The sequence below is a fragment of the Mycobacterium sp. Marseille-P9652 genome (assembly GCF_902652685.1).
Classification (GTDB): Bacteria; Actinomycetota; Actinomycetes; order Mycobacteriales; family Mycobacteriaceae; genus Mycobacterium.
In genome coordinates this window covers 1-48,420 of record NZ_CACRUY010000043.1, presented here as the reverse complement: position 1 = coordinate 48,420, position 48,420 = coordinate 1, and the positions used below count along the sequence as shown (strand labels likewise).

Below are 48,420 nucleotides of genomic sequence, written 5' to 3'. Positions count from 1 at the left end.
ATCGCCGGGGGCGCCGGGTAGCGGGGGCCACGCCAGAGCTGCGCGGGCGTCGTCGGCGTGGCGTCGGTGGTGTGTGTGGACATCCGCGACCGTCCTTTGGTTCGAGCCGTTTGTACGCTACGAAGCTAACCACACAAACACGTAGCACTGCAACACCTAAATACGTAGCGCAAGCACGGCGCGCTCCTCCATTTCGCCAGTTCGCCTCGGCACTGGCAGGAAAGGGGGTTGTCCGGAAGACGTAGCGCACGCCGAACCGAGCGGTCTCATGGCACACCGGGTGGCCCGGTCACGCAGGGCCCGCCCGCCGGGCAACAGGCCACACGGACGGGCCGGGGCCTAAACCCGTCTAGGCACGGGCTGAGTCAGACACCGAGTCGATTCACGTCTCGGTGCGCGGCGTGGGACTCTGCGCGGACTCCCACTTCGACGCGAGCGACCTCACGACCCGGGTGCCGGCCGCCACTTCGAGCTGGAACGTCTCGCCCCCGTCGCCCTCCAGGGTGAGCAGAAAACCCGCGTCGCTGGTGTCCTTGAAGACGACCTTGACGGCTTGTCGGCGGGCGCCGCGGTCGACGGTGATGACATCGCCGGGGCTGACGTGGTCGATGAGGTCGTCACCGGAGGCTGCAGACATAGCGTCGACCGTAACGGACGCGTCGACGGCGCCCGGTACCCCCCGAGGGGCCAAAGTGACCCAGGCCACACGATGTTTGATCGATCGAGTCGGTGGAATCCGCTTGGGACACGGACGAAATCGCATCTGGCTCTTGTAGGAAGAGCCGCAAGGGAGACTTTTGATGAGTGAGCACGGCAAGGCCGGCGAAGCCCGCAGGGGCTTGGTCTATTCGGTGAAGGGCAAGGCGAAAGAGGTTGTCGGCGCCATCACCGGCAACGACTCCCTGACCGCCGAGGGACAGCTGGAGCAGACCCAGGCGCAGGAACGCAAGGAAGCCAACACGATCGAGGCCGTCGCCGAGTCCGAGGCCCGGGAGGCCAAGGCGGAGAACGCCGAGGCCAAGGTGGAGGGCGCCCGCGAGCGCCTGGCGGCCAATGTCCAGGCCGCCGCCGCCGAGGACTCGATCGAAGCACAGGAGGCCGCGCAGAAGGAGGCGGCCGACCTTGCCGCCCGACGGCAGGCCGCCACGCAACAGACGCAGGCCGAGCTGGAGGCACAGCGCGAGGCGGCGCAGGCGAAGGCCGCCGAGCGCGAAGAGATGCGCGACGCCACCGAAGACGTGGTCGACGCGGTCGCCGAACACCAGAGCGAGGTGCAGGTGGCCAAGAGCGAGGAGTCGGAGGCCGACCGCCTGCGACGCCATGCCGAGAACGTGACCGACCAAGCCGACCTGCCCTGACACCGGGCAAGACACAGGAGCAGTGATGAAGATATCCGACGTGCCCTTCGCGATTCTGCGATTCCAATACCAACTCGCGCGGTTCCCGCTGCAGGTGATCGAGGAGCGGCTGGTCACCCGCGTTCCGGAGGAAACGCCCGCGCGCCTCTTCTACGAGCGCTCGCTGGGCGTGCTGGACACCACCGTCGGCAACGCCCTCGGCGACCAGGACCTCGTCGAGCGGGGTGCCGCGCTGGTCGAACGCAGCGACGCGCTCGGCCGCGCCACCAGCCTCGAAACTCAGGCGGCGACCCGCAAGAAGCAGGCCGACGCCAAGCTGTCTCAGACGCGCGACCAGGCGATCCAGGACCAGCAGGAAGCCCGTGCGGCCACCGAGCAGGAGATCAAGGAGGCGCGCCAGAACGCCAACGAGCGCAAGCGCCAAGCTGCCGAGACTGCGCAGAAGCAGAGCGCCGCGGCCAAGCGGCAGGCCGACGAGGCGGCCGAGAAGCGCAAGGAAACGGTCGAAGCGGCCAAGCGCCAGACCGAGAAGAGGACGCAGGCCGCCGAGGAGGCCGCGGCCCAGGACGCCGCCGCCAAGATCGACGAGGCCCGCGAGAAGAGCGACGAGGCCGAGGCGAAGCGCGCCCAGGCCGACCAGGTGGCGGAACTGGCCGATGCCGAGAAGGAGAAGCGGGCGGACGATTAGTCGCGCTCGCGAGCGCGGCGAAGCCGGGCGATGGGGGTACCCCCGCGTAGCTGGGGGACGGATCGCGACCATTGGGCTAGATCAGATGCGGGAGCTCAGGCCCGCGACCAGGTTGATCGTGACCGCCAGCACGACCGCGCCCAGCAGGTAGGACAGCAACGCGTGGCGTAGGACGGTCGCCCTGATGGACGTCAGCCCGATCTCGGTGTCGGAGACCTGGAACGTCATGCCGACGGTGAAGGCCACGTAGGCGAAGTCGCGGAAGCGGGGTCGCTCGGGGTCGTGGAAGTTGATCCCGCCCGGTTCGCCCGTGTAGTAGAGCCGGGCGTAGTGGACGGTGAACAGGGTGTGCACCGCGAACCACGACGCCGCGACGGTCAGAATGCCGACGATGGCCGCCTCGATCACCGCGGGTCCGGAACGCGACGCCGCGGCAACCACGTAGCCGACCCCGGCGAGGCTCGCGACGCTGGCGGAGATGATGACGATGTCGGCGACCAACCGGGTGGGGTCTTCCCGCGTCACGTACCGGCAGGTTTCGTCGGCGTCCATGCCGCCCAGGATCAGCCAGGCCCACACCACGTACACCCCGGCCGTGGCCACCCACCCGATGATGGCGTACCGCCAGCCGAGCGTGTTGCCCACCGTGACCGCGACCGCCGCCCCGATGACCACGGCGACCGCGATGCGCACCGCGACGGTGTCGCGCGACGACGCGAGAAGGGGTTTCACAATCCCGACCTAAGCACCATGGCGGGCTCAGTCAAGGGCGGCCTCGGCGGCGCTGTCAGCTCCGCGATGACGCCGGGCCCAGTTTGCCGACCGCGAAGGTGGCGGCCTGGATCACCATCCCGTTCTGGATGTAGGCCAGGTGCGAGAAGATGTTGCCACCCGGGGAACAAATTGGGTCGTCGGGCGCGCACAGGCTGATCATCTTTCCGCCGTACAGCGGGTTGATGGTGGGCAGCGGCTGACCGCCGTAGAGAGCGCTCGACAATCCGCTCGTCGGCTCGCCGAAGAGGGCCACGGCGGCCACGTGGTCGGCGACGGAGGGCGGCATCTGGTTGGTGGCCAGGTCGATCACGGCCGCCCCCTGCGAGTATCCGCCGAGCACCATCTTCGTGTTCGGGCAGCTGGCGGCGACGTCCTGGATGTGGGCGCTCGCGTCGTCCGCGCCGGCGGCCGCACTGCCGTGGTAGTCGTCGCTGGCCGGATAGTTGACCGCATACGACGTCACGGATCGACCCTTGGCCTGCGAGCCGATCGAGTCGACGAACGCCTGGCCGACAGAGCCGAGGCCGGCGGGCTCGCGGGTGCCCCGCGCGAACACGACCGCGATGTCGGAGCAGGCGTCGGCGGACGCGGCCGGGATGGCGATGGCCGGGGCCGACACGGCCCACACGGTCGCCGCCACGGCGCCGGCGACGCGGGCGGGGATGCGTGCACTCACTGGAATCATTGCCAAATGCTGACACACCGGCGGCGGCGGCGGCGCGGGCGCCATGGCGACAAGACGGCCGTCGCGGGCAGCGCCGATGTTCATCGCCCCACGCGGGCATATCAGGAAACTCCGAAATACGCTGGGAATGATCAGGATTCGATTTTCGGGGGTGCAGCGTGCCTAGACTGGGCCGGTGCGCGAGTCATCCGACATCCTTGTTCCGAAGGGCGCGTGAGCATTGCCGACCTTTGACCGCGATTCCGCCGCCGTCCACTACACCGATACCGGCTCGCCCCCGGGGGACCCGCGCGCGGCGACGATCTTCTTCGGCCATGGCCTGCTCTTCGGCGGCTGGATGTTTCGAGCCCAGGTCGCGGCGCTGCGCGATCGATACCGCTGCGTGACGATCGACTGGCGCGGCCAGGGGGACAGCGCCCCGGCCGCCGGCGGCTACGACATGGACACCCTGACCGACGACGCGGGCGCGCTGATCGACGTGCTTGGAGTGGGGCCGGTCCACTACGTCGGACTTTCCATGGGCGGCTTCGTCGGACAGCGCCTCGCGGCCCGCCGGGGCGAGCTGGTGCGCACCCTGACGCTGCTAGGCACCAGCGCGTCCCCCGAGGACCCCGACAAAGCGCGAAAATACCGGCTGATGGCGTCGGTCTACCGGCTTACCGGGATATCGCCGCTGCGCCGGGCGGTGCAGCCCCTCATGTTCGGACCCCGCTTCCTGGCCGACCCCGGCAGTCAGCCGGTGACCGATGAGTGGGCGGACCGGTTGCGGCGCTGCCGCCGCCCGGCGACCAGCAAGGCGGTGCGTGCCGTCGCCGATCGCCGCGGCATCGAGAACGAACTCGGCCGGATCGCCGCGCCCACGCTGGTAATCGTCGGGGAGGACGACGCTGCCACGCCGCCGCCCAAGAGCCGGCGCATCGCCGAGCTGATCGATGGCGCCAGGCTGGTTCAGATCCCCGAATGCGGGCACAGCACCGCCCTGGAACAGCCCGAACGCGTTTCGGCGCTGCTGGGGGAGTTCGTCGGCGGCTGAGCCCCTACCGCCACTTGATGCCGCAACCGATCGAGGGCCGCTGGTCGGGGTCGACGGGCCGCCCGGCGAGCACAGCGTCCACCGCCGCGCGGACGTCGGCGGCCGTCACCGGCAGGCCGTTCTTGGGCCGCGAATCGTCCAGCTGCCCGCGGTAGACGAGCCGGCGCTCGCCGTCGAAGACGAACGTGTCCGGCGTGCAGGCCGCGGAATAGGCGCGGGCGACGTCCTGGGTCTCGTCATAGAGGTACGGGAACGTCCAGCCGTGCCGGCGGGCCTCGGCGACCATCTGGTCGGGACCGTCCTGCGGATAGGTCGTCACGTCGTTGCTGGAGATACCGACCATCGCGACGCCCTGATCGGTGAGGTCGCGGCCGAGCGCCGCCAGGCCGTCGGCCACGTGCTGCACGTAAGGGCAGTGGTTGCAGATGAAGGTGACGACCAGGGCAGGACCGGTCAGTTCGTCGAGGCCGACCGTGCGGCCCGTGGCCGGGTCGGGCAGCGCGAACGACGGGGCGGGGGTTCCCAGGGCGAGCATGGTGGACTCGACGGCCATGACCGCCAGCGTAGCGACCCGGATGCTCGTCGATACCGGCGCGGTGTCGGCCCGGAATTTTGCTGGTACGCCCGTCGCGCCGCGCCGCCGGGGCCGAACAGCGTTGCGGGTGAAAGCGCAGAACTCCCGACGATTCGATGCCTCGTCTTTTGGCGCACCGGGACCCGACGGAGGCTACAGTGAGATCCGCATCACAGCCTGATGTGCGGTTGCTGCAGCCGCGGCGGTCCCGGTGCACTCTCTGACCAGTGTGCTCTCGTGAGCCGGCGCGGTGTATGGGGAATCCTCCCTATCTCTGCGGCGCCGGGTTTGGCGGCACCGGTACACACTGGTCAAGACGTGGGGGCAGTCGGTGGATTGCTTGCTCGAGCGCGAAGCGGTTCTAGCCGAACTGGGCGCCCTGGCGCGCGGGATCAGGCGCGGCACGGGCGGCCTGGTGTTGCTGGGCGGAGAGGCCGGTGTCGGCAAGACGGCGGCGATCACCCGCTTCACGTCGCGCCTCGATCTTGATATCCGTGTACTGCGCGGATGGTGCGACCCTCTCGAGGCGACCCGGCCCTTGGGCCCACTGCTGGACGCGCTTGCCGGGGTGGGCCCTGCGGCGGCGCACGCGCTGAGCTCGGCCATCGAGGCCGGTGACACCGGCGCCTTGTATCGGCGGTTGCTGGGCGTGTTGCGCGACGGCCACCGGTGGGTGTGGGTGATCGAGGACGCCCACTGGGCCGATGGCGCGACGTTGGATCTCCTGCGTTTCTTGGCCCGGCGGGTGGACTCGCTCCCGCTGATGCTCCTGGTGTCGTACCGCGACGATGCGCTCAGCGCCGAGCATCCGCTGTCGGTCGCGTTGGGGGATGTGGCGACGTGCGCGGCGGCCACCCGCATCGGTTTGCGGCCGCTGAGCCGCGCTGCCGTCGCCACCCTTGCCGTTGGGAGCGGGCTCAACGCGAACGAGTTGCACCGACTCACCGGAGGAAACCCGTTCTTCCTGACCGAGGTGTTGGCGGCCGGCGCCGCCGCCCTGACCCGGAACACCTTGCCACGCAGCATTTCTGAGGCGGTGTGTGGGCGGCTGGGTCGTCTTTCGTCCGCGGCGCGGGAGACCGCGCACGCGGCGGCGGTCTGCGGTCCGCGAGCGGACCCGGACCTGCTGGCGAAGGTGTGTCCTGAGGCCGGCGCGGGCTTGGTGGAATGCCTGGATGCCGGAGTGCTGGTCGCCGAGGGCGATGCGATCGGCTTCCGCCACGAGCTGGCCCGGCGGGCAACCGCCGACAAGATTCCGGGCTATCAGCGCCGAGTGCTGCACAAGCGGGCGCTGACGGCGCTTGCCGAACCGCCGATCAACCCGGATACATTCGGCGCGTTGGCATTTCATGCCGAGAAAGCCGGCGACACCGATGCTGTGACCCAATACGCGCCTGCGGCGGCCGCGCGCGCCTCGATGTTGGGCGCGAACAGGGAGGCCGCCGAGTTGTACGCGTTGGCGCTGCGCCACGCCGACGGCGTCCCCGCCGAGCAGAAGGTGACATGGCTGGAGCAGCATGCGTTCAGCTGCTACGTGAGCGGGCTCGGGAAGGCGGCGGTGTCGTCCTGGGAGGAGGCCATCGCGCTCCGCCACGCTTTGGGCGACACGCTGGGCGAGAGCAGCGATCTGCACTGGCTGTCCCACCAGCTGTATGCGCTCGGGCGCACCAGCGCGGCCGTGGAAAGCACCCTGGCGTCGCTGCGGTTGCTCGAAGACGCAGGACCATGCCCGCAGTTGGCCTGGTCACTGGCGGCGATGGCCGGGTTGGCGGCGTTCGGCTTCGACCCGGCATGCGCCGATTACGCGGAGCGTGCGATCGCCCTGGGCACTCAACTCGGTGATCGCGCGGTCGTCGTCCGCGCTCGCTTCTATGCCCTGCTCGCCCCCGTCCTCGCCGACGACACCGGCTGGGACGACCTGGAAGCGGCCTGGCACGATTCCATGGCCATCGAGGAGCTGTCCGAACTGGCCGGTTTGAACGGGGCGTTGATCTCCTGGTACGCCGCGGTGCATCACGACGTCGCGCGCGCCGAGGCCTACATCGACGAAACGTCCGCCTTCTGCGCCGAGCACGACTTGGGCATGTTCGACGCGGTCACCACCGGCGCGGCGGGTCTGCTGGCGATGCACACCGGGGATTGGTCCCACGCACTCGCGTGCGCCGACGACGTCGTGACGCGGCCGGGCCTTCCGCCATCGACACGCATCCTGTCTCTGATCACCGCGGCATTGATCCGTTCCCGCCGCGCAGAGCAGCCCGTCGACGCCCTACTGGACGAGGCCCTGGCCGCCGCCGACCCGGGAGACCTGGCGCGCCTGGGGGTGGTGTGGGCCGCGCGCGCGGAAGTGGCCTGGCTGGCCGGCGACGACGACACCGCACGCGCCGAGGCGCAGGCCGGGCTCGCGGCGGCCACCGAACACGCCGACCCGTGGTTGGTCGGTCACCTGCGGCGCTGGGCACAACTGGCCGGGGGGCCCGTCACTGACGCGCCGACCGTCGACACCGTCACCCCTTACCGACTCGAAGTCAGCGGTGACTGGCAGGGCGCCGCCGCCGAATGGACACGCCTTGGTTGCCCCTACGATGCCGCCATCGCTCAACTTGGCGGCGATGTCGCTGCCGTGGAAGCCGCCTTGACCACCTTCCGCCGCCTCGGCGCGCGGGCGGTAGCGCGGCGTGCTCAGCGGCGACTTGCCCAACTGCGCGGACCCATCCGCCGCAGCCACAGCGCCGGCACCGTATCCGACCCCGACGGGCTCACCCGCCGGGAACGCGAGGTACTGACGCTGATCGCCGCCGGCCACAGCGACGCCGACATCGCCACGAAGCTTTCCATCAGCCCCAAGACCGTCGGACACCACGTCACGGCCATCCTCGCCAAGCTCGGCGTCGACAACCGTACCCAGGCCGCCGTCCGCGTCCGGCAGCCCCCGACCGACCAGTCCTGATCCGCCTGCATTCGTAGGCCGGGCGGGTGAGTGCCGTCCCGGCGGCGCTCTTGTGAAACGCCGCTCAGCAATCGTCGGTTCGGCCAAACTCGAGATTTCCCGGCGTCGATTTCCTAGAGTCAGGCGTGCCGGCCCTATGACGCGCCCGAACGTCTGTGTAGTGGCGTGAGGTCCCGTCCCCGGTAAACATGCGCTCTTCACTTAGGGAAGGACACTCGGGGGATGAGTTTCTTGGTGGCTCCGCCGGAGATCACGTCTGCGCTGCTGCATTCGGGCGCCGGTTCGGGGCCCATGCTCGCCACCGCGGCGGCCTGGGACGGGCTGGCCGACGAGTTGGGTTCGGCCGCACAGTCTTTCTCGTCGGTCACCTCCGACCTGGCGAGCGCCGCTTGGCAGGGACCCGCGTCCGCCGCGATGCTCTCGACCGCGACCCGGTACGCCGGCGCCCTGTCCGAGGCGGCGGCCCAGGCGCAGACCGCGGCCGTGCAGGCCCAGACGGTGGCGAGCGCATTCGAGTCGGCCCTGGCCGCCACGGTGCATCCCGCCGCGGTGGCCGCCAACCGCAACGGGTTGATCCAGCTGGTGGTGTCGAACTTGTTCGGGCAGAACGCGCCCGCGATCGCCGCCGTGGAGGCCGACTACGAGCAGATGTGGGCCCAGGACGTGGCCGCCATGATCGGCTATCACGGCGGAGTCTCGGCCGCCGCCTCCGGGCTGGGTTCATGGTCGACGGCGTTGCAAGGGGTCTCGGGCCAGCTGACCAGCGCGGCCGCGGCCGCCCCCGCGGCCTCGCTGCTCGACCCGGTGAACACCGTTCTCGGCGCCATACCCGGCGGACAGTTCGTGTACGGCATCGAACAAAACGTCCTCGGCCTGATCAACGCGCCGACCGAAATCTTGTTCGGCTTCCCGCTGATCCCGACGGGACCGGCGGCGGTCCTGGGCGGGAACGGTGCGACGGGTCAAGTTCCGCTGACGATGTATGCGGGCACCGAGCCGCTGGTCAACGCCTCCGTCGGCACGGGCGCCCCGGTGCCCCTGCTCGTAGACACCGGGTCCCAGGGCCTGGTGATCCCGTTCCAGAAGGTCGGCGGCCTGTTGGGCATGCTTGAGCTTGGCATCCCCATCGGGGGCGGGATCAGCGGGTACAGCGGGGGATTGGACTACGTCTACCTGACGTACAACGCGCCGGTGAACTTCGGCGGTGGACTGGTCACCACGCCGACCCCCGTCGACGTCGAGATCTTCGCCTTCCCGACCACGTTGTCGTCGGCGCTGAACAACGGCTTCACGTTCCAGTCGTTCTTCGCCGCCGACGGCGCAAGCGGCGTGCTGGGCATCGGCCCGAACGCCACCGGCCCGGGTCCGAGCGTTCCTACCGCCGCACTTCCGGGGACCCTCGGTCAGGGTGTGCTCGTCAACGAAGTCGGAACCCCTACTTCTGGTCCTTATCTCCAGTTTGGCGGGCAGCCAGGAACGAACGGCCTCTACACCAACACCGGCGGCCCGTATGTCCCGGCCACTACTTCGGTCACGCTCCCCGGGGCGCCTATCACCAACCTGGACGTCAAGGTCAACGGCGTCAATCATCCGGGCGTCCCCTCAATCGTCGACACTGGAGGTGTTTTCGGAACCCTCCCCAGTGGCCTCAACGCGCAGCCGGGCGACTTGATCCAGGTTTACGATGCCAGCGGCACCCATCTGCTGTATCAGTACAACTACAACGTCAACTACTCCCCGACGCCGATCTCCAGCGGCCTGATGAACACCGGCTATCTGCCGTTCAGCACTCAGCCGGCCTATATCAGCAACGTGAACAACACCACCACCTTCTACCAATGAGCTGAGCCGGCAACCGTTCACCGGCCCGATAGTTTTGCCGAGCGGAAAGGCAGGGTATTCGGCCGCGCATGGGGTGGGTCACCGGGCACGCGATCGCGATCTTCTCGGCGTTGCTGGCCGCGTTCTGGGCCGCCGTCGGCATCGTCGTTCGTCAGCGCGTGGCCCGCGCCGTCCCGGCCGACAAGGGCATGTCCACGGAAGTGGCGACGACCGTCTTCCGCGAACCGATGTGGTGGGCGGGGATGATCGCCGCGATCGCCGGTTACGTGTTCCAGGCCGTTGCGCTGGCCCACGGCTCCCTGCTTCTCGTGCAGCCGCTGCTGGTCTCGTCGCTGCTGTTCGCGCTCCCGCTGAACGCGCGGCTCGCGCGCCAGCGCGTCCCGTGGGCGGATTGGGGCTGGGCCACGCTGCTGACGGTAGCGCTGGCGGTGTTCGTGCTCGTTGGGCAGCCGCGCGAGGGACACAACCGGCCGGCGCTGCCCGCCTGGACGCTGGCGCTGGCGATCAGTGTGCCGTTGGTGATCGTCTGCGTCGCCGCCGCGCGCCGCGCCATCGGAACCTTGAGAGCCATGCTGCTGGCGATCCCCGTCGCGGTGCTGCTCGGCATGGTCGCCGTGCTGACCAAGATCTGCGCTCACCGCGTGGCGGTCAGCGGGTGGGACTCACTCTTGACCGTTCCCGCCCCGTATGTGCTCGTGGCGGCGGCGATTGCCCTCACCTTCGTGCAGCAGGCCGCGTTTCACGCGGGCGCGATGCAGGCGTCGGTGCCGATCATGCTGGTGGGGGAACCGATCGTGGCCGTGCTGCTGGGCATGGTCGTGCTCGGCGAGCACGTCGGCGTGCACGGGCCCCGGGCGGCGGTCCTCATCCTGGCGGTCGCCGCGATGGTCGCGTCGACGGTGGCACTGGCCCGCGACCAGGTGACATGCACAGAGAATTCCATGCCGCCGCAAGCACTTTCGGATGCGGACATGACGTCGACCGCCACCGCCGGGCGAGCCCGCTAGCAGCGACGCTTCGCCAATCATGGCCGGGCTCAACGCTCTTCGGCGACCCTGACGCGCGTCACGTCGGTGGGCCGCACCCGTTCACCGCAGACGTCACAGGTGTGCCCCACCGACAGCTCGTGATCGTGGTGACGCACCGACACGGGCGGCTGCTCCACCGCCCACCGGTCACCCCACTGGCGCAGCACGTGCAGCACCGGAACGAGTTCGCGCCCCGCGTCGGTCAGGTAATAGGCCGAACGCGGCGGCGTCTCCTGGTATTGCCGCCGCTCCAACACGCCCGCCGCGACCAGTTCCTTCAGCCGGAGCGCCAGGCGGTCCCGAGGGGCGGCGGTGTTTCGCGCGATCTCGCCGAACCGGTGGTGTCCCAGGTTGATCTCGCGGATGATCAGCAGGCTCCACCGGTCGCCCACAATCTCCAGGGCGGCCGCGATCGAACAGGGGCTGCCCCGAACGACGGGGGTCTGCAACGGCCCCATCGGCTTCGCGCGTGCTGGCACGACTACAAGGTTTGCATATCAAACCGTCATGCCGCTAGTCTCGGGATCCGTGATGGTTCGGAAATCAAACCGATACGCACGTTGGGCGTTGCCGGCCGTGGTGGTCACCGCGGTGTTCATGTCGAATCTCGATCTCTGGATCGTCAACGTCGCGCTGGTGGACATCGGCCGCGGCTTCGGCAGCCGACTGCCCGACGTGTCCTGGATTCTCGACGCTTATGCGATTGCACTGGCCGCGTTGCTGATTCCGGCCGGACGCCTGGGTGATCGGATGGGGCACCGCCACGTCTTCCTGGGCGGCGTCGCCGTCTTCACCATCGCCTCGGCGTGTTGCGCCGTGGCCCCCGATCTGGCCGTCCTCGTGGCCGCCCGCGTCCTGCAGGCCGTCGGCGCCGCCGCACAGTTGCCCACCTCGCTGGCCCTGCTGATGGCCTCGGTCCCACCGCACCGGCGCACCAACGTCGCACGAGGTTGGGCCGCCGTGGGCGGGCTCGCGGCGGTGTGCGGCCCGGTGTTCGGCGGATTGCTGGTGACCCTGAGCTGGCGCTGGGTGTTCGTGGTGAACCTGCCGGTCGGTGTTCTCGGCTGGCTCGTCGGCCGCAAGGTCCTGCCGTCCGGAGAGGCGCGCCGCAGCGAGCCCATGCCCGACTTCGCGGGCAGCGTCCTGCTCGTCGTGGCGGTGGCCGCCCTCACCGGGGCGCTGGTGCAGGCGCCCACCTGGGGCTGGACGGGGAGCGGCACCGTGGGGCTGCTGCTGCTCGCGGCATTCGGCGCCGCCGCCTTCGTGTGGCGCTCGTCGCGGCACCCGCGGCCGCTGCTCGAGCTGCCCCTCTTGAGGATCCGGAACTTCGCGATCGCCAACATCGCGTTCTTCGCGTTCAGCGCCGCGTTCGCCATCATGTTGCTCTCGAATTCACTGTGGTGTCAACAGATTTGGAAGTACAGCGTCCTGCACACGGGACTGGCCATGGCCGCGGGTCCGGCCTGCGTGCCGATCGTGACGTTCGCCTCGAGTCGCCTCGTACACCGAATCGGGCCCGGTCCCGTGGCCGCGATCGGCAGCGTGACCTTCGTCGCCGCGGTGGTGTGGCGGATCGCCTTTGCGCGAATTACCCCGCACTACGCCACCGATCTCCTGCCAAGCCTGCTGCTCAGCGGGGTCGCCGTCGGTCTGACTCTCAGCACGCTGATGGCGGCGGGTGCGACGGCCCTGCCACCGGTGCGCGCCGCGACCGGCTCGGCACTCGTCAACTCCGGCCGGCAGGTCGCGTCGGCGTTGGGCGTGGCGGTGCTGGTGACGGCGCTGGGACCCGTCGGCTCGGTGCGGGACTTCGTGACCGGGTGGTGGATTGCGGCCGCCTTCGCGGTGGCGGCCGCCGGAATCAGCCTGACCCTGCCGCACGTGCGCTCCGAGGTGTCCGCCGCCGCGTCGCTTCCGGCCGCCCCGCCGGGGACAGCGGTTCCCGAACCGGCCTGACGGCGGTCCGTGTTCCGGGCCACTGCCCACAGCGGAACAGTGGTGTGACGCCCGGACGTTGAACGAACCATGACGTCCATCAGGGGGAACGACGCCGTTGCCCGCCGAGTGCCCGTCGGCCTCGCCGACCGGCTCCTCGACATCAAGCGCATTTACCACGAGCCGAACATCGACCGATTCCCGCGCGCCCGCGAGGTGCTCGACAGGTTTCCCGACGCCGAGCGCATCCCGGTCCTCTCGCACCAGGCGATTCCCGGCCTGTACGGCAACGAGGGCAACGTCGAGGACTGGGTCCGCATCAAGCGCGAGGTGCTCGTGCTCGGCGAGAAGAAGAGCCTCTCCGCGCGGCGCAACGAACGGTCCAGCGACTGGATCGCGCCGTCCACCGCCAACGGCTGCGCCATGGCGTGCGCGTATTGCTACGTCCCGCGCCGCAAAGGCTACGCGAACCCGATCACGGTGTTCGCCAACATCGAAAAGATCACCGGGTACCTCGAGCGGCACGCCGCCCGGCAGGGCGTCAAACCGGAGCCCAACCAGTGCGACCCGGTCGACTGGGTGTACGACATCGGCGAGAACAGCGACTGCTCGGTCGACGCCCTGGTGTCCGACAACGTCCGGGATCTCGTCGACCTGTTCGCGCGAATCCCCAACGCCAAGGCCAGCTTTGCGACCAAGCTCGTCAACCGCGACCTGCTGGCCTACGACCCGCGCGGCGGCACCCGGGTGCGATTCAGCCTCATGCCGGAGGACACGTCGCGCGTCGTCGACGTGCGGACCTCCAAGATCGCCGACCGCATCGCCGCGCTCGACGACTTCGTCGACGCCGGCTATGAGGTGCACCTCAACCTCAGCCCGGTGATCGTCTACGACGGCTGGCTCGACGACTATGCGGAGCTGCTCGACCAGGTCGCCGACGGCACCAACGAGCGCACCAAGCAGCAGCTCGCCGCCGAGATCATCTTCCTGACCCACAACGAGGGTCTGCACGAGGTCAACCTCGGCTGGCACCCCAAGGGTGAGGACCTGCTCTGGCGGCCCGAGCTGCAGCAGCTCAAGCGCAGCCAGAGCGGGCAGTGGAACGTGCGCTACAAGAGCCAGTGGAAGGGCCGCTGGGTGCAGGAGCTCACCGACCTGTTGGCGGTCAAGCTGCCGACCTGTCGCGTGCGCTACGCATTCTGAAACGCCTGCGGCGCAAGGGGATTCCGCGTCTCAGCGGCCGCGCCACTCCGGCTTGCGCTTCTCGCGCCACGCGCGGATGCCCTCGGCGACGTCCTCGGTCGCGCCGGCCACCTTGCGCATCGTCTCGCCGAAGCGGACGGACTCGATCCACCCCATGTCCGCGGTCCGCCAGGCCACCTCCTTGGTGGCGCGCTGCGCCAGGGGAGCGGCCTCGGTCAGCGTCCGCGCCCACGCCCGGGCCTCGTCCTGCAGCGCCTCGGGCTCGACGAGCTTCCACACCAGGCCGATCTCCCTGGCCCGCGCGGCGCTCATCGGCTTGCCCGTCAGCAACAGCTCCATCGCGTTGGCCCACCCCACCCGCTGGGGGAGCCGGATGGCCCCGACGATGGTCGGCACCCCGATCGACACCTCGGGGAAGCGGAACGTGGCCTCGGTGCTCGCAATGACGAAGTCGCAGAACAACACCCCGGTCAAGCCGTAGCCCATGCACGGGCCGTGCACCGCGGCGATGGTCGGCTTGAACAGCTCCATGCCGCTCTCGAAGGAGTTGATGGTCGGCTTCTCCCAGAAGGTGCCGCCGAACGTGCCGACCGCGCCCTCACCGTCCTTCAGGTCCGCGCCGGCGCAGAAGACGTCGCCGTTGGCCGTGAGGATGCCGACCCACGCGTCGAGGTCGTCGCGGAACCGGTCCCACGCCGCGTTGAGGTCCTGGCGCAGCGCGCCGTTGATCGCGTTGCGGGCCTCGGGACGGTTGAGGGTGATGGTGGCGACGTGGTCGTCGAGCTCATAGGTGACCAGGCTCATGACGGTGCCTAGTCCGGCGGCTCTTTCTCCGCGTTCGCCGACCCGATGGGTTCGGCGTTCTCCCGCTCGCTGGGCTTGCCGGGCACATCCTCGGCTTCCCGCTCGTTGGCGACCTTCTCGTCGAGCTGGTCGACGATGTTCTCCAGCTGCTCAGTGCGACTCAGCGGCTCTTTGTCGGGTTCCGTCATTTCGCTTCCGTTGATGTCCGATCGTCCACGGGGCCTCCCGTCGACGCGAGGGCGGTGGGTAGTCATACCCTGCCGCGTCCTTCCCAATCCGGGAAAGCATACGGCGTCCTTCGCCACCTCACCCGGCGCGGATCGCGCGGGCGCCGGCATCGGGCCGTCATGGCGGCGAATTGACCTGCGCAGCAACGTGATCCGTTCACGACGGTCGCGTGCCGCCGATCCGGTTGGCGAGGGCGGTGCCCACCGCGCGTGCGCCCAGCGCGTTGGGGTGCAGAGGCGCGGCCAGGTGGGTCAGCACGAATCCTTCGAAGAACCGGTCCTGGGCCGGCGCGCACATGTCGTGTCCGACCGACACGGGCCGCGTGTCGAAGAAGTCGACCCCCTCGGCGGCGGCCAGCGCCCTCTGGGCCTCGTCGAGCTCGTCGACCTTCGCCTGGAAGTAGTCGGCGTCCCTGGGGTTGATTGGCTGCTGGCCGAAACAGCCCCCGGGCCGGATGTAGGTCCCGTACCCCACCAGCACGATCCGCGCGTGGGGCGCCTTCGCGCGCACCGCGTCGACCAGGGCCCGCCACGCCGGCGCCTGGCCGCGGATCGCCGCGCTGAACCGGTCGCCACCGCCCGCGGCGAAGTCGTCGAAGCAGGGCGGTTGCGTCAGCGAACTCCTGCGGCAGGCAGCGGCAGTGCTCGCCAGCCCGACGTCGTTGCCTCCGATCGTGATGGTGATCAGCTCGGTGTCGGCGCCGACGGCCTCGATCTGCGGGGGTATGGCCCGGTTGCGGGTCTGTTGCGCATGGACCGTGATGTCGGCGCTGGTCGCGCCGCTGCACGTGGCGTCGTCGAAACTCCGCGCCCCGATGTCGCGCGCCAGCACCGAGGGGTAGTCGTTCGTCGACCTGAGGCACTCCGGCGGGTCGGCCGCATCGGGCACGAGCGGCGCCGCGGCCGCCGAGTCGCCGAGCGCCACGTACCGCAGGCCCGGAGCCGGCTCGGAACCGAGGTGAATGGGTGCCGCGCAGGCCGCGGCGGCCGAAACGCAGACGGTTGCGGCGCAGCGGGAAGCCACGCGCGCCCACCGGAGAGTCGCTGACATCGTCTTCGCCAGCGCCCGTTTATCGGATGGAGACCGCCGCGGTCAGCTGACCTTGGCGTCGCTGGCCAGCTTCTCCGCCTCGTTGAGCAGATCGAGGGCGCTCTTGGAGGTCTGGTCGGCGATGCTCTTGACGAACATCCCGCACACGTTCACCAGGCCCGCGACCAGCCCTTCGCTGCCCAGGCGGGTGGCGTGCTCGAGGACGCTCGGCCCCAGCGCGGACGGATCCCCCTGAAAGAACGTCTTCATGACGTCGATCGCCGCCAACGTGTTGGTCTGCTGTTCTTTGGTCCAACCCTGTGCGTCGCTCACCTTGCGCCTCCCCGCGGTCGTAGTGTGCCGAATCCTTCACGAACCGATCCCAGCATCTGCAGATCAGTCTGTCATCGAGCGTGCCGCCTCGCCGACCGGCATCGGATTTATAGCACCTATCCTGGCCGGAGTGGCCGAACCCTCTCTCGAAGTGTCCGCTGCGGAACTGCGCAGACGCCTCGACGGCCTGACCCTCCGCGACGCGGCCCGCCTCGGCCGGCGGCTGAAGAATCTGCGGGGCGGGCAACCCGAGAAACTGCGGCAGCTCGCGACTCAGATCGGCGACGCCGAGTCGCTCGTCGCGGCCCGGTTGGCGGCCGTCCCCACGATCAGCTATCCGGAACTGCCGGTGAGCGAGCGGCGCGGGGAGATCGCCGACGCGCTACGGGCACACCAGGTGATCGTCGTCGCCGGCGAGACGGGGTCGGGCAAGACCACCCAGCTGCCCAAGATCTGCCTCGAGGCCGGTCGCGGCATCCGCGGAACGATCGGGCACACCCAGCCCCGGCGGCTGGCCGCCCGCACGGTCGCGCAGCGGATCGCCGACGAGCTGGGCAGCCCGCTCGGCGATGTCGTCGGCTACACCGTCCGTTTCACCGACCAGGTGAGCGACCGCACACTGGTCAAGCTCATGACCGACGGCATCCTGCTGGCCGAGATCCAGCGCGACCGCCGGCTGCTCCGTTACGACACCCTGATCCTCGACGAGGCCCACGAGCGCAGCCTCAACATCGACTTCCTGCTCGGCTATCTGCGTGAGCTGCTGCCGCGTCGCCCCGATCTGAAGATCGTCGTGACGTCGGCGACCATCGAGCCCCGGCGCTTCGCCGAGCACTTCGGCGGCGCCCCCGTCGTCGAGGTCTCCGGGCGCACCTACCCCGTCGAAATCCGTTATCGGCCTCTGGAAGTCGCGGTCGCCGTTGGGGCCGACGACGATCCCGACGACCCCGACCACGAGATCGTTCGCACCGAGACCCGCGACGAGATCGAGGCGATCGTCGACGCCGTCGCCGAATTGGAGGCCGAACCGCCCGGCGACGTCCTGGTGTTCCTGTCGGGTGAGCGCGAGATTCGCGACACCGCAGAAGCTTTGGCGGGTCTCAGACACACCGAGGTGCTGCCCCTGTATGCCCGCCTGCCCACCGCCGAGCAGCAGAAGGTGTTCGCGCCCCACGCCGGGCGCCGCGTGGTGCTGGCGACCAACGTCGCCGAGACGTCGCTGACGGTGCCGGGCATCCGCTACGTCGTCGACCCCGGCAACGCGCGCATCTCGCGCTACAGCCGCCGACTGAAGGTGCAGCGGCTGCCGATCGAACCGATCTCGCAGGCGTCGGCGGCCCAGCGGGCCGGGCGGTGCGGCCGGGTCGCGCCGGGGGTGTGCATCCGCCTGTACTCCGAGGACGACTTCGCGGCCCGTCCCCGCTACACCGACCCCGAGATCCTGCGGACCAACCTCGCCGCGGTGCTGCTGCAGATGGCCGCGCTGAGACTCGGTGATGTCGAGAACTTCCCGTTCCTCGACCCACCCGACCGGCGCAGCATCCGCGACGGCGTGCAGCTGCTGCAGGAGCTTGGGGCCTTCGACGCCCACGGGGAGATCACCGACCTCGGCCGTCGCCTGGCCCGGCTGCCCGTGGATCCCCGGCTGGGCCGGATGATCCTCGCGGCCGAAAAAGAGGGCTGCGTGCGGGAGGTGCTGGTGCTCGCCGCGGCGTTGAGCATTCCCGACCCGCGGGAGCGCCCGGCCGACCGCGAGGACGCCGCCCGCCGTAAGCACGCCCGCTTCGCCGACGACAACTCGGATTTCCAGTCCTACCTCAACCTCTGGAAGTATCTGCGTGAGCAGCGAAAAGGATTGTCGGGCAGTCGCTTCCGCCGCATGTGCCGCGACGATTTTCTGCACTACCTGCGCATCCGCGAGTGGCAGGACCTGGCGGGGCAGCTGCGCAGCATCGCCCGGGACTTGGGCATCGTCGAATCCGACGAGCCGGCCGACGCGGCGAGCGTGCAGGCGGCGCTGCTCGCCGGGTTGCTGTCGCACGTCGGCATGCGTCGCGAGGACGCGCGCGAGAACAGCCGGGAGTTTCTGGGGGCGCGCAACTCGCGGTTCGTCTTGGCGCCCGGCTCGGTGCTCGCCAAACGGCCACCGCGCTGGGTCGTGGTGGCCGAACTGGTGGAGACCAGCCGTCTGTATGGGCGCACGGCCGCGCGCATTCAGCCCGAGCTGGTGGAGCGCGTGGCCGGTGACCTGGTGCAGCGCACCTACAGCGAACCGCACTGGGACGCGGCCCGCGGGGAGGTGATGGCCTACGAGCGGGTGACCCTTTACGGTCTGCCGCTGGCCGCACGCCGACGGGTGGGATACGCCCGCGTCGAGCCCGCGGTCGCGCGCGAGCTGTTCATCCGCCACGCGCTCGTGGAGGGCGACTGGCGCACGCGGCACCACTTCTTCCGCGACAACGCGCGGCTGCGGTCCGAACTCGAGGAGCTCGAGGAGCGCGCCCGACGCCGCGACCTGCTGGTGGGCGACGACGACATCTACGGCCTCTATGACGCCCGCATCCCCGCCGACGTGGTGTCCGCCCGGCACTTCGACGCGTGGTGGAAGAAGCAGCGGCACAAGACGCCCGACCTACTGACATTCACGCGCGACGACCTGTTGCGCGTCGACGGGGATTCCGCCGGTGACCGGCCGGACGCCTGGCGGACGGGTGACGTCGCGCTGCCGCTGACCTACCGGTTCGAGCCGGGCGCCGCCGACGACGGCGTCACGGTGCACGTGCCCATCGACGTGCTCGCCCGCCTCGGCGGCGACGAATTCGCCTGGCAGGTACCGGCCCTGCGCGAGGAACTGGTCACCGCACTGATCCGCTCTCTGCCAAAGGATCTGCGCCGCAACTTCGTTCCCGCTCCCGACGCCGCCCGCGCGGTGCTGGCCGGCATCGACCCGGGAAGCGAACCGCTGCTGCCGGCACTGCAACGCGAATTGCGGCGCCGCAGCGGCATTTCGGTGCCGATCGACGCGTTTGCCCTCGACAAGCTGCCGCCGCATCTGCGCGTGACGTTCGCCGTCGAGGCCGCCGACGGCACCGAGGTCGCGCGCGGCAAGGAGCTAGCGGAGCTGCAGGGGCGGCTGGCGGGGCCGGCGCGCCGGGCCGTCGCGCAGGCGATCGCCGGCGACCTGGAACGAACCGGACTGCGCGGTTGGCCCGACGACCTCGACGAGTTGCCCCGCGTCGTCGAGCGCACCGTCGACGGGCGGGCCGTGCGGGGATTTCCGGCGTTCGTCGACACCGGCGCCGCCGTCGACGTGCGGGTGTTCGCCACTCCCGCCGAGCAGGAAGCCGCCATGGCCCCCGGCCTGCGCCGGCTGCTGCGGCTCAGCGTCCCGTCCCCAGGGAAAGCGGTTGAGCGCCAGCTTGATACGCGAACACGCCTGATGCTCGGCTCCAACCCCGACGGCTCGCTGTCCGCGCTGATCGACGACTGCGCCGACGCCGCGGTGGACGCGCTCACGCCCGGGCCGGTATGGACGCGCGAGGAATTCACCGCCCTGCGCGACAAGGCGGCTCGGGCGTTGGTGCCGACGACGCTCGACGTCCTCGGGCGCGTCGAGACCGTGCTGTCCGCCGCGCAGGAGGCGAGACTGGCCGTGCCCGCGCAGGCGCCGCCCGCGCAGGCCGAAGCGATCTCGGACATCCGAGCTCACCTGGACCGGCTGTTGCCGCCCGGGTTCGTCACCGCCAACGGCCGCGCCCACCTCGCCGATCTTGCTCGCTACCTGATCGCAATTGGCCGCCGCCTGGACCGGCTGCCGCACGCGGTGGGGGCCGATCGGGAGCGGATGGACCGCGTGCGGACCGTGCAGGACGCCTACGACGAACTCGTGCGCGGGCTGCCGCTGGGCCGGGCGGCGGCGGCGGATGTCCGCGACCTCGCGCGGCAGATCGAGGAACTGCGGGTGAGCCTATGGGCGCAGCAGCTGGGCACGCCGCGCCCGGTCAGCGAGCAGCGCATCTACCGGGCGATCGACGCGCTGGCGCCGGATCGACGTTAGCGCGCGATCCACTCGACCTTCTGCACGCTGGCGTCGATTCGATGCGGCCGCCGCGCCGCCTAAGGTGCAAAGTCATGGCACCGACACCACGTCCCCGCCGATCCGCCCTCTACCTGCCGGGCAACAAGCCCCGGGCGCTGGAAAAGGGGGCGAAGCTGCCGGCCGACGTGCTGATCTTCGACCTCGAGGACGCCGTGGGTCCCGATGCCAAGGCTGAATCGCGGGTGCGGGTGTGCGAGGCCATTTCGTCCGGGGGCTACGGGCCGCGCGAGATCGTGGTACGCGTCAACGGCCTGGACACCGAGTGGCACGACGACGACGTGGCCGCGGTGGCGCGGTCGACCGCCCACGGCGTGCTCGTGCCGAAAGTCGAGACGGGGGAACAGGTTCGGAGTCTGGTCACCGCGCTCGACGCGTGCGGCGCTGCCGAGTCGATGCAGCTGTGGGTGATGATCGAGACGCCGCGGTCGTTCCTCAGGGCGGAGGAAATCGCCTCCGCCAGCGACCGTTTGGCCGCGTTCGTGGTCGGCACCAACGACCTGGTGAACGACCTGCACGCGCTGCACCTGCCGGGACGTGCGCCCATCGTGCCGGCGTTGGCAATGGCCGTGCTCGGCGCGCGGGCGGCCGGGAAGGTCGTCCTCGACGGGGTGTTCAACGACATCGGCGACGAAGCCGGCTTCCGGGCCGAGGCGCAGCAGGGCCGCGAGATGGGTTTCGATGGCAAGACGTTGATCCACCCGTCCCAGATCGGCCCCGCCAACGAACTTTTCGGCCCCTCGGCCGACGAGCTGGCCGACGCCCGAAAGGTGGTCGCGGCGTACGAGGAGGCTCAGGCGGCCGGCAGCAGCGTCATCACGGTCGACGGCCGCATGGTCGAGAGCCTGCATGTGCGCAACGCCCAGCGGCTGCTCGCCATGGCCGACTTGATATCCGAAATGGCCTCGATCTCCTAGACTCGGGCTCGAACCTGCCGGGGGCGAAGGAGCGCCGATGAGGTTGACCCGAACCACGGTCGCGGCGATCGCGGCCGTCGCCGCGGTCGCCGCGGGCTGCTCGAACGGCAAGTCGCCGTCGGGCTCGACGTCCAGCCAACCACCTTCCTCGAGTTCGGTGACGTCGTCGCAGCCGATGCCGCCGTCATCGTCCGCTGCGCCGGGCGGCGCACTCGACCAGTCCACGTGCCTGAACATCTCGTTCACCAAGGACAACCTGATGGTCGCCCAGAAGCAGGACGACGCGCGCAGGTTCGCGGACACGCTGGAGAAGTACAGCCCGCCCGAGCCGGTGAAGGCCGCGATCGAGCACTTCGTCACCACGGTGGGCGCGCAGCCCACGGATCCGGACCTCGACGTCAACAGGGATCAGCTCACCAACTGGATCAAGCAGATCTGCCCCATGGTGAATCCCTGAGGCGGCAGCCGCAGCGGCTGCGACGTGGGGGGACTTGGCTTGGGTGGGTGGCGATCGCTTCCCACTCTCAACATATACGGCATGGGGGGCTTGCCGCAAGACCCGGGTCGTGGCGCAAAATCGCTGGCCGAGAGCACGATTCACTGACTCGGGGGTGTGGGATGCGACAGGGCGAACAAATTGCCGACCATGCGGTGGTGGTCACTGGGGCCGGACCGACGGGGTTGATGCTCGCGGGGGAGTTGGCGTTGGCGGGTGTGGACGTCGCCCTTGTCGAGCGGCGAGCCGATCGGGACCTGATCGGTTCGCGCGCGGGCGGCCTGCATGCGCGCACCATCGAGGTGCTCGACCAGCGGGGCATCGCCGACCGGTTCCTCGAGCGGGGCGACGTCGCGCAGGTCGCGGGATTCTCGCAGATTCGTCTCGACATCAGCGACTTTCCCACCCGGCATCCCTACGGGCTGGCGTTGTGGCAGAACAGCATTGAGAGCATCCTCGCCGACTGGGTCGATGAGCTGCGCGTGCCCGTCCACCGCGGCCGTGAGGTGACCGGTCTGGCGCAAGATGGCGCCGGCGTCGACGTCTCGCTCGGCGACGGGCAATCACTGCGCGCGGGGTATGTCGTCGGGTGCGACGGCGGACGCAGCGCGGTCCGCAAGGCCGCGGGCATCGACTTCCCGGGATGGGAGGCCACCCAGAGCTACCTCCTCGCGGAGGTGGAAATGGCCTTCGCGCCGGGGGGAGAACCCGAATGGGGAATCCGCCACGACGATCTCGGGGTCCACGCCCTGAGCAGGACGGAGGATTCCGGACCGGCCCGCGTGATGGTCACCGAGCGCCACGCTGGGCCCTCCGGTGACGCATCGCTCGACGACCTTCGCGACGCGCTCGTCACCGTGTATGGCACGGATTACGGAATCCACAGTCCCGCATGGATTTCCCGTTTCACCGACGCCGCACGGCAGGCGGCGGCGTACCGCGACCGGCGCGTCCTGCTGGCCGGGGATGCGGCCCACGTGCATCACCCGGTGGGCGGTCAGGGGCTGAACACCGGGGTGCAGGACGCGGTGAACCTGGGTTGGAAGCTGGCGCAGGTGGTCAAGGGGACATCGCCCGACAGCCTGCTCGACACCTACCACGCCGAACGGCATCCCGTCGGCGCCCGGGTGCTGCGCAACGCGATGGCGCAGATGGCGCTGCTTCGTCCGGACGATCGCACGAAAGCGCTGCGCGACGTCGTGTCGGACCTGCTCGGCATGCACGAGCCTCGCGAACGGTTCGCCGCGATGATGTCCGGTCTGGACATCCGTTACGAACTCGGCGACGGGCATCCCCTGCTCGGGCGCCGCATGCCCGACCTCGACCTCGTCACCGCCGACGGCCCGCGGCGGGTGTTCGCCCTCCTGCACCGCGCGCGACCGGTGCTGCTCAACCTCGGTGACGCCGGGGCCTTCGATGTCGACCTGTGGGCCGATCGCGTCACGCTGGTCAACGCGAAACGTGTTGGTTCTTGGGAGATTCCGGTGTGCGGCGAGATCCCGGCGCCCACCGCCGTGCTGATTCGTCCCGACGGGCACGTCGCCTGGGTGGGGGAGCACGAGGATGCTCAGGACCCCCGTCTCCCTGAGGCGCTCACGACGTGGTTCGGGCCGCCTCGCGCGGCCTGAGCGGCCGGCGAACTCAGGCAGGCCACCGCGAGGACAGCGCGCGCGGCGCCCACGCCGGCCAACCCGCCGCCCCGATGAGGTAGCCGCCGTTCAGCTGCGCGACGATGCGGGGACCCTTGATGGCGCTGTTGTCGTACACGGTCGCCGAGTCACACCGCAGGATCGCGGAGGCGACCAGCGGCCAGAGCCGTTGGAAGCGCTGGCGGATCTTGTCCTCGGGCACGTCGTGCCCGCCGGCCTTCACCCGATATTGGACGCGCCGGACGGCCAGCTCCTCGGGGACGATGACGACGTGCAGCACGACGGTGTACCCGCCCGCGTGGGCGGCGTCGATCAGCTCCAGCTTGGAGGGGTGGGAGAACACGGTCTCCGCGATGAACGAGCGGCCGAGCTCGATCAGCCGGCCCCGCGTCTCGGCGGCGACCCGGGCCGCGTCGTAGGCGTGCGCGGTGGGGTCGGCCGGCCAGCGAAGCCGGGCGATCTCGTCAGCGTTGACGAAGACGCTTCGCGGCAGCAGGGGTGCGAGCGTGAACTCCACGAACGTGGACTTGCCGGCTCCGTTGGGACCAACGACGAGGTCCAGCCGGTTCATCGGGCAGTGGCATTGCTTTCGCGCCGGGCGCGTCGGCGGGGGGCGGGGGCGACCACCGAAGAGCCGTCGGGCCGGTGTTCCACGATCTCGCCGGCCTCGTTGAGGGCCACGGTGGCGATGCCGCGCCGAGCCAACCGGTCGCCGTAGTGGGACTGGGCGAGGCCTTCTTCGATGGCGGCGGAGATCTCGGCGTTGAACACGACGCCTTCCTCGACACCAAGCTCGCGCAGCTCCAGGTCTCCGGCGAGCGCCGCCTCCACCCGTCGGCGCGCCGCGGTGTGCTGGCTGGACACCGCGCGGCCGACGCGGGCCCAGTGATCGAGTTGCTGCTTGGCCGAGCGGCTCTGCCGCGCGCCCTCGGCCGCGGCGCTGTCCATCAGGTCGGCGGCGAACCGGGTGACCCGGTCGGCTGAGTCAGCCATGCGTCCTCATTCCTGTAGCAATCTGTAACGATTGTAGCGGATTGCTACGGCGCCGGGGGAGGCTCGCACGTACGGATCCGTATCGGGCCGCGCCAGTCGGCGTCGGGATCGATCACCCGACCGCCCTGCGTGATGCTGACGCTGCCGTCCCGCGCGAGCTCGCGCGCGGCCGCGGTCGCGTCGGCCATCAGGTCTCGCCACCCTTTCCCGCCGACGGCGCGGGCCGCGTCCGACGGACAGATGCTGCTGCCGTGGCCGCGATGCTGGGCCAGCGCGCGGATCGCCGACCGCAGCCGTTGCGACACGGGGCCGGCGCCCAGAGCGACGGCGGCATCGTCGGCGGCCGAGCCGCCGCCAGCGCAGGCCCGGTGCAGTTCGGCGCGCAATCGCTCGTCCACCTCACCATTCAAGCCGAGAACCCAATCGCAGGAATCTCGCGCGGGACGTTCCGTGTACCCGAGCCACACAGTCGGCGCGGGGAATCCGGCTCCTCCGGGCCCGGGCAGGCCGAACGACCCGAGTTTTCGGTAGGTTGAACGCGGTTCCGTACGACCCGAAGGGAGACCCCGTTGCGCCAGACCGCGGCCATGGCGGAGGCCGACCGCACGTGGATGATCGACACGCTGCTCGCCCTCCTGCAGACTCCCAGCCCGTCGGGGCGCACGGACGCGGTGATGCAGCTCATCGGCGACATCTTCGACGACTTCGGCGTTCCGTTCTCCCTGACCCGCCGCGGCGCGCTGACCGCCGAACTGCCGGGCGCGTCGCCGACCATCGACCGGGCCCTCATCGTGCACGCGGACACCATCGGCTGCATGGTGCGACGACTCAAGGACAACGGCCGCCTGGAGATCATTCCGGTAGGCACCTTCTCGGCCCGGTTCGCCGCGGGCGCCCGCGTGCGGATCTTCTCCGACGACCCCGACGAGTTCGTCACCGGAACCATCCTGCCGCTCAAGGCGAGCGGGCACGCGTTCGGTGACGAGATCGACACCCAGCCGACGGACTGGGAGCACGTCGAGGTCCGCGTCGACCGCAAGGTGTCGTCACGCGAGGACCTACTCCGCCTCGGCCTCAACATCGGCGACTTCGTCGCGCTGATCGCCAGCCCCGAACTCACCGCCGACGGCTTCATCGTCTCCCGTCACCTCGACGGGAAGGCGGGCATCGCGATCGCACTCGCCCTGGCCAAGAACATCGCCGAGAACAAGGTGGTGTTGCCGCACCGCACGACCATCATGGTCACCATCACCGAGGAGGTCGGCCACGGGGCCAGCCACGGCCTGCCCGCCGACGTCGCGGAGTTGATCTCCGTGGACAACGCGGTGTGCGCGCCCGGGCAGCACTCGATCGAGGACGGCGTGACCATCCCGATGGCCGACCTGCACGGAGCGTTCGACTACCACCTGACCCGCAAACTGTGCCGGCTCGCCGATGAGCGTGGCATTCCGTGTGCGCGAGATGTATTCCGCTACTACCGATCTGACGCGGCCGCGGCGATCGAGGCGGGCGCCGGGACGCGGGCGGCGCTGGTCGGCTTCGGTGTCGACGGCAGCCACGGCTGGGAGCGCACCCACCTGGATTCCCTGCAGGCGGCATACTGCCTGCTGCACGCCTGGCTGCAGACGCCTCTGACGTTCGAGCAGTGGGACGCCAAGCCGTCGGGCAAGCTGCGCGACTTCCCCTCGTCGAAGCAGCCGGCGCCCAGCGAGCGCTGGGTTCCGTTGGCGCGCGGCGAGTTCGACGAACCCGGCGAGGCGTCGCCCGGTTCGCACTGGCCTCCGTCGGAGGGTCCTCAGCCCTGAGCCGGGCCTCGGCCGGAATCGGCTGATCCCGAGTTCCGCGCGTGAAGGGCGCGGTACAGCTCGGCGCGGGAGCGGATGTTCAGCTTGCGGTAGACGCGGCTGAGGTTGACTTCCACCGTCTTCGGGCTGATGAACAGCGCGGCGCCGATATCGCGGTTGGTCATGCCCGAGACGGCAAGTTCGGCGACGCGTTCTTCGGTGGCGGTCAGACCGTCTTCGCGGCGGGACGCATAGCGGGCGAATGCGGCTTCGGCGCGTTGGGCCCACACGGCCGCGCCAAGCCGCTGGAAGGTCTGCCGGGACTCGAGCAGCGTCGCGGCGGCGGCCTCGCGGCGGCGGAGGCGGCGCTGCAGCTGTCCGAGCAACAGCTGCGTGCGGGCGCGCTCGAACGGCATGGGCACGCGATCGTGTTGGATGACGGCGCGCTCGGCGGACGCCGCGGCGGCCGCGAAATCGCCGTGGGCGGCTTGCAACATCGCTCGGCACCGCAGCCCGACCGCAAGCGCCCATGCCCGGTCGCGTCGGCGTCCGTTGCGCTCCAAGGCGTCGACCAACGGCTCGGCTTCCTCCAAACGACCGAGCCCGATCATCGCCTCCACCGCCTCGGGAACGAACGACCAGGAAATGATCTCGGCCGCCTCGGGGAACATGCGCACCATGGGCAGCAGCGGTTCGAGGGCGCTCATAGCGGCGGGATGGTCACCACTTGACACTTCAACGAACCCGGCCAGTGTGGCCGGCCACTCGGCCAATCGCGTTGAGCCGCAGCGCCGGCCGGCCGCGATCGCCTCTTGGAGGTCGTGACGGGCGTCGTCGAGTCGGCCGGCGTAGGCGGCCACCGCGCCGCGCACCGTCAACGCAATGAACAGGGGGAAATCGCCGCCGAGTTGTAGGGCCAGCTCCATCGTCATGTCCGCCGACCTCGCCGCACTGCCGAAGCGGCCCAGCCAGATGTCGACGAGCACAAGGTGGAAGCCGACGAAGATCAACTCACCTTCCTCGCCGCGGACCAGACATTGCTGGCCCAGCTTGTCGAGTTCCTCACGCGCCCTCTCCAAGTCACCGGTCCACGCGCGCAGCAATGTCATCTGGGCGCGTGCTCGCAACGCCATAGGAACACGCATGGTCGGATCTTCCAACTCAACAGCGCGATGCATGGCGCGCTCGTCGAAGCCACGGCCCGACATGAAATCCAGCACCGCCCGCATGCCCAGCGCGGCGCTGAGGAGGGCCGCTGCCCCCATTAGCTCTGCGTCGTCAACGGCTTGCTGCACGCGCTCATAGGCCTGGTCTGGCCGCCCGGCGTTGACCAGAGCGAATGACAGACTCACCAGGATTCGCACGCGCAACCCGGTATCGTCACCGCTGTCGCGAAGCGCGGACTCGAGCAACTGTGCGGACTCGAGGAAACTGTCGTCGGAGAGCCGCACCAAGCCGAGCTCATGCAGCGCTTCCGCGCGAAGGGGACCGGACGGCAGCTCCGCCACGACGGCGTCGAGAATCCGCCGAGCGCGTGCGGGTTCGCTGGCATCGGAATGGTATCTGGCGCACAGAATTCTGTGTTCCGAACTGTTGGCTCCCAGGCCGATGGCCAGCTCCAAGAGCTCGGCCGCGGCAGCCGGCGCTCCTCTGTCACGCGCGATGCCGGCGGCCGAAACGAGTGCGCTCACCGTCTCCGGCTGACCTGAGGTGTCGGACAGCGCCAGGTGGCGGGCGCGCAACTCGGGCTCGGTGGTGAGTTCGGCCAGGCGCCAGTGCATCTCACGCCGACGCGCGGGGGTTGCGGCGCTGTAGACGCCATGCGCCAGGATCGGGTGCGTGAACCGAACGTTGTTGCCGTTGATCGTCAGCACACCGTTGGTCTCAGCGGTGCCCAGTGACCGCACCACCTGATCTGGCGTCGACTCGGTCGCAAGCGCCAGCACCGGCACCGTCGGATCGGGAAGACTCGCCATGGCGAGCAAGACGTCTTCGGCCCCTACCCGGCTGATCCTCGCGCGCACGAGTTCGTCGAGGCTAGGCGGCAGGCCCAGTAGGGAGCCGCCGCCCTGCGCACCGAGTTCGCGCGCGAATTCCAGGGCGTAAAATGGGTTGCCGCCCGTGATGTGGTGTATGCGCAGCAACGTGGGCCGGGGGACGGAGCGGCCGAGGCGAAAGACCAGGATCTTGTGGATGTCTCCAAGCGGCAACGACTGCAGGCGAATCCGGCGGAGAGCATCCGGGACGGGTGTTTGCAGCGCCGACGCCGCCTCCTCGGTGCGGGTTGTGCATACCAGCGCCACACCGGGCGGCAGCCGTCGCGCCGCATACGACACCACGTTCGCACTCGACCGGTCCATCCATTGCAGATCGTCGATCGCGAGCACCACCGGACCTTCGGCCGCGAGCCGGCCGGTCACGGTGACGAACGCCGCCGCGACCGCCCGGGGATCGATGTTGTGCGCCTCCTCCCGGTGACGCAACAGCGCCGCGTCCAACGCCTGCTTCTGCGGCAGGGGCGCGTCCGCCCACACCGCATCGTCGACACCGCTCAGTAATTCGCTCAGCACGGTGTATGCCAGCACTGATTCTGCGGCGGCGGCACGGCAGCTCAGCGTGCGGAAGCCGAGCGCACGCGCGCGGCTCACCGCGTCGAGCCAGAGCGTCGTCTTGCCGATGCCGGGTTCACCCTGGATGACCAGAGCGCCAGACTGGGCGGGTACGGAAGCGAGAAACTCTGTGACACATTGTTCTTCGGCCATCCGGCCGACGAACTGCTGCGCCATCTCCGGCCCCCGCGTCGTCGACGTCAGGCCAGGCCGGCACGAACTTGAGAGCGAGCCAACCGCCGCCTCGCCCTAGGCCCCCCACCCATACTCTGGCTCCCTCCCGGTCAGCGCGCGGTTCTCCGGCGTGCGGTAAATGCTCGAGCAAAGTCGGTCAGGAGCACAATTCTGCCTCAGCGGCCGCCGGAAATCGTGTCGAGGGCCTTGCCCGTCTTCTTGAAGGCGTTGCCGGGCGTGGGTGGCAACTGGTCGCGCGCGAAGCTGCCCACTCGCATCATCGGGCCTACGAGGATGTCGAACACGCGGGGGAGAAGACGGTAGCCGGCGAGCATGGGGTAATTCGTCGAGCCGACCTGGCGCTCGCTGGGGCGCCCGGACTCGGTGGCGGCGACGATTGCTCGCGCGACCTTGGACGCTGGGTCGTTGATCGGCAGCACGTGCGCGCGGCGCCCGAAATAGTTGGCCGCGGCCCCGTACACCGCGGTGTCCACCGCGCCGGGGTAGATGCCGTGCACCACGATGCCCGGCAGTTCGCGCGTTTCCTGCCGAAGCGTCCGGATGAGCGCCGTGATCGCGAATTTGCTCACGACGTAGGCGCCCATGTACGGGACGGCGGCCTGCCCCAGCACCGAACCCACCACCACCAATTGCCCTCGCCCGCGGTCCGTGAAATGGCAAATTGCGCAACGGGAGACGTTGGCCGCACCCAACACATTGGTGCGGATCACCTGGTCGAAGATGTCAGCCGGTAACTGGGTGAAGCGGCCGAACGCCGCCAGGGCGGCATTCTGAACAACGACGTCCAGTGCGCCGTAGCGATCGACCACCGCGTCGAAGAGCTCCTCCACCTCGCTCCGCTCAGCGATATCGGTCGGCCGCACCAGGACGTCGGCCGCGCCCGCTGCGCGGCAAGCGGAGGCGACCCTCTCGAGACGGTCGGCGCCGCGCGCCGCGAGCACCAGGCTGCAGCCGCGCCCGGCGTACCTGAGCGCGGTCTGCTCGCCGATGCCGCTGGAGGCGCCTGTGATCAGCACGGTCTTGGTCGGGTTGGTCGTCATCGTCCTCCTCGGAACTACCAGGCGGGAGAAGTTCAGTTTCTTAACGAACATGGATTACCCGCCGCCGGCGCCCGCAATCATCCGCGCCTCGGCCGTTCTCAGCGGCCAACCCGTCCAGGCCGCGGCGGTCGCGGCCCTTCGACGACAGTGACCGCATCCCGAAATCCGCCCGCTGAAAGAGGATTCGTGTCAGCACGCGTTTAGAGCCGCCCGATCTGTGAATACTGCCCAGGCACGTACCCCGCGAACGTTGCAGGGCGCATCGTGCTCGCCCTTCATCGGCGATGTGTCCAAACACTCGAGCCGGTATTCACAGAAAAGGAACGGAATGTCGTCACGTAACACCTTCGTCCGCTCTCTGCACGACCTCGGTGCCGCCGCCTGGTTCGGCGGTGCGCTGATGGGAGCGGTTGGCCTGAACGGCGCTGGAGCCGCGGTCCGCGATCCCCGCGATCGCACCTGCGTCACGGCGTCGGGGTGGGCGAAATGGGGACCCGTCAACGCCGTCGCCGTCGGTGCGCACTTGATCGGTGGAGGCGCCATCCTCTACACCAACCGCGGCCGGGCGAAGTATCAATCGGGCGTCACCTCAAACACCGCCGTCAAGATCGCTGTGACCGGTGCGGCGCTGGCGGTCACCGCATACAACCGGGTCCTCGGCGCCAAAGCCAGTCAGGGACAGGAACATCCGGTAGACGGAGCGACCGAGCCTTCGTCCGCGACGCCAACCGCGGCCGCGTCGGCTCAGCAGCAGTTGCGTTACCTACAGTGGGCGCTCCCCGCACTGACCGGTTCGATCATCGTTCTGGGAGCCCAGCAGGGCGAGCAGCAACGCCCCCATCAGATCGCCGCCGGGGTCGGCAGCAAGCTGGCGCGCACAGTGCGGGACTGACCGACACCGAACACGTGATTCGGGTCGGCGGCGAGGAGGCGCGCGATGACCAACCGTTTCGCGACGGTCAGGCGCCGTCTCGCGCCCCGTACGCCGCGGCGATGGCGGACGAGTCCGACCAACCGGAGTAGGTGGGGCGCGACGGCCAGCCCTCGGGCGAATCGAGCCATTCCTCCTGGCGCCCCCACGGCAAAGTGTCGATGAGCCCGAACGTGTGGCTGAGTTGCTCGGTGCCACGACCGTTCGTGTGCCACGTGCGGTAGACGGTGTCGCCGTCACGCAGGAAGACATTGACCCCGAAACCGCCGCCGGGCGGCGCGTCCATGTCTGCGCCGAACGTGCTCTCCGACGAGGAGTACCACTCCATGCGGTTGCCGACTTTCCACTTGTAGGCGAGAGCGTCGTCGATCGGGCCGTTGGTCACGATCACGAAGCGCGCGTCGTAGTTGTCCAGGAATTCCAGTCGGGTGAATTGCGACGTGAAGCCCGTGCAACCGCTGCACTGCCACTCCGCGCCGTCCGCCCACATGTGGTGGTAGACGATGAGTTGCGATCGCCCGTTGAACACGTCCACCAGGCGGACGGGCCCGTCGGCGCCGATCAGGGTGTAGTCGGGGAGTTGCACCATCGGCAGGCGCCTCCTCTGCGCCGCGATCGCATCGAGTTCGCGGGTGGCGGCCTTCTCGCGCTTACGCAGGTCGTCGAGGGCGGCGCGCCAGGTCTGATGGTCGACGATTGGTGGCAGGGCGGTGGGCATGGGTCGCACCCCTTCTCTCGATGTGCTCGGTCTCAGGGTATGACCGGCGGCGGCACTGGAAGTCATCGCTGAGCGGCTCAGCGCGTCGCCACTGCGGAATTGTGCGCGCTGTCGCCGGCATTTCTGCGCGCCGACAATTGCGAGTGTGGCCGCAGCGGTGCACATTCTGCGCGAACGGCCGTCAAACAATTCCACCGCTCTGTTCCCGAGCGCACTTCGGCAATTCAAAGCTATCCCGAAAACGAAATTCTGATACCGCATACGCTTATGCGCCGAACACTTATTGTGTTCCGTCGGCGCATTTATATCCTCCGAGAATCGCGATACGTATGACGCTCCGAGGATTGAGGCCTGAGCCCTGACAAGGACATCGCCCTACGACCGGCGCAGCTCCCGCGACCCGGGGTGCGGGAAAGACTGGGTGAGCCCGGAGGGAGCCAACGACCGAGCGGCCGCGGCGACGCTCACGGCCCTCGACGCAGCGGTTTCAGCGGCCAGGCGGGCCGAGTCAGCACGTTCGCGCCCGTGGGTGGTGGGGCGGAAAATTCGCCCCGCGCTTCCGCGAAACCGTGAGGACTTCAGTCGCCGATAAGAATCGCTTGTCGGAGCGTCGCCACGAGAGAGTGGCGTTCACCCGGAGCTTGTGGCCGCGGCGGTCGATGCGTTATCGAGGTGAAATACTTTCGGCGTCCCATGTCTGGATGACCATTTCGTTTCGATGCCCATTACCGGTGACAGTCGCGCCGGACATGTCGATGCGGATTTGGACGGCGTCGGCCACCGATCCGCCCGTTCCGGATTCCGCCGACACCATTAAGCCATTTGGCTGGAGCAACAACGGGGCAAGCCACTGCGCCCGACTCGGCGCCGGCATCGAGACCGGGTGGCCGTTGGTCGCTGGCGCGGCTCGTGTGGGCGAAGGGGTCGGGCGGGGCAGTGGCTTCGGGAGCTCGCCCTGGCCGGCGACTTGCTGCGCGTTCGCGGCGGAACAGTCCGGACATCGCCCCCAGAAGATGACTTCGGCCTCGTCGAGCCGGAACCCATTGGTCTGAGAGGCGGTCAAGCAGGGTGCGGCGCCGACGGCGCAGTCGAGGTCAGCAATCGACCCACAAGCTCGACAGACGACGTGATGGTGGTTGTCACCCACCCGGGATTCGTACCGCGCGGCCGAACCGGCGGGCTGAATTCGTCGCAGCAGACCCGCGGAAGTCAGCGCGTGGAGGATGTCGTACACGGTCTGTCGCGACACGTCGGGTAGGCAGTCACGCACCGCTCGGATGACCGTCTCAGCGTCGGAATGCGGACTGGTGTGCACGGCATGGAGCACCGCAATTCGCGGGCGCGTGACGCGCAGATCGACCGTACGCAGGCGTTCGGCGTAAACCGTGGCCAAAGGCATCTGCACCATTCGACATTCTTTCCCGGACCTGATCAAGCCCTGACCCTTCATCGAAGTCGTCTCTTACCGCACATATTGCAACCATTTGAAAGGTGTTAGGGCGGCGCAGCCAACGTTAGCCGCCCGAGGATCTTCACGTGCATTTTGGCAGAAATTCCACGAGATTTCCCGCTCCAATTTCGGGGAAGAACTCCAGCGAATTGGCTTAAAAACATTCTTTTGGTTGGCGTTGAAATGAAAACACCAATTTTCGGTCTGGTGTGGCGTGAGTCACATCCCACCGGCCGCCCGTCGTGGCGGTGAGCCGCATCTCCCGTCCGAGGCCAAGGCGCTCCGCGGAACGTCACGGCGAGGTCCGACTCCAGGCCCGTGCATGCGCGGCTGACCTCGCAATCCCGGCTGTACCGTTGGAACCGTGACGGTCTTGCGGCAACTCGATGCGGTGCGGGACTCACTCGGTGCGGGCCTGTTCCAGATGGTGGCAGGCCCCGACGGCCCGGCACAACGCGCGCGCATCCATGAGACGCCGGGGCCGCGGTGGTTCGGCGAGAACCGCCCGATCCGCAGGGTCCACGCGGACGCCTCCATGTTCGTCGGCGGACTGCGCGCACTCTTGCTGCAGTCGTTGCACCCGCTGGCGATGACCGGCGTCGCCGAGCACTCCGACTACCGGGGTGACCCGTGGGGACGACTGCAACGGACCAGCACCTTCCTGGCCGTGACGACATTCGGCACCGCCGACGACGCACAGCGCGCCGTCGACCGGGTGCGCGGAATCCATCGACGGGTTCGCGGGGTGGCGGCCGATGGCAGGGCCTACTCCGCCACAGATCCGCACTTGCTGGAGTGGGTGCACATCGCCGAAGCCCAAAGCTTCCTCCTTGCCCACAAGCTCTACGGCGCGAAACCGCTCGACCGGGCCGGCCGGGACGGATATGTGGCAGACATGGCCGAGGTGGCCACCCGGCTCGGCGTGATCGACCCGCCTCGCACCGAGCGTGAGCTATCCGAGCGGATCGAGACCTACCGTCGCGAGCTGCGGAGCACACCCGCGGCGCGAGATGCCGCACGATTCTTATTGCTGACGCCGCCGCTGCCGATCGCCGCACGGGCGCCTTACGGGTTGCTGGCGGCGACGTCCGTGTCGATGCTTCCGGCCTGGGCGCGCATGCCGTTGCTCCTGCCCTACCTGCCGCCCATCGAGCGCACCGTCGTCCGGGCCGCCGGCCGCGCGCTCGTCGGCGGCATCCGTTGGGCGATGGCAACGCCGCGCTAGCCGCCGGTGACCGCCGCTCGGGCCAAGTCCGCTGTGGCGGAACGCAATTGGTCAGCCGACGTGAGGCGTTGCGGGAAGCCGACCCGCGTGTAGGCCACCCCGCGCGGGGTGTGCACGCGCAGGTCGAGTCCATAGCGGTCGATCCCCGTGCACACGGCGGTGTCGGTGTCGGGGTAGCCGCCGAACGCCCGCGCCATGGCCGCCAAGGCGTCGGCGTGGTCGGCGTTGAGGTGCGCGAGGGCCCTGCTCGCCGCCGGCGCGACCGGATCCGGCTCGGCGGCGGCGTACTGTCCGCCGCTGGCCGAGTCCATCCGGCCGTATCCGCCTACCCAGCGCACTCTTTCGACTGAGAGCATCCACAACGTGAAGTCGCTGAAATCGATGTAATGACGGGCGGCCGGCACCGCGTCGAGGTAGGCCATCCTCGCCGCATTCCGTTCGGCGGCCGACGGCCGGGTCACGCTGCCGGACAGGGTGATTCGGCTGCCGGCCAGGGGATCGGGGTCATTCGTCGCCGCCACGATGGACAGGCTCGCCCTCGGATCGGCGGCCAGGTTGCGCCCGTGCTCGGCCAGGGCGGACACGCACAGCACCGGCGCCCCATCCAACAATCCGTAAGCCACCAACGACGCCCACGGGTCGCCGTCGGCGGTCAACGACGCCAGCGTGGCGGCATTGCCGGCCGCCGCGATGGTGCGCGCCTGTTCCGCCGCGGACGGCCGGGCGTCGGAATCCGGCGGGCGCAGTGGCGGCGGCGCGGAAGGCGCGTCCCCGGGGTCGCCATGATCGCGAATCACCACGAACGCGAGGCTACGTGGTGCCCGCGCGAAACCGTTCGGCAGCCGCCATCAAAGCTCGAACGGACGGGCAAGCAAGATCGGCCTCGCCGCCGGCGTCAGCCGATCGGCCGCCAGGCCCCCAGCACGGCATTTCGATACCAGCCCGTGCGGTCGCGAACCTGGACCCCGACGCGGCCCTGGGCGCTGACCCGGCTGTCGATGATGTGGCCGTCGTCGACGTAGATGACGACGTGCGAGGCCTGGTCCGAGTCGCCCTGGGGGTGCAGGTACACCAGGTCGCCCGGCTCGAACGGACCGTCCGCGGGGATGTGGGTTCCCATCGGACCCGCCGTGCCGTCGGCCTGCTGGTGGATGCCGCCGCCGAACTTGACGCCCAACCCGTAGTTGTAGACCCACGCGGTGAAATTCGAGCAGTCCAAACCTTGCCCGGATCCCCAGGCGGTCGAGCCCTCCGGAGCGTCGGTGTCGGGATTCTCGGCGGGTGCGCCGGCGTAGGTGGAGGTGGGCGGCGCCCACGCCGGGATGTGGTGGTGGCGGTATTGCAGGCCCAGTGGATTGTCGGGGGAGTAGATGTAGCGCGCCGCGACGGCCAGGATGCGTTCACGCTTCCAGGTGGTGGTGTCGCAACCCGCGTTCTGCGGAAGGTCGGGCGCCGGGAGGGCGTTCGCCCGCGGGCCCCATCCTCCGTTCTGGTAGTGCCCCTGCGCGTCCGTGCGGTACCAGGCGTCCGGCGGCTCCTGGCTTTGCGGCAGCGCGTCGCGGGCGGCGAAATCCGCCGTCAGCGAGCCCGAGTTGCAGGAGAAGGGGTACGGCAGGGTGCCGCCGTCGGCGCGCGAGAACCCGGGCACGGCGACGTACGTGAGTATCAGGAGCGCGCACGCGATCACCACTCGGAACTTCGATCGCTGCGTCAACAGGCCCTCTGCTCGGTCGAGCGGTTCGCGCCAACGCAGCAATGCTAGGCCGGGCGCGGTCGCCGGTCAGCGGGTTGCGCCGAGGATCTTGATGGCGAAGACGAGCGAATCGCCGGGCCGGATCCCGGCGCTGGGCTGACCTTCGGGGTAGCCGTCCGCGGACGTCATCGCGACGGCAACCGCCGATCCGACGTTCTGTCCCGCGATGGCCTTCTGAAAGCCCGGCACCACACCGTTCAGCGGAAAGTCAACCGCTGCGCCGCGCTCATAACTGCTGTCGAACACCGATCCGTCGCGCCCGTTGACGCCCATGTAGCACACGGAAACCCGCGCGGTGGGCGCGACGACGGGCCCGCTTCCGGCGTGCAGCGTGTGCACCTGGGTCTGTGTGACGCTGAACGGCGTCGTCACGGTCACACGCGGGGCGGTGGTGTCGGTGGACCCGGTGACGGCAACGCTGCCAGTGGTCCCGGCGAGCGTCCATTCCGGGGCCCCACCGCTCGGGGGCGCGGCGGTGGGACACGAGCCGGCGGCGCTCGCCGTGCCCGGCGCGCCGAGCGTGAGAACGGTTGCCGCGACGCAGGCGGCAAGCGCGACGGTGGGATACGTCCGGGGAGAATTCACGGCCGTCACGCTACAGCAGCGGTCGCCCGTGACGGCCCCACGCCATCACCTGGTGATTGCAGCCAATTCGGTTGCCACCGCGTCGAACGCGCGCAGCGTGTCCAACATGTGCGGCTCCTGCGAGTGCGGCTGGGTGGATAACTTGGCCGCAACCATCTCGGCGGCGCGGTTGATGTAGATCATCTGACCGCACATGCCCAGACACAGCACGACGTTGCTGCCGGGGTAGGGGAACCACATCTGGTTGCGGTACATCCCCCCGGGCAACTCGGTGTCCTCGGGGCAGGCGGCGAACGCCTGACGCGAATCGGGCCCGCCGTCGAGGGTGTCGGCGATCCACGCCGGGGGCACCACCTGCCGGCCGGTCAGCGAGGTGCCGTCGCGCAGGAACAGCGACCCAAAGCGGATCATGTCGCCCAGACAGGCGTTGATGCCGCCGTTGAACATCCCCATGCCTTCGGTGTCGACGCCGATGGTCGCGTCGCTTTGGGCGCCGATGCGGCTCCACAACAGTTCCGACATGAGCTCGGGCATCCGCTGGTCCGCTGCCACCTCGCAGATCCAGCCGAGCACGTCGGTTTCGCAGGAGCGGTATTCGAAGGGGCCACCGTGCGGCGACTTCTGCCGCAACGTCAGCAGGAATTCCCGAAGCGTGGCGGGTGCGTCCGGACGGCTTCGCGGTGCCCATCCCATCGCCTGGTCGAGGAGGTGAATCTGCGCCGTCGGGTCCTCGTAGTTTTCCGAGAAGGCGATTCCCGACCTCATGTCCAGCAGGTTGCGCACCGTCGCGCCGGCGTAGCCGCAATCGGCAAGCGCGGGAACGTATTTCGTGAGGGGCGCGTCAAGCTGGATGGCGCCGGCACCGTGCAGCGCGCCCACGACGGCGGCCACCAGCGACTTGCTCACCGAGAACAGCAGGTGCCGGGTGCGCGGGCCCATTCCGCCGAGGTACTCCTCGGCCAACATCGACCCGCGGTGGGCGACGGCCCACGCGTCGGTGACGGTGGCGGCCATGACGGCGCCGACGGTGGTGGCCGTCCCGTTGGTGTTGGTCACCGCGATGTCGGCCAGTTGGGCAGGGGCGGCGGGAATCGACGCGGTCCGGTCCGGCCCGCGTGAAATGACCGCCGTCGGCACGAATTCTTCGACGTGCTGAAAAGACCAGTGCGAGTAGGGCGGAGAAAGCCAGTTGGCCAGTGAGATGCCGGCCGGGGCGCTCACGCTCGCGCGACGAGTCGGGAGACGATCGGCGCGGCCGGCGACAGGGGCGTGGAGGTGAACTTCGCCTTCATCCCCTTCACCCAGCGCTGGCAGCGCTCGCTGAGCTGGTAGTCGTCGGTCTGCAGGTGTGAGCGCGTGACGAGCACGCCGAGTTGGGCGCCCTCGGAACGTAAGTCGCCGGGCGCCGCGACCCGCATGTAGAAGGCCTCGGACCCGTCGAGCAGCGTCGCCCAGTCGTTGGCGGTACGCGCGAAGGAGACGCGGCCGTCGTCGTCGATGCGCCATACCCCGGTGCGGGGCGTCGCGGTGAAGATCTCGAGATCCGGCGACGTCTCCGTGATGATCACCTGGCCCCAGACCTCGTCGTCGCCATAGCCGCGTTCCCAGCGCGCGTTGATCTCGTCGATGTCGAGCTCGTACTCCACGCCCATGTACTCGAGCAGGTGGAAGAGGAACAGGGGCATGTCGGCGTAGGCCTCGGCGGTCAGGTTCGTCATCGGGCTGGCACCACTCAGGCGGGGGTTCACCTCGCCGAGGTAGAGCTCGTCGGAGTCGAGGTCATGCAGAAGGTCTACCTCGAAGTAGCCGAGGTAACCCTCGCGGCGCATGACGTCGCCCAGCTTTGAGACCATTTCCCGCGCCGCGTGCGTCTGGGCGGGCGGCAGCACCTCGTGCCAGATGTCATTGCCACACCAGCTGCCCCGGCTCGGCGTCAGTTCCGAGTAGCCGACGAGACTCGTCATCGCGGGGCCGACCACGGTGCCGTGGCGGGTAACCGCACCCTCGAGGCACACCTCGACATTGCGGATGCGCTTCATGACTTTGAGGTCCTGCCCAACCAGGTTGCCGGCGTTCTCGTCCCAGTCGCGCTGACCGTGCACGAAGAACGTTCCGCTGCCGGCGTTGCCGTATGCGATCGAGATGACGAGATCATCGCCCAACCCGGCGTTCTGTGCGAGCGCCAGCAATTCGTCGTAGGAACCGGCCCGCCCGATCGTGTTGGGCACGCTGGGTATGCCCGCGTCGTTGGCCAGGCGCGTCATGACGATCTTGGAGCCCAGGCGCTGGCGCAGTTCGATCGGCGGGTGCATGACCTCGAGGCCGGCTGACCGCGCCAGGGCCTGAATTTCCTCGTTCATCATCACAAAGCAGCACTTGCCGCCCGGGCCTTTGCCCCCGATGAAGTCGAGCGTCTCGGGATCGGACAATAGGTGGCTGCAGACCTCGTCCATGGAGTCGAAATCACGGCGGTCGCGGCGCCGGGGCACGAACACGCGCGAATGCGTGCCCTCGAAAGAGTCGAAGTACGTCAGGTAGAAGAAGTTTCGTATCCAGCGGTCGACGCCGAGCAGGTTGAACGGGGTCGGCGAGATGAAGTACAGCGGCACTTTGTTGGTGTGAAAGAACGCGCGCACGTCCGATAGGCCCTTCAAAGGCCGGTCGTAGCCGGGCCGCGGGCCGCCGGAGGGCGCGCTCACGCCGGCCGCACCGGCCGGCGTGACGATACGGTCAGCGCGCCGGCTGTGAGGTCAGGGATGTTCATCAGACAAGTGTGCACTGTCCGGGGTGGGCTTGGGCGCACGATTGTCTCTCGAGTCGCGCGCGGGTGTTTCTCGGCCGGCCGCCCTGGCAATCCGCTTCTTACCTTCGCGAGAGGAGGACCGATGAGGAAATTCATTCGCCGTCTTGTTCCCGGCGTGCTGGCGGCGTTGGTGTCGATGGCCGCCGTGACGATCCTGACGCCGGCGGTCAGCAGAGCCGATTGCGGCGCCGGTGAGTGGTGGGACCCGACGGGCAAGGTGTGCCGTCCCCTCGGGGTCGGGCCGCAACCGCTGGCCTGCGACCCGGGCCAGTGGTGGGACCCGACCGCCAATGTGTGCCGGCCGCTGGGGGTTGGGCCGCAACCGCTGGCATGTGACAACGGCTGGTGGTGGGACCCGGGAGCCAACGTGTGCCGCCCGCCGCTGGTCCCGCCGAGCTGACGGGTGAGTGCACCGCGGCCTTCGACAGCTTGGCCGGTGGGGGAATCAGTAGCCTGGGCAGGTGTCGGTAGGCGCTCTCTCACCGCGCAGGGATTCCGCTGAACTGGTTTGCGGCGCGCTGGCCGGGCCCCTGTTCGTCGCGGTGTTCACCGTGCTCGGCGCCGCGCGCCGCGGCTACGAGTGGCGGCGCTACCCGGTCAGTTCGCTCGCGGTCGGTCGCCACGGTTGGTGGCAGCGCGCCAACTTCATCGCTACCGGGCTTCTCTATTGGTGGGCGGCCAGGGGTGTCAAAGGTTGCGAACGGGTTGAACCCCGCGTTGTCCCGGCTCTTGTCGCGACAACCGGCATCGGCCTCGTCGGCTCAGGCCTGTTCGCAACCGATTACGTGGGCGACCTCGTGCGGGACGGTGCGGACGAGAACTCCTGCGAGGCCGCCATTTCCGCGCCGACAGGGTCCACTTTCGCCGGCCGGATGCACGATTTGTGCGGGCTCCCGGTCTTCGTGGGGATACCCATCGCCGGCTTTGTCAGCGCCGGGAACGCCGTGTCGAAGGGGGATCACCTCTGGGCCGCGTATTCGGCGGGATCGAGCGCGGCCATGTCGGGCGGTGTGCTCGCCCTTCGCGCCGCGATGCGGGGGCACACGCGTCTCCGGGGCAAAAGCGGTATGGTGCAGCGCATCTCGATTGTGGCCGGGTTCGGCTGGCTGACCGCGTTGTCGCTTCGCTGCCTGTCGGCCGCCAAGGTGGATCACTGAGGCCCGTCCGCGTCGCTCGCCTTGCTGTTGACCTCGGAGGTTATCGCCCGCGCGGTATGGCCGATCCACGCGAAGAGCAGAAGCGGAATGCCCCAGACCACCAAAGCACCCTGTAGCGAAAGCGGCCCGTCGCTTGCGATGAACGCGAGCAGCAAGAAGACATGCCCGATCGCGGCGACCGCCGCGACATGCGCGGTCGATCGGCGTGACACGCCGTAGCGGTAGACCGCAATCGCGAATGAGCCCGCTGACACCACGGTCGGCATTCCCGACATCGCGAGCAACCCGAACGCGAAATCGTAGAGGAGCGCTGTCGTTTCGGCGCCGCGCGGTCGGTAGAGCAGCATGTCGAACACGGTGAATCCGCTGAAGATCAACGTGACCAGCGCGACGAGCCCGGTGCTGAACCCGGTGGCCAGGGGCGACCCTGCGGGAAGGCGTTCGCGAAGGTGGGTCCAGACCGCCGCTCCGAAGACGAGCCAGAACGCGACACCGACCGTGTAAAGGACTTGGGTGACGACCAACCGGTCATGGTGGTGGGCAGCCCATTGTGCGATCTCACTACCTGTTGCACGCGTCGAGGGAAAGGACCAAATCGGATACACCGGGATGGCGACAGCCGGAACGGCCACTCCCAACGTGCCGGCCCAGCGCGCCACCCGCGCTGAGCTCCGATGCCCCGCCGTCGCAACGATGCCGCTGTCACTCATGAGCCCCCCAAATGACATTCTTACCAGTGGTCAAATTGCTTCCATTGGCAAGTCTGCAGCAACGGCCGGAACTTATCAATGGTCAGATATTCCCCTAGACTGCGACGCCATGACCAAGGATCCCGGGAGGGGCTACCACCACGGGCAACTCGAACGGGCGGGCATCGACGGCGCGGTCGAGGAGGTGGAGACGGTCGGTGTCGCGGCGGTCAGCATGCGGCGCATCGCGCGCCGGGCCGGCGTCTCACACGCCGCGCTGGCCTACCAGTTCGGTGACAAGGCAGGCATTTTCACGGCCGTCGCCACCGAGGGTTTTCGCCTCGCCGCGGCGATGATCGGACCCACCGCGAGCGGTCCCGACGGATTCGTGCGCGGCGGCCAGACCTACATCCAGTTCGCGCTCACCCACCCCGGCTACTTCGAGGTCATGTTCCGCCCGAACCTCTACCGGGGCGACGACGAAGCCCTGGTGGCAGCGAGGACCGCCGCTTTCGAGGTGCTCTACGGCAGCGCTCGGGAGAGCCTGGAGGCTCTTCGTCCGGGCGCGGTGACCGAAGAGGACGTGCAAGGCCTGGTGCTGGCGGGCTGGTCGGCATCCCACGGCTTCGCAACGCTCGCGCTGACCGCCAACCTGTCCGAACACCTCGACACGGACACCGCCACGCTCGCCGTTCGGGTCGTGCGGGGCATCGTCACGATGGGCGAATTGGCGCAACGGGCGTCCGGTGGTTAACGGCAACGACGATGTGGTTCAGCCCTTTTGGGTAGATGGTCCCCATTCATTTCCGATGCACCGTCCGGGCGTGCCGTTTGCCGGCGAATTTCTCGACGAGCAGTTGGAGACGGTCTGATTCGTGGCCGGGGCGGAGTCGTCCGGTACGGGTCAGGATGACCAATCCGTGCAGCGCGGCCCAGAACACTTCCGTGAGGGCATCTGCGTCGTCGTCTTCGGCGACGACGCGGACCGCCCGGTGTAGCTCGGCGAAGGCCGCTTCCAGTTGCGGCGGGGTGTCCTCGGCGGCGAAGCGCAGGGTGGTCGCCCGGGTGAACATCGCGTCGTAGACCGCCGGGTTGTCGCGAGCGAAGTCGAGATAGCGCTGGGCAATTCGGGTCAACACGTCTTCAGCCGCGCCGCCGCCGGAGTGGGCGGCACGCATCGCATCGGCGAGTTCGCCGAACCCGTCGACGGCCACGGCGTCGGCGATCTGCTCCATGCCGGAGAAGTGCTTGTACAGCACGGGTTGGCTGTATTCGATCTCGGTGGACAGCCGGCGGGTGGTGACGGCATCCCAGCCCTCGGTCTCGGCCAGCTTTCGGGCGGTGGTGACGATCAGCCGGCGCCGCTCCGACCGTTCGCGCTCGCGGCGGTCCTCGATAGCCATACCTGATGGTAGCAGGGCTAGATCCTCTAGCGTCGCTATTACGCTTGTTCCCGCACTTAGGCGACGGTGGTGCCGTCCCACCGAGTGCGAGTGGGACGGCACCGGCCGGTCACGCGACCGATTACTACCCAGCGGGGACGAGGATGGTCCTGCCGTGCAGGCGGCCGGCGTCCGAGTCGGCGTGCACGGCCGCGGCCTGGTCGAGCGGGCGGCGGTCAGCGACCTCGATGCGCAGCCGTCCGTCGTCGACGCGGCTGACCAATTCGGCGAGCTGGGCGGCGTCGCTGCGGACGAAGACGCGCTGCGAACGGATGCCCCGGCCCGGGTTCTCCGGCCCGAAGACCATGGTGCCGACGTGGAAGCCGCCGTCGGCGATCAGCCCGATGAGCGCTTCGGTCTGCTCGTCGGTGGTGCTGACCAAGTTGAGCACCACGTCGAATGGGGCACCCTCGACGTCGATCGGCGAGTTGTCGTAGTCGATGTAGCCGACGATGCGGTCAGCGCCCAACTCGCGCAGCCGCTCGGCGTCACGTACCTTCGCCGTCGCGGTGACAACGGCCCCGGCCTGCTTGGCCAACTGGACGGCGTAGCCGCCGACCGCTCCGGCGGCGCCATTGACGAGGACCGACTGACCGGCCATGAGCCCACCGATCTCGAACAGGGCCTGCCAGGCCGTCAGCGCCGGCTCCGGCAGAGCCGACGCGTCCGCCAGCGGGACCGACGTCGGGGCCGCGGCCAAAGACTCGGCCGGGACGAGGGCGAATTCGGCCGCGGCGCCGTCGGCGGCGATCGGGAGAAACGCCACGACCGCATCGCCGATGTTCCAATCCTGCACCTGCTCGCCGAGTTCCGCGATCGTCCCCGCAACATCGACGCCCGGGATGTGCGGAAAGCTCACCGTGTAGACCTCGGCCAGGTAGCCGCCGCGGATACCCGCATCCACCGGATTGAACGCGGTGGCGGCCACCTTCACCAGCACCTGCTGGGGGCCCGGCACCGGGCGTGGCGCCTCCTCGTAGCGCAGAACGTCGCTGTCGCCGTACTCGTGGTACCGCACTGCCTTCATGGTTTCCTCCTCGGTCGGTTGCTTCGATTTCGAAGCAGTTACACCGGCTGTAACTCGCTTCGATATCGAAGCAATTCCGAAGAGTGGTGTGACCGTCGTCATACGAGCGCGAGCAGCTGGGCGCCGACATCGCGTCGGGGGCGCGCGTCGTTCCACGACACGTAAACCTCGTACACGACACGCCGAATTAGGCTGCGCTCGTTGCTGTTCCGCGAATGCACAGCGGCGCGGGCACGTCGCGATCAGTCGCCAGGGTCCAAGTTCTCGCGGGAGGCCTAATTGCGCACACGACTCGCGCGGCGCGCGGAATCTAGCGTCGGCAATAAAACTAGCGCTGCTATTGACTCGCACCGCCACAGGGGTTAGCGTTGCTAGCAGTTGATCGGAAGGAGCGAGGAAATGGTCTTGGAGCTACTTGCCCGGGCGGCCGCGGTGGGCGCGGTGCTCGGCACCGCAGTGGTCTATGGCACGGACGTCTTCTGCGCGATGGTGATGCGACCCGCCCTGTCATCGATCGATAACGATGCCCTGGTCGCCATCACGGGCGGCGTGCATCGCTATGGGGACCGACGCATGCCGGTGCCCGGGGTGCTCGGAATCGTCGCCACGGCGGTGAGCGCGGCGCTCGCCGCCGTAACCGAGCACTGGGTACAGACGGTGGCGGCGGGCGCCGCGTTCGTCCTGCTGGCGATTTGGCTCGTGCTCTACACCACGGTGAGCGCACCGATCAACCGACAACTGACGGCCGCGGCCGACGCGGGCCGGACGCTGCCCGATGGGCGCGCGCTGCAAGCGAAGTGGGACTCGATCATCGACACTCGCGCGATCCTGCAGGGTCTGGCCGTGGCGTCGCTGTGTGTAGCGCTGATTGTGTGACTCCCACTGACTAGCCGAATCCGGCCGAAAGGATAGAACTTCCAATGTTCGAAATCAGGATCTACACGCTGCGTTCGCCGGAGGCCCTCCAGCAGTACGCGACGGTGCACTGGGCCCGCCATCTCGAAACGTTCCCGGCGTTCGGCGTCAGCACCCACGGCGTGTGGACCGAGCAGGGTGACGGCGCCAATCGCCTTGTCGCCCTTATCCAGTACCCACCCGGCGCCGACCCCGAAGAAGTCACCCGGCGAGCCATGAGCAGGCCCGAATTCGCCGCCGACATGGCCGGTTTCGACGTCGACCAGATCGTCGACGTTCAGTCCATGCCGCTCGAGGCGGCGCCGTTTTCACCGATCCGCTGACGAGACCCAGGAGTGCACGACATGACCATCAGCATCATCGGCTACACGCTCGCCGGCCTGCTCGCCGCGGGCATCATCTTCATCGGTGCGCGCTTCCTCCTCGCGCCGCGTGCCGCGGCGGCCGGTTACGGAGTAACGCCGAATCTGGCTGAGCGGGCCGCGGGCGCCTACCTGAGCGTCAAGGGCGTGCGCGACATCGCGACGGGACTGTTCGTCATCATCCTCATGGTCGCGGGTGCGACTCACCTGGTCGGCTGGGTGATGCTGGCCGCCACGATCATTCCGATCGCCGACGCCGCCATCGTGCTCCACAGCGGTGGGTCGAAGTCAATCGCCTGGGGCGTTCACGGCGTCACCGCGGTCCTCATGCTCATCACCTCCGCAATCCTGCTCGCGGCCTAGGGACCGCACGAGATGACCGGCATGAGAACCGATTTGCTGTCACGACCGGGCAGCGCCGCATATCGCGCCGCAACACGATCCCGGCCGTCGATCACATCGATGGCAACGGGCATTACGCGGCGGAGGATGCCGCGGACGCCGTCGACCTGAGGCCCGCTGTGGCGTTCCGGGCGGGGGGAGTCGGCCCGGCCACCGCGGTGACCGTCGAAGTGGTTGCGCCTCAGGCGGTGTGGGCCGGCCACCAACTGTGAAGCTTCTATGCGCTCGCGCCGGCCGTCGACGCATGGGGCTGATTGACTTGGCGCCGACGGCGACGGCGGTAACGGCAGTTCTCGTGGAGGTCGGTCAGCTGGTCAGCCCCACCAAAACGACGCTGCGATGATTCCGTACAGAACGATCAAGGTGGCGCCTTCGAGCCACGTCGACTCGCCGTCAAAGGAGATGAAGGCGGCGAGCACGACCGCCAGCAAGAGCGCCACCACGAGCATCGGGCTGAACGTGAGCGTCAGCGGTGCCAGGCCGGTGACGTGAGCGATGAGCACCAGGAGTGGTGCGAGCACCAGCGAGATCTGCAGCGGAGAGTTGAGCACCACGGAGAACGCGTATCGCGACTGCCCGCTCGCGGCAAGCTGGATGCCAACGAAGTTTTCCACGGCATTGCCGGCGATCGCGACGACGACCAAGCCCGCGAACGCCTCGGAAATGTTGAGCGCGTGCATAGCCGGTTGGAGCGCGTCGACGAACCACTCAGACACGAACGCGGCCAGAACACTGGCGACGCCAAGCATGGACACCGCGAGCCAGACCGGCCAGCGCGGCTGCGCGTGCGGTTCAGCGACCTGAGGCTCGTCGGGCTCCCGGCGCAGGGAAACCGGCAGGAATAGCACGAACAGACCCAACAGAAGCACCGAAACGACCATCGACAGAGCGTCCTCGTGCTTCGCCGCGGGGCTGTGGATCCAGAACGTCACCGACGGGATCGACATCGCCGTCACCGAAAGCAGCATCAGCACCGTGATTGTGCGTGCGCGTTCCGAGCCGAGCTCCTGGGTGCCGTGGCGCAGCCCGCCGACCATGAACGAGAGCCCCAGCACCAGCAGGAGATTGGCCAGGATGGAGCCGACTAACGCGGCCCGCACCACCTCGATCAAGCCCGCGTGGAGGCTGAACAGGCAGATGAAAAGCTCGGGAAGATTGCCGAGCGCCGACTGGAGCACGCCGGTGGCTCCAGCTCCGAAGCGGTCGCCGAGCTGGTCCACGCTGCGGCCGACCAGCGCCGCAAGAACGGCGACGGCTGCGGCCGCGGCAACGAACGCGAGCACCGAGTTCCAGCCGCCGAAATGGGCAAGACCGGCGCACAGCGCAAACATCGCCGAGAGGATCAGGAGGATCCGATCGGACCGGACAAATACGCGAGACGCGGCGGCGACCGACATGGGTCAACCGTAATATCCGGCGGTGTCAGGGCAGGCGATCGGCCTGATGCGTCACCTGATCACCCATTTCGCTGGTAACCCGCCATATTCGATGGCGTAATCCTGCCTATGCGGTCGCCGTGGATGCCTTGGGCGGCGCTGACGGTCTGAGGTTTCACGACGGTTTCGGTTGAGCATAGGTACTGCAGCTTGCCCGCGCTGCGGCGGCCAGTGCCGCCGGTTTCGCTTTACTGTTGGCCGTTATGGCCGGACTGAACACGTTCGTGACGCGCTGGCGCGCAGCGCTTCACGTCAGCGTGTCGGCATTGATGGTTGCTTTACTCGGACCCACCGTCGCCCCCGCAGCCCATGCCGCCGCGGCCGCGGCGACCTTGTCGGTGACATCGACGTGGCAGACCGGTTTCATCGCCAACTTCACTGTCACGAACTACAGCATGGCGCCGATGAGCGATTGGAAGCTGGAATTCGACATGCCAGTGGGCCAGTCGGTCCTGCACACGTGGAACAGCAGCGTTGCGCAATACGGCACGCATTTTGTTCTCACGCCCGCGAACTGGAATCGCATGATCGCGCCCGGTGGTTCGGCAACGGGTGGCATGAGAGGCGTGCTGTCCGGGACCTACTCGCCGCCGCAGAATTGCGTGCTCAACGGGCAATACCCGTGCACCTAGATTAGCCGCCCACCCATTTGACGGGCACGGCCCGACCGGTGGTTGGACGTGCGGCGAGCGATGCAAGAACCCGGCGGTTACCGCGATTTCGTCGGGCGGTTCCGCCGATTGGTCATCACTTCGTCGATCCCGAATTGCTGCGCTGCTTCGTGAGCCCCTCTCGGATATGATCAGTCGCGCACCGGGGGGATGGGCACTACCGGTGAAAGGCCAGCGATGACATACCTGTTCGCCGCTCCGGACCTGATGTCACTAAGTGCGGTCCAGGTGGCCGACATCGGTTACGTGCTAGACGCGGCCAACGCCGCCGCTGCGGCCCGCACCACAACCGTGTTACCTGCTGCCGCGGACGAGGTCTCGGCGGCCACGGCGGCGCTGTTCCGTTGGCACGGCAGGGAATTCGCAGCGCTCAGTGCCCAGGTCTCGGCTCTTTACGATCGGTTCGTACAGACGCTCACGGCGGCCGCGAGTTCCTACACCGAAACCGAGGCTGCAGGCATGGCGGAGCTGCAAACTCTCGGTCAAGACATCTTGGCGGCCGCCAATTCATCGTCCGCGCAATGGACGGGCCGCCCGCTGATCGGCAACGGGACCGACGGCACGACCGACGCTCAAGGAGCGGGCACGCCGGGCGGGCCCGGGGGCTGGTT

General features: G+C 68.8%; 47 protein-coding genes and 1 pseudogene. 23 read left to right on the top strand and 25 right to left on the bottom strand.

Features of this window, described 5'->3' with window-relative positions:
- Positions 1 to 382: 382 nt before the first annotated feature.
- Complete coding sequence (locus tag GPY60_RS20020) at positions 383 to 637, bottom strand: hypothetical protein (RefSeq protein ID WP_156689436.1); 255 nt, start codon at positions 635 to 637, stop codon at positions 383 to 385.
- A 163-nt stretch (positions 638 to 800) separates the two neighbouring features.
- Here GPY60_RS20020 and GPY60_RS20015 point away from each other — a divergent pair, with 163 nt between their 5' ends.
- On the top strand, positions 801 to 1,358 hold the full coding sequence (locus tag GPY60_RS20015; RefSeq protein ID WP_156689435.1) for a CsbD family protein: 558 nt from the start codon (positions 801 to 803) through the stop codon (positions 1,356 to 1,358).
- 25 nt (positions 1,359 to 1,383) lie between these two features.
- A complete protein-coding gene (locus GPY60_RS20010) occupies positions 1,384 to 2,046 on the top strand; it encodes an IF2 family translation initiation factor (RefSeq protein ID WP_156689434.1) in 663 nt (220 codons plus the stop codon).
- Positions 2,047 to 2,127: 81 nt separating this feature from the next.
- Here GPY60_RS20010 and GPY60_RS20005 read toward each other — a convergent pair whose 3' ends face one another.
- Together GPY60_RS20005 and GPY60_RS20000 are read right to left on the bottom strand one after the other, a co-directional pair.
- A complete protein-coding gene (locus GPY60_RS20005) occupies positions 2,128 to 2,778 on the bottom strand; it encodes a DUF1345 domain-containing protein (protein WP_156689433.1) in 651 nt (216 codons plus the stop codon).
- Between the two features lie 55 nt (positions 2,779 to 2,833).
- Complete coding sequence (locus GPY60_RS20000) at positions 2,834 to 3,496, bottom strand: cutinase family protein (RefSeq protein WP_370462773.1); 663 nt, start codon at positions 3,494 to 3,496, stop codon at positions 2,834 to 2,836.
- 229 nt (positions 3,497 to 3,725) lie between these two features.
- Between GPY60_RS20000 and GPY60_RS19995 the strand changes: the two genes are divergently transcribed.
- Positions 3,726 to 4,538 carry an alpha/beta fold hydrolase gene (locus GPY60_RS19995; RefSeq protein ID WP_156689431.1) on the top strand — a complete coding sequence of 271 codons (813 nt, stop codon included), beginning with the start codon at positions 3,726 to 3,728 and terminating at the stop codon, positions 4,536 to 4,538.
- 4 nt (positions 4,539 to 4,542) lie between these two features.
- Here the strand turns inward: GPY60_RS19995 and GPY60_RS19990 are convergent, their stop codons facing one another.
- Positions 4,543 to 5,091: a thioredoxin family protein gene (locus tag GPY60_RS19990; protein WP_156689430.1), complete on the bottom strand. Its 549-nt coding sequence runs from the start codon at positions 5,089 to 5,091 to the stop codon at positions 4,543 to 4,545.
- A 352-nt stretch (positions 5,092 to 5,443) separates the two neighbouring features.
- Here GPY60_RS19990 and GPY60_RS19985 point away from each other — a divergent pair, with 352 nt between their 5' ends.
- The 3 genes from GPY60_RS19985 to GPY60_RS19975 all read left to right on the top strand — a co-directional run bounded on the left by GPY60_RS19985 (position 5,444) and on the right by GPY60_RS19975 (position 10,911).
- Positions 5,444 to 8,062: a helix-turn-helix transcriptional regulator gene (locus tag GPY60_RS19985; protein ID WP_156689429.1), complete on the top strand. Its 2,619-nt coding sequence runs from the start codon at positions 5,444 to 5,446 to the stop codon at positions 8,060 to 8,062.
- A gap of 222 nt (positions 8,063 to 8,284) precedes the next feature.
- Positions 8,285 to 9,904, top strand: coding sequence for a PecA family PE domain-processing aspartic protease (locus GPY60_RS19980; RefSeq protein ID WP_156689428.1), 1,620 nt, complete (start codon positions 8,285 to 8,287; stop codon positions 9,902 to 9,904).
- 68 nt (positions 9,905 to 9,972) lie between these two features.
- Positions 9,973 to 10,911 (top strand): DMT family transporter, encoded by a 939-nt coding sequence (locus GPY60_RS19975; protein WP_197283754.1) that lies wholly within the window; start codon positions 9,973 to 9,975, stop codon positions 10,909 to 10,911.
- 29 nt (positions 10,912 to 10,940) lie between these two features.
- Here GPY60_RS19975 and GPY60_RS19970 read toward each other — a convergent pair whose 3' ends face one another.
- The gene (locus GPY60_RS19970; protein ID WP_231639742.1) at positions 10,941 to 11,411 is read right to left on the bottom strand and encodes a winged helix-turn-helix transcriptional regulator; all 471 of its coding nucleotides are present in this window, start codon (positions 11,409 to 11,411) and stop codon (positions 10,941 to 10,943) included.
- A gap of 52 nt (positions 11,412 to 11,463) precedes the next feature.
- Between GPY60_RS19970 and GPY60_RS19965 the strand changes: the two genes are divergently transcribed.
- Complete coding sequence (locus GPY60_RS19965) at positions 11,464 to 12,888, top strand: MFS transporter (RefSeq protein WP_197283753.1); 1,425 nt, start codon at positions 11,464 to 11,466, stop codon at positions 12,886 to 12,888.
- Positions 12,889 to 12,957: 69 nt separating this feature from the next.
- A complete protein-coding gene (locus GPY60_RS19960; protein WP_156689425.1) occupies positions 12,958 to 14,070 on the top strand; it encodes a spore photoproduct lyase family protein in 1,113 nt (370 codons plus the stop codon).
- A 30-nt stretch (positions 14,071 to 14,100) separates the two neighbouring features.
- Here GPY60_RS19960 and GPY60_RS19955 read toward each other — a convergent pair whose 3' ends face one another.
- From GPY60_RS19955 to GPY60_RS19940, 4 genes are all read right to left on the bottom strand, one after another.
- Complete coding sequence (locus GPY60_RS19955; RefSeq protein WP_156689424.1) at positions 14,101 to 14,874, bottom strand: enoyl-CoA hydratase/isomerase family protein; 774 nt, start codon at positions 14,872 to 14,874, stop codon at positions 14,101 to 14,103.
- Positions 14,875 to 14,882: 8 nt separating this feature from the next.
- Entirely contained in the window at positions 14,883 to 15,062 is a 180-nt protein-coding gene (locus tag GPY60_RS19950) for a hypothetical protein (RefSeq protein ID WP_156689423.1), read from the bottom strand.
- 196 nt (positions 15,063 to 15,258) lie between these two features.
- The gene (locus tag GPY60_RS19945; RefSeq protein WP_197283752.1) at positions 15,259 to 16,125 is read right to left on the bottom strand and encodes an SGNH/GDSL hydrolase family protein; all 867 of its coding nucleotides are present in this window, start codon (positions 16,123 to 16,125) and stop codon (positions 15,259 to 15,261) included.
- A gap of 69 nt (positions 16,126 to 16,194) precedes the next feature.
- Positions 16,195 to 16,464, bottom strand: coding sequence for a hypothetical protein (locus GPY60_RS19940; RefSeq protein ID WP_156689421.1), 270 nt, complete (start codon positions 16,462 to 16,464; stop codon positions 16,195 to 16,197).
- Between the two features lie 121 nt (positions 16,465 to 16,585).
- Between GPY60_RS19940 and hrpA the strand changes: the two genes are divergently transcribed.
- The 4 genes from hrpA to GPY60_RS19920 all read left to right on the top strand — a co-directional run bounded on the left by hrpA (position 16,586) and on the right by GPY60_RS19920 (position 23,601).
- Positions 16,586 to 20,521: an ATP-dependent RNA helicase HrpA gene (hrpA, locus tag GPY60_RS19935; protein WP_370462772.1), complete on the top strand. Its 3,936-nt coding sequence runs from the start codon at positions 16,586 to 16,588 to the stop codon at positions 20,519 to 20,521.
- Between the two features lie 74 nt (positions 20,522 to 20,595).
- Entirely contained in the window at positions 20,596 to 21,477 is an 882-nt protein-coding gene (locus tag GPY60_RS19930) for an HpcH/HpaI aldolase/citrate lyase family protein (protein ID WP_156689419.1), read from the top strand.
- Positions 21,478 to 21,514: 37 nt separating this feature from the next.
- A complete protein-coding gene (locus tag GPY60_RS19925; protein WP_156689418.1) occupies positions 21,515 to 21,934 on the top strand; it encodes a hypothetical protein in 420 nt (139 codons plus the stop codon).
- A 161-nt stretch (positions 21,935 to 22,095) separates the two neighbouring features.
- A complete protein-coding gene (locus GPY60_RS19920; protein ID WP_156689417.1) occupies positions 22,096 to 23,601 on the top strand; it encodes an FAD-dependent monooxygenase in 1,506 nt (501 codons plus the stop codon).
- A gap of 13 nt (positions 23,602 to 23,614) precedes the next feature.
- On the opposite strand, the gene GPY60_RS19915 is transcribed toward GPY60_RS19920, so the two are convergent.
- Genes GPY60_RS19915 through GPY60_RS19905 form a run of 3 tightly spaced genes read right to left on the bottom strand, consistent with a single transcriptional unit; the run spans position 23,615 to position 25,013 of the window.
- The gene (locus tag GPY60_RS19915) at positions 23,615 to 24,193 is read right to left on the bottom strand and encodes a zeta toxin family protein (RefSeq protein ID WP_156689416.1); all 579 of its coding nucleotides are present in this window, start codon (positions 24,191 to 24,193) and stop codon (positions 23,615 to 23,617) included.
- On the bottom strand, positions 24,190 to 24,615 hold the full coding sequence (locus tag GPY60_RS19910) for a TA system antitoxin ParD family protein (protein WP_156689415.1): 426 nt from the start codon (positions 24,613 to 24,615) through the stop codon (positions 24,190 to 24,192). Before GPY60_RS19910 ends, GPY60_RS19915 begins: the two co-directional genes overlap by 4 nt.
- Before the next feature lie 44 nt (positions 24,616 to 24,659).
- Positions 24,660 to 25,013 carry a DUF3253 domain-containing protein gene (locus tag GPY60_RS19905; protein ID WP_156689414.1) on the bottom strand — a complete coding sequence of 118 codons (354 nt, stop codon included), beginning with the start codon at positions 25,011 to 25,013 and terminating at the stop codon, positions 24,660 to 24,662.
- Between the two features lie 171 nt (positions 25,014 to 25,184).
- On the opposite strand from GPY60_RS19905, the gene GPY60_RS19900 reads away from it, so the two are divergent.
- Positions 25,185 to 26,420: an osmoprotectant NAGGN system M42 family peptidase gene (locus tag GPY60_RS19900; RefSeq protein WP_156689413.1), complete on the top strand. Its 1,236-nt coding sequence runs from the start codon at positions 25,185 to 25,187 to the stop codon at positions 26,418 to 26,420.
- On the opposite strand, the gene GPY60_RS19895 is transcribed toward GPY60_RS19900, so the two are convergent.
- Together GPY60_RS19895 and GPY60_RS19890 are read right to left on the bottom strand one after the other, a co-directional pair.
- Positions 26,411 to 29,185, bottom strand: coding sequence for an AAA family ATPase (locus GPY60_RS19895; protein ID WP_231639741.1), 2,775 nt, complete (start codon positions 29,183 to 29,185; stop codon positions 26,411 to 26,413). The genes GPY60_RS19900 and GPY60_RS19895 overlap by 10 nt on opposite strands.
- Before the next feature lie 173 nt (positions 29,186 to 29,358).
- Positions 29,359 to 30,243 (bottom strand): SDR family NAD(P)-dependent oxidoreductase, encoded by an 885-nt coding sequence (locus GPY60_RS19890; protein WP_156689412.1) that lies wholly within the window; start codon positions 30,241 to 30,243, stop codon positions 29,359 to 29,361.
- Between the two features lie 250 nt (positions 30,244 to 30,493).
- Here GPY60_RS19890 and GPY60_RS19885 point away from each other — a divergent pair, with 250 nt between their 5' ends.
- A complete protein-coding gene (locus GPY60_RS19885; RefSeq protein ID WP_231639740.1) occupies positions 30,494 to 31,135 on the top strand; it encodes a hypothetical protein in 642 nt (213 codons plus the stop codon).
- Positions 31,136 to 31,202: 67 nt separating this feature from the next.
- On the opposite strand, the gene GPY60_RS19880 is transcribed toward GPY60_RS19885, so the two are convergent.
- Both GPY60_RS19880 and GPY60_RS27200 read right to left on the bottom strand, forming a co-directional pair.
- Positions 31,203 to 31,892: a DUF899 domain-containing protein gene (locus tag GPY60_RS19880; RefSeq protein ID WP_156689411.1), complete on the bottom strand. Its 690-nt coding sequence runs from the start codon at positions 31,890 to 31,892 to the stop codon at positions 31,203 to 31,205.
- A gap of 958 nt (positions 31,893 to 32,850) precedes the next feature.
- A pseudogene (locus GPY60_RS27200) lies at positions 32,851 to 33,291 on the bottom strand (Fur family transcriptional regulator); the annotation flags it as partial.
- 475 nt (positions 33,292 to 33,766) lie between these two features.
- On the opposite strand from GPY60_RS27200, the gene GPY60_RS19870 reads away from it, so the two are divergent.
- A complete protein-coding gene (locus GPY60_RS19870) occupies positions 33,767 to 34,567 on the top strand; it encodes an oxygenase MpaB family protein (RefSeq protein ID WP_156689438.1) in 801 nt (266 codons plus the stop codon).
- Here the strand turns inward: GPY60_RS19870 and GPY60_RS19865 are convergent.
- From GPY60_RS19865 to GPY60_RS19845, 5 genes are all read right to left on the bottom strand, one after another.
- The gene (locus GPY60_RS19865; protein WP_156689410.1) at positions 34,564 to 35,367 is read right to left on the bottom strand and encodes a HugZ family pyridoxamine 5'-phosphate oxidase; all 804 of its coding nucleotides are present in this window, start codon (positions 35,365 to 35,367) and stop codon (positions 34,564 to 34,566) included. The two genes, GPY60_RS19870 and GPY60_RS19865, sit on opposite strands and share 4 nt — an antisense overlap.
- A 95-nt stretch (positions 35,368 to 35,462) precedes the next feature.
- On the bottom strand, positions 35,463 to 36,281 hold the full coding sequence (locus tag GPY60_RS19860; RefSeq protein WP_197283751.1) for an NlpC/P60 family protein: 819 nt from the start codon (positions 36,279 to 36,281) through the stop codon (positions 35,463 to 35,465).
- A gap of 66 nt (positions 36,282 to 36,347) precedes the next feature.
- Positions 36,348 to 36,905: an FKBP-type peptidyl-prolyl cis-trans isomerase gene (locus GPY60_RS19855; RefSeq protein WP_197283750.1), complete on the bottom strand. Its 558-nt coding sequence runs from the start codon at positions 36,903 to 36,905 to the stop codon at positions 36,348 to 36,350.
- 45 nt (positions 36,906 to 36,950) lie between these two features.
- The gene (locus GPY60_RS19850) at positions 36,951 to 38,126 is read right to left on the bottom strand and encodes a serine hydrolase domain-containing protein (RefSeq protein ID WP_156689407.1); all 1,176 of its coding nucleotides are present in this window, start codon (positions 38,124 to 38,126) and stop codon (positions 36,951 to 36,953) included.
- The gene (locus GPY60_RS19845; RefSeq protein ID WP_156689406.1) at positions 38,123 to 39,604 is read right to left on the bottom strand and encodes a biotin carboxylase; all 1,482 of its coding nucleotides are present in this window, start codon (positions 39,602 to 39,604) and stop codon (positions 38,123 to 38,125) included. Before GPY60_RS19845 ends, GPY60_RS19850 begins: the two co-directional genes overlap by 4 nt.
- Positions 39,605 to 39,790: 186 nt before the next feature.
- Between GPY60_RS19845 and GPY60_RS19840 the strand changes: the two genes are divergently transcribed.
- Both GPY60_RS19840 and GPY60_RS19835 read left to right on the top strand, forming a co-directional pair.
- Complete coding sequence (locus GPY60_RS19840; protein ID WP_156689405.1) at positions 39,791 to 40,108, top strand: hypothetical protein; 318 nt, start codon at positions 39,791 to 39,793, stop codon at positions 40,106 to 40,108.
- Between the two features lie 61 nt (positions 40,109 to 40,169).
- Positions 40,170 to 40,865, top strand: coding sequence for a DUF998 domain-containing protein (locus tag GPY60_RS19835; RefSeq protein WP_156689404.1), 696 nt, complete (start codon positions 40,170 to 40,172; stop codon positions 40,863 to 40,865).
- On the opposite strand, the gene GPY60_RS19830 is transcribed toward GPY60_RS19835, so the two are convergent.
- Positions 40,859 to 41,575, bottom strand: coding sequence for a hypothetical protein (locus tag GPY60_RS19830; protein ID WP_231639738.1), 717 nt, complete (start codon positions 41,573 to 41,575; stop codon positions 40,859 to 40,861). The genes GPY60_RS19835 and GPY60_RS19830 overlap by 7 nt on opposite strands.
- A 109-nt stretch (positions 41,576 to 41,684) precedes the next feature.
- Here GPY60_RS19830 and GPY60_RS19825 point away from each other — a divergent pair, with 109 nt between their 5' ends.
- On the top strand, positions 41,685 to 42,308 hold the full coding sequence (locus GPY60_RS19825) for a TetR/AcrR family transcriptional regulator (RefSeq protein ID WP_156689403.1): 624 nt from the start codon (positions 41,685 to 41,687) through the stop codon (positions 42,306 to 42,308).
- A gap of 46 nt (positions 42,309 to 42,354) precedes the next feature.
- Here GPY60_RS19825 and GPY60_RS19820 read toward each other — a convergent pair whose 3' ends face one another.
- Both GPY60_RS19820 and GPY60_RS19815 read right to left on the bottom strand, forming a co-directional pair.
- Complete coding sequence (locus GPY60_RS19820; RefSeq protein ID WP_156689402.1) at positions 42,355 to 42,957, bottom strand: TetR/AcrR family transcriptional regulator; 603 nt, start codon at positions 42,955 to 42,957, stop codon at positions 42,355 to 42,357.
- A 124-nt stretch (positions 42,958 to 43,081) separates the two neighbouring features.
- Positions 43,082 to 44,023, bottom strand: a complete 942-nt coding sequence (locus GPY60_RS19815; RefSeq protein WP_156689401.1) for an NADP-dependent oxidoreductase — start codon at positions 44,021 to 44,023, stop codon at positions 43,082 to 43,084.
- 399 nt (positions 44,024 to 44,422) lie between these two features.
- Here GPY60_RS19815 and GPY60_RS19810 point away from each other — a divergent pair, with 399 nt between their 5' ends.
- The 3 genes from GPY60_RS19810 to GPY60_RS19800 are packed head-to-tail and all read left to right on the top strand — an operon-like array spanning position 44,423 to position 45,663.
- A complete protein-coding gene (locus GPY60_RS19810) occupies positions 44,423 to 44,899 on the top strand; it encodes a DUF1772 domain-containing protein (protein WP_156689400.1) in 477 nt (158 codons plus the stop codon).
- Positions 44,900 to 44,943: 44 nt separating this feature from the next.
- Positions 44,944 to 45,261 (top strand): NIPSNAP family protein, encoded by a 318-nt coding sequence (locus GPY60_RS19805; RefSeq protein ID WP_156689399.1) that lies wholly within the window; start codon positions 44,944 to 44,946, stop codon positions 45,259 to 45,261.
- Positions 45,262 to 45,282: 21 nt separating this feature from the next.
- Positions 45,283 to 45,663 (top strand): DUF4267 domain-containing protein, encoded by a 381-nt coding sequence (locus GPY60_RS19800; RefSeq protein WP_156689398.1) that lies wholly within the window; start codon positions 45,283 to 45,285, stop codon positions 45,661 to 45,663.
- Between the two features lie 353 nt (positions 45,664 to 46,016).
- Here GPY60_RS19800 and cax read toward each other — a convergent pair whose 3' ends face one another.
- The gene (gene cax, locus GPY60_RS19795; protein ID WP_156689397.1) at positions 46,017 to 47,099 is read right to left on the bottom strand and encodes a calcium/proton exchanger; all 1,083 of its coding nucleotides are present in this window, start codon (positions 47,097 to 47,099) and stop codon (positions 46,017 to 46,019) included.
- Between the two features lie 242 nt (positions 47,100 to 47,341).
- Here cax and GPY60_RS19790 point away from each other — a divergent pair, with 242 nt between their 5' ends.
- Both GPY60_RS19790 and GPY60_RS19785 read left to right on the top strand, forming a co-directional pair.
- Positions 47,342 to 47,770, top strand: a complete 429-nt coding sequence (locus tag GPY60_RS19790; protein ID WP_156689396.1) for a cellulose-binding domain-containing protein — start codon at positions 47,342 to 47,344, stop codon at positions 47,768 to 47,770.
- 267 nt (positions 47,771 to 48,037) lie between these two features.
- Positions 48,038 to 48,420: PE family protein (locus tag GPY60_RS19785; protein ID WP_231639737.1), on the top strand; the 383-nt coding region annotated here is incomplete at its 3' end.

Bases quoted from the DNA above. Each gene is read 5' to 3' on its own strand.
- GPY60_RS20020 (WP_156689436.1), bottom strand. From the start codon at position 637: ATGTCTGCAGCCTCCGGTGACGACCTCATCGACCACGTCAGCCCCGGC.
- GPY60_RS20015 (WP_156689435.1), top strand. From the start codon at position 801: ATGAGTGAGCACGGCAAGGCCGGCGAAGCCCGCAGGGGCTTGGTCTAT.
- GPY60_RS20010 (WP_156689434.1), top strand. From the start codon at position 1,384: ATGAAGATATCCGACGTGCCCTTCGCGATTCTGCGATTCCAATACCAA.
- GPY60_RS19990 (WP_156689430.1), bottom strand. From the start codon at position 5,091: ATGGCCGTCGAGTCCACCATGCTCGCCCTGGGAACCCCCGCCCCGTCG.
- GPY60_RS19980 (WP_156689428.1), top strand. From the start codon at position 8,285: ATGAGTTTCTTGGTGGCTCCGCCGGAGATCACGTCTGCGCTGCTGCAT.
- GPY60_RS19975 (WP_197283754.1), top strand. From the start codon at position 9,973: ATGGGGTGGGTCACCGGGCACGCGATCGCGATCTTCTCGGCGTTGCTG.
- GPY60_RS19965 (WP_197283753.1), top strand. From the start codon at position 11,464: ATGGTTCGGAAATCAAACCGATACGCACGTTGGGCGTTGCCGGCCGTG.
- GPY60_RS19960 (WP_156689425.1), top strand. From the start codon at position 12,958: ATGACGTCCATCAGGGGGAACGACGCCGTTGCCCGCCGAGTGCCCGTC.
- GPY60_RS19955 (WP_156689424.1), bottom strand. From the start codon at position 14,874: ATGAGCCTGGTCACCTATGAGCTCGACGACCACGTCGCCACCATCACC.
- GPY60_RS19950 (WP_156689423.1), bottom strand. From the start codon at position 15,062: ATGACGGAACCCGACAAAGAGCCGCTGAGTCGCACTGAGCAGCTGGAG.
- GPY60_RS19930 (WP_156689419.1), top strand. From the start codon at position 20,596: ATGGCACCGACACCACGTCCCCGCCGATCCGCCCTCTACCTGCCGGGC.
- GPY60_RS19925 (WP_156689418.1), top strand. From the start codon at position 21,515: ATGAGGTTGACCCGAACCACGGTCGCGGCGATCGCGGCCGTCGCCGCG.
- GPY60_RS19920 (WP_156689417.1), top strand. From the start codon at position 22,096: ATGCGACAGGGCGAACAAATTGCCGACCATGCGGTGGTGGTCACTGGG.
- GPY60_RS19915 (WP_156689416.1), bottom strand. From the start codon at position 24,193: ATGAACCGGCTGGACCTCGTCGTTGGTCCCAACGGAGCCGGCAAGTCC.
- GPY60_RS19910 (WP_156689415.1), bottom strand. From the start codon at position 24,615: ATGGCTGACTCAGCCGACCGGGTCACCCGGTTCGCCGCCGACCTGATG.
- GPY60_RS19895 (WP_231639741.1), bottom strand. From the start codon at position 29,185: ATGGCGCAGCAGTTCGTCGGCCGGATGGCCGAAGAACAATGTGTCACA.
- GPY60_RS19890 (WP_156689412.1), bottom strand. From the start codon at position 30,243: ATGACGACCAACCCGACCAAGACCGTGCTGATCACAGGCGCCTCCAGC.
- GPY60_RS19880 (WP_156689411.1), bottom strand. From the start codon at position 31,892: ATGCCCACCGCCCTGCCACCAATCGTCGACCATCAGACCTGGCGCGCC.
- GPY60_RS19870 (WP_156689438.1), top strand. From the start codon at position 33,767: ATGGTGGCAGGCCCCGACGGCCCGGCACAACGCGCGCGCATCCATGAG.
- GPY60_RS19840 (WP_156689405.1), top strand. From the start codon at position 39,791: ATGAGGAAATTCATTCGCCGTCTTGTTCCCGGCGTGCTGGCGGCGTTG.
- GPY60_RS19830 (WP_231639738.1), bottom strand. From the start codon at position 41,575: ATGAGTGACAGCGGCATCGTTGCGACGGCGGGGCATCGGAGCTCAGCG.
- GPY60_RS19825 (WP_156689403.1), top strand. From the start codon at position 41,685: ATGACCAAGGATCCCGGGAGGGGCTACCACCACGGGCAACTCGAACGG.
- GPY60_RS19820 (WP_156689402.1), bottom strand. From the start codon at position 42,957: ATGGCTATCGAGGACCGCCGCGAGCGCGAACGGTCGGAGCGGCGCCGG.
- GPY60_RS19815 (WP_156689401.1), bottom strand. From the start codon at position 44,023: ATGAAGGCAGTGCGGTACCACGAGTACGGCGACAGCGACGTTCTGCGC.
- GPY60_RS19810 (WP_156689400.1), top strand. From the start codon at position 44,423: ATGGTCTTGGAGCTACTTGCCCGGGCGGCCGCGGTGGGCGCGGTGCTC.
- GPY60_RS19805 (WP_156689399.1), top strand. From the start codon at position 44,944: ATGTTCGAAATCAGGATCTACACGCTGCGTTCGCCGGAGGCCCTCCAG.
- GPY60_RS19800 (WP_156689398.1), top strand. From the start codon at position 45,283: ATGACCATCAGCATCATCGGCTACACGCTCGCCGGCCTGCTCGCCGCG.
- cax (WP_156689397.1), bottom strand. From the start codon at position 47,099: ATGTCGGTCGCCGCCGCGTCTCGCGTATTTGTCCGGTCCGATCGGATC.
- GPY60_RS19790 (WP_156689396.1), top strand. From the start codon at position 47,342: ATGGCCGGACTGAACACGTTCGTGACGCGCTGGCGCGCAGCGCTTCAC.